Consider the following 55530-nt stretch of genomic DNA (forward strand, 5'->3'; position numbering starts at 1 on the left):
AGAATCCGACGCCGAGCGCCCGTAACGGGCGGCCCCGGCGCGCGGCGTCGCGCGGCGCGGCCGGTGGCCGGCGTCATGCGCGGCCGGCCGAGCTCAGGTGTTGCGCAACCTGGGCGTTCGCCGTTCCCTCTTGCGCGGTCACCGCGTTGCTGGTTTCGAACGTCGCCGTCGACTGCTGGACCTGGAAGTTGATCTTCGTCAGTTCGAGCTGCGTCTTGGTCAGGTCGTCGGCCTGCTGCTGGACCTGGTTCGTGTTGGTTGCCCCACCTGTTGCCTGCGTACCCATGTTGCGCTCCTTTACGTGAACGTCATCCACCTTGCGGCGGCAGCCCCATGCCCCGCCGTCGACGTGGGCCGCCGCACGCTCGCGACGCCCCGCGTAATGTGCGCACCGCGTGCCACGCGATGCGCATGACCTGTCGCGGCGCTAACGCGCCGCCGCCTTCGTCGATGCACCGGCCGTTGCCGCTGCATCCGGCAACAGCGTCGGCCCCGGCACCGGCTGCGCGACGCCCGCCGCCGCGCCGCTCGCGAGCGGCGCCACAGGCGGCGCCGGCGCCTGCTCGGGCGCACTCGCCGACGAGCCGCCGAGCGGCATCGTGATGCGCTGGCCGTTGCGCTCGAACACCACCTCGTCCGGGCCGATCGACACGACGGTCGCGCCCTCCTTCAGCCGCGCCCCTTCGAAATAGCGGCTGCCGTCGGCCGTCTCGATGTAACGCTGATCGCCGTCGCCGGCGAACACGGTCGTGATTTCCGGAATCCCGGCCATGCCGCCGAGCGTCGTCGCCGTACGCGGTGCGGCCGGATCGGCATCGCGCACGTGATCGACCACCTCGAGCGCCGGACGTGCGTCCTTCATGTAGTTGCGGATGCGCGGCTCGATCTGCGCGCGCGCGGCCACGCCCGTCAGCTCGATCCGGCCGCGGCCGAGATACGTGACCGTCAGCGCCGTATCGCTGAAATAGGTCTGCGCGGTCGCAACCAGATCGCTGACCACGTAGATCGTGCCGAGCGCCGCGTTGTCGACGCCCGCGACGATCTGCGCGACGCGTTCGCGCGCCGCCGGATCGCCGACGTAGCCCGACACGATCACGCCGTCGTCGCGCGGCGCGACGGCCAGCTCCGGATACGCGTGCAGCAGCTGTTGCAGCCGGTGCGTGCGCGCAAGTACCGATTCGTGCTGCCACGGCAGGCGCCCCGACCACGTGACGAAGCCGTAGCCGAGCGCGCCGAGCAGCACGCCGAGCCACAGCGCGACCAGCGCGATCACGAGCCGCCGGCTGCCGAGGCGCCGCAGCCCGCCCGTGAGCCAGCCGAGCCACGCAGCCTCGCGCGCGGCGTCCGGGGCATCGGCTTCGTCGGGCACCGCGACGCTCGCCTGCGCATGCCGCGCGATGCCGAGCCGGATCGAGCCGACCGTCACGACGTCCTGCGGCGTCAGCGAACGGCGGCCCGTGCCGAGCGGCTCGTCGTTGAACAGCACCGGCGCGCCGGTGTCGCCGCCGTGATTCTGCACCGTCACCGCGAGCGCACCGACCTGCAGGCACACCTGTTTCGCACCGATCTCGCGATCGGGCAGGATGACTTCGCAATCGGCCGCGGTGCCGACCCAGTTCGCACCGCGCGCGAGCGACATCGTGCGGCCGTACATCGGCCCGCTCAGGAAGCACAGGTTCCACGGCGACGCGAGCACGGCCGCGCCGCCCCCTGCGCCGCCAGGCAACGCGCCGTCGCCGTGCGGGTCAATGATGCTCGTCGACATGGGGAGTGGCTCCTGCGGTCGTCGCCGCCGGCTGCGACGCCGCATCCTTCGGCGGCGGCGGCAGCGCGGGCGGGCCGAATTTCGTGCCGGGCAGCGGCTTCGGCGTCAGCGGCACCGCCACGTCGTTGTCCGGCGGGCGATACATCGACATCCCTTCCCGATTGGCCGTCCCGTCGGCGCCCGGGTTCACGGGCGAGCCGTCCGGCGCATACATCGACGCGGTCGTCACCACGCGCGGCGTCAGCAGGTAGAACCGCTCCATGTGGTTGCCCGACTTGTCGGTGTACTTGAACAGGTTGCCGATCAGCGGAATGTCGGACAGCCAGGGCACGCCGCTCTTGTTCAGCTTCACCTCGTCGTCGTTGAAACCGGCGATCAGCAGGCTCTTGCCTTCGTCGATCATCGTCTTGGTGACGATGTTGCGCTGCTGGATCACCGGCACGCCGGACACGGCCTGCCCCTGCACGATGTTGCCGTCCTGGATGTCGATCGACATCATCACGCTCTCGGGATTGCCGGACACGGCGGCCGCATTGCGGATCGCCTCGTCGACGATCATCGGCGTCACCTTGATGCTCGTGCCGGTCGTCACGCTGTATAGCGACGAATCCTGGTAGCCCGGCACCTGCACGTAGAACTGCGTGAGGTTCTCGAGGATCGCCTCGGTGTTGTCGAGCGCGAGCACCTTCGGCTTCGAACGCAGTTGCGCCTGGCCCTTCTGCGCGAGTGCGTTCACGCGCGTGAGCAGGTAATTGCGCAGCGACCCGCCGATCGACGCGGTCAGCGCGATGCCGGTCGGCAAGAAGGTGCCCGTCTGCCCGGTTTCCGACGTACCGACACCGAACGTCAGCGGCGGATTGCCGACGCCGTTGTACTGCGTGTTGCCGTTCAGCGGGTTCTGGCCGTTGCCGATCTGCACGTCGCCGTGCGTCGTGTGCAGGCGCCAGTCGATCCCGAGGCTGTCGAGCGAATCCTCGTTGATGTCGATGATCGTCACGTTGATCTCGACGATGCGCGGACGCTCGTCGAGCTGGCCGATCAGCGACTGATAGCGATACATGTTCTCCGGCAGGTCGCGCACGATCACCGCGTTGATCGCCGGGTCCGCAACGATCTGCGGCAGCGTGTCGCCGCCGCCGCTGTTCGAGAACGGCGAGAACCCGCTGCCCATGCTGCCGTCGCCGGAATAACCGCCCGAACGCGGGCCGCCGGAGATATCGGGGAAATCGAGGCGCGGCACCGCGATCGTCAGCCCCGAGCCGAGCTTCACCTGGCGCGCGGCCTGGCCGAGCGACGTGCTCGACGGCGCCGCGGTCGTGTCGCCCGCCTTGCCGAACAGCCGCCGCAGGATCGTCGCGACGCCCGGCACCGTCACTTCCTTGCCCGAGCGGTTGATCGTGAAGTCCGACGCCCAGCCGTATTTCAGCCGGAACGCACGGATATCCGCATGCGCGCCGTTCGCCGACGGATCGCCGACCGAGCCCACCGCCTGCCGCACGAGTTCGACATAGCGGCGCGGGCCGGCCACGTACACGCTGTTCGCGCGGTCGTTGATCACGAGCGTGTAGCGCTTGTCGGGAATCTGCATCGCCTGCAGCGCGCGGCCGATTTCACCGGAGGCATTCGGCGGGATCGGGATCATCTGCGTCTGCGACTGGTCGGCCGGATCGACGTACAGGAACGAGCCGTCGTAGTACCACGTGAGCCCGTAGGTCGAGCAGATCGTGTCGAGCGTCTGCTGCGGCGTGCCCGAGAAGCGGCCGCTGATCACCCCGTCGACCTTCGGGTCGACCACGGCCGTCACACCCTGCGACGACGCAAGCTCGCGGATGAAGTCGCCGATTTTCTTGCCGTTCGCGACGATCGTGAACGGCTTGTTGCGCCAGCGCAGGTCCGCGGCGCGCGCAGGCTGCGCGGGCGCCATGCACAGCGACGCCGTGAGCAGCGCGGTCGCGCACACGGCAAGCGCGGCCCGTTGCAGGCTGCGCGGTTGAAACCGGATCGAGGCGACGCGTCGACGCATCAAAGGACTCCTGTGGAAGAAACGAACATGCGTTCCAGCGCCTGCTGCGCAAAGCGCAGCACTTCGCCGCCGAGCCAGCCCGACAGCAGCACGAGTGCGACCATCACGGCGATCAGCCGCACCGCGATGCCGATGTTGGCGTCCTGCACCTGCGTGACGGCCTGCAGGATCGCGACGACGAGGCCCGTGACGGTGGCGATCAATACGATCGGCAGCGACAGCAGCAGCACGAGCATCAGCGCCTGGCGCGTCAGGTCGAGGATCGTCGAGCTCGTCATTGCACGGCTCCCGGCACACGCACGTCGGCGCCCGCGCCAACCGTGCCGTCGTCCGGCGGGTTCTTGACCCAGCCGACCGTGTGCAACTGCACGTCCTCCTCGACTTCCTGGTACGACAGCACCGCGAGATCGGGCAGCACCGGCTGCAGGATCGTCTTCACGTAGCGGCGCGCGCCGAGCGCGACCATCACCGCGAGCCGCGCGCCGCCTTGCGCGCTGCCGCCGGGGCCGGCCGCCTGCGCGGCCTGCACGATCGCGCGCACCTGCTCGCCGATGTCCTGCTTGACCGCGCTCGACAGCGCAAGGAAATTGCCCTGCTTCGTGCGCATCACCGCGCTCTCGATCCGCTCCTGCAGGTTCTGCTCGAACAGCACGACCCGCAGCTGACGCGTCGTGCCCGCATGGCGGTCGGTAATCATCCGGCGCAGGTCGACGCGCACCAGCTCGACCAGCGCGATCACGTCGTCGGGCTCGTTCGGCGCCCACGTGATCAGGCTCTCGAAAATCACGCGCAGGTTGCGGATCGGCACCTGTTCGGCGAGCAGCCGGCGCAGCACTTCGGTCACGCGCTGCAGCGGCACGAGCCGCGTCAGTTCGCCCACGAGTTCCGGGTGATCGCGGCGCACGAGGTGCACGAGCGCCTGCGTCTCCTGAATTCCGAGCAGTTCGTCCGCATGCTGGCGCACGATCTGCTCGACGTGCGCGGCCAGCGCGTTTTCGCTCGACAGCCACTTGCCATCCGGCGCCGCGCCGTCCGGCTTGATCCACAACGCGGTCGCGAATGGGCCGAACGCCTCGGCCGGCTGGCGCTCCGCCCGCTCGGGCAGCGGCGCGACACCGTCCCACAGCAGCCAGCCCGGCTTCAGCGCGCCCTGCGCGGCGAGCACGTCCTGCAGATAGATCCGGTACGTGCCGGCCGCCGCGCCTTCGTCGTCGTTCAGCGTGATGCGCGGGAACACCGTGCCGATGTCCGCGTCGACGCGCGCCTTCGCGCTCGACAGCGCGGCCTGCAGTTGCGCGAGGTTCAGGCTCGTGCGCAGGTCGTCGGACAGCGACACCGCGATCAGCGACGTGACGCCCGCCGCGTGCGACACCTTCGCGGGCTGACCGTCGTCGGCCGCGCCGACACGCCCCGCGACATGAATCAGGTTGAAGCTCGGCGCGGTCGTCTTGCGCTTGAGCTGCGAGAACGCGAATGCGCCGAGTCCGAGCGCGATCAGCGCAAACGACCACTTCGGAAAACCCGGCACGACGAGAAAGCCGCTCAGCACGAACGCCGCGATCAGCAGCGCGCGCGGATGCGCACCCAGTTGCTCGCCGAGCTGTTCGCCCAACTGGCGCTGCCGCGCATCGCGCGTCGCGACGCGCGTCGTCACGATGCCGGCCGCGATCGACACGAGCAGCGACGGGATCTGCGACGCCATCCCGTCACCGACCGTCAGGATTGCGTAACGCTGCAACGCCTCGCCGATATCCATCCCGTGCATCAGGGTTCCGACCGCAATCCCCGCGACGATGTTGATGAACGCGATCACGAGGCCCGCGATCGCGTCGCCCTTCACGAACTTCATCGCGCCGTCCATCGCGCCGTGCATCTGCGATTCCTGCTCGAGCTTCTCGCGGCGTTCGCGCGCTTCGTCGGCACTGATGATGCCCGCGCGCAAATCCGCGTCGATGCTCATCTGCTTGCCGGGCATCGCGTCGAGCGAAAAGCGCGCACCGACTTCGGCCACCCGCTCCGACCCTTTCGCGATCACGATGAACTGCACGACGGCGATTACGAGGAACACCACACCGCCCACCACCACGTTGTTGCCGACCACCAGCCGCCCGAACGCGTCGATCACGTGGCCCGCGTTCGCGTGCAGCAGGATCAGCTTGCACGACGCGATGTTCAGCGCGAGCCGGAACAGCGTCGTGAACAACAGCAGCGCGGGAAACGACGAAAAGCTGACCGCCGACGGCACATAGGTCGACACCGTCAGCAGCACGACGCTCGCGGCAAGATTCAGCGAGATCATCCCGTCGAGCGCAGCCTGCGGCAGCGGCAGGATGAACAGCGCGACGACCGCGACGATGAACGTCGCGAGAAACAGGTCGGCGCGCGGCGATGCGCCCCCGAGACGCCGTCCGGATACGCCGCGGCCGGCGGAAAACAACCGCTGCCAGTCGCGGGGGAGCGCCTTCGGTTCTGCCATCGTGCCGTTGTCCTGTCGTTATCGCCGGCTGGCACGGGCAATCCTGCCCCCTGCCACGCGGACCGTTGAATGGGACGAGTGTAGCGACGGGAAACGATGGAAAAAGGGGTGCGCCTCGTAGCGTGAAAGCGCGTTTTCCGGCGACGATCGAATCGGACTACGAAACCCGGCGGCACGTTCGGGCACGCGCCGCCGGAACCGCTTCCATCGCGCGCCGGGCCGCCGGCGCGCGCGTCAGGCGGACGTCAGGTCGGACGGCAGGCGCCGTGCGGCGAGGTACGCGAGCTGCGCACGGTTCTGCACGTTGAAGAGTTTTTCGAGCGAGCGGATGTGGTGGCCGACCTTGTGCAGCGACGTGCGCAACGCGCTCGCGATCTCCTGGTCGGACAGCCCGTGCACGAGCCGGTCGAGTACCTGCTGCTGCTCGTCGCCGAGCGCGAAGCCGCGCATGCGCGCGATGCGCGCCTCGAGGAACGGCAGCGCGACGCGATGCACGGCGAGACTGACCGACAGCGCGCCACCGATCACGCGATCGTCGATCCACTCGGTGCCGTGCGTCTCTGAAGTCACGTTCACCGCGACGCGCAGATCGAGGCGCGGCGCCGACAGGCTGAAGAGCACGCCGCTGTTCATCGCATGCGCACGCAGATGGCCGGCGAGCGCCAGCGCCTTGCGGTCGCCGCTGCGCTGCGCGGCTGCCTCGATCTCGTCGAGCCGCCACGCGACCGGGAAACCGCTCTGCCGCACCTGCGCGAAGCGCGGGTCGCTCTCGTAGAGCATTCCCTCGATAAACGGCTGCATGAATGTCGCCGGCGCGAGGTCGCGCAGCAGATGCGCGCACAGGATGCGCCGCCCGATCATTTCGTAGGCGCCGTAACCGAGCGTACTGAATCCGATTTGCCGCAATCTCGCGTGGCATTGCACGAAATCGATCGGCACAAGGTCGGTTTTACCGGATGTTATTTGAATGCCGGTAAAAACGTCGCGCTCGATTGCCTGATATTCGTTCGAATAAGCGGCAGCGGCCGCTATATCGGCTTGTGAGAACCACTCGACGCGTGGTGCGCCGTCAGCATATGTCATGAGGAGCCCGCCCTTTCCCAATATGTGAAACTGCGCCCCGTCACGATCTGGTCTTTTCTTTATGATTTTCTGGTCGTTGATATATGCGTGCGAATATGAACCTTTCGCCGCAATTGGTATTACGGCATATTACGCATACACAGGCATTTTTGTACAATGCCCCCGCGTTTCGTCAGGGATGACGATCGGCGCATATCAAAAACGATGCTCGATCGCACCGCCGCGAATGCCGTTCACGATACGGCCGCCGCCAGGCGATGCGCGTCGATTCCGAGGGATGGCTCATGTCCGATATTGCATTGCATGAAGAAGCGGTCGCCCCAACCACCTTGTCCCGCCCGCCGCGCGGATTGAGCGCATGCGCGGATGCGCTGCGCGAGCGCGCCGTGCAGGTCGTCTGGTGCGACGACGTGAAGCGCGGCGACGACACGCAGCCGCACGCGCCGAAGCTCGGCGTCGCCGATACGCTCGCGCACGCGCAGAGCACGGCCGAGCGCAACCGGATCGTCACGAGCCTGCTGCACCTGACCGGCTTCTCGACGTTCGCCTACTTCGCACTCGAATTCTCGCGCGAGCGTGTCGAAAGTCTTTACCTGCACGAAGCGTTCACGCCGGCCACCTATCGCGGCGACTACGTGCGGCACAACCATCACGACGTCGATCCGCGCACGCTCGGCGCGCGCGTGTGCAACATGCCGATCGTGTGGGACCTGCAGCAGCTGCGACGCGATCACCGCGAGCGTGACGACGGCCCGTACGTGAGCCCGGCCGCGCTCGACGGCTTCCTGCAGACGATGCAGGACGACGGGATGTGCAGCGGCATCATGTACTCGATGGCCGTGCCCGGCACGCGGCTGCACGCGTTCATGAGCTTCACCGCGCCGCGCCGCACGCGCGAATGGATCACGCCGGCGACGATCGAGCAGGCGCTGTCGATCGGGCTGTCGGTCCACAAGTTCGCGTCGCCGCAACTGATCTCGACGTCGCGCGAACGCGCGGTGAACGGGCTCACGCCGTTCGAGCAGGAACTGCTGCTCGGCATCGCCGAAGGCGCATCCGACAAGGAAATCGGCCGGCGCCTCGACACCAGCGCGCACAACGTCGACTATCACCTGCGCAAGCTGCGCAAGCGCTTCGGCGTCGCGAACCGGATCCAGCTCACGTACCTGACGTCGAAGCTCGAGCTGATCTGAGCACGGCGCGGCACTGCGCCGTTTCATGAAACCGGGCGCGTAAACGTACATGCCGGCCTCGCGGGCCGGCATGTACGGGTTGCGGCGCGGTGCCGGGTCCGGCGCCGCTTCCTGTCAGACGACGTCCTGCGTTACTTCAGCAGCGTCATCTGGACGACCTTCACGATCACGAGACCGACCGCGATCACCAGATAGCCGCGCAGCACGGCCATCCAGATGCGCGTCGCGACCGTCATGTTCTGCGGCTCGAGCGTATCGAGCGGCGGCATGCGCCACGTATCGCGCAGCGAGCGATCGAGCGCCGGCTCGACCACGCGCTTGTTGCGGCGAATCAATACCGTCGCGAGATAGCCTGCGATCGCGAGCACGGTACCGCCCACCAGCACGTCGACGATCGCTTCGCCGCTGATATCCGGATACATCACCGATGCGGTCAGGATGATCGACAGCAACACGAGCACCCAGATCACCGCGCCCGTGAACACGTTGAGCTTCGTCGAGTTGACCCACGGGCCGAGCACCTGCCGGTCGTTGCACAGCACGAGCAGGAACACCGTGGCGCTCGGCAGCAGCACGCCGGCCAGCGTCTGCACGGCTTCGGTCAGCAGGCCGAGCGGGCTGCCCGGAATCAGCACGAGCGTAGCCGCGGCCGCGACGATGCCGAAATAGACGAGATAGAAGCCCTTTGCGTCGGTCACGCCGCGGTGCAGCGAGTGACGGATCTTGAACACGTCGCCGATCGCATACGCGGTCGACAGCGACACCGCTGCCGCGCCGATGATGCACGCATCGAGCAGCGCGACTGCGAACAGCGTCGCGCTCGTGCGGCCCGCATACTTCTCGAGGCCCGCGATGATGCCGCCTGCGTCGGTGAAGTTGCCGGCTTCCGGATGACCGTTGAACAGCGCGGCGCTGAAGCCGATCATGGCGACCGCGCCAACCAGCACGAACGCGATACCGATCCACAGGTCGGCCTTTTCATACTTCATGAAGCGCGGCGTGATGCGCTTGTCGATCACGTAGCTCTGCTGGAAGAACAACTGCCACGGCGCAACCGTCGTGCCGACGATGCCGATCACGAGCAGCATCACGTCCGACAGCTTCGCGTGCGCGGGCCAGTTCGGCACGAAGAAGTCGCGCGTCATCTGTGCGACGGGCGGATGGATCGACACGAGCACGGGCACCAGCAGCAGGCTCAGCACGCACAACCCGATCGCGAACCGCTCGAAACGCCTGAAATCGCCGGTACTCACCGCTGCCATGGTCAGCGCCGCGGCCACGCACACGCCGGCCACCTTCGGCAATCCGAAGAAATCCAGCACGAACGTGATGCCGATGAACTCGGTGACGATGGTCAACGCATTGAGCAGGAACAGGTCGATCACGCTGAACGCACCCCAGAACTTGCCGAAGCGCTCGAAGATCAGGCGCGCATGGCCGACGCCCGTGACCGCACCGAGACGCAGCACCATTTCCTGGTTCACGTACAGCACCGGCACGAGCAGCAGCAGCGTCCAAAGCAGCGTCGTGCCGTAGTTCTGGCCGGCCTGCGTGTAGGTGCCGAATGCGCCGGCGTCGTTGTCGCCGACCATCACGATCAGGCCCGGGCCGATGATCGCGAGCAGCGTGCGCAGGCGCGCCCACCACGAGCCGCGCGCACCGGTGTCGTGGTGCGCGATCGTCCCGAGTGCGCCGCGGATGTCGCCCAGGTGGGCTTCGTCGAGCACAGCGCTGCGTTCGACGGCGATCGGTGGAGAGACGTTGGATGGCGTGGACATGATGTGTTCCGTACGGCTAAGGGTTATTCGATTCGATAAGCGTGTGACCTTGGAATGCGCGCGGGGCGGCCGCTCGAAGGCGGCCGCGCGTGCGCATGCCGAGGCGCGCTCGGCGCTTCTGTTCAGTGGATCAACGCTTTCAGCTGGTTCAGCAGGCGGGAGAACACCCGCGGACGGGCGTCGAGCGTCAGCATCGCGTCGTAGTGGTTACGCGATTCCGTGACGTGCGGAAGGTTCGACAGCAGAAGGCCGAAGTTCATGGTCTGGCTCCGTGCGGCGACGGCAGGCGTGCCGGCCGCGTCTTGGGCGCGGGGCCAGTCCGGGGCCTGAACGACGTGTCAGGCTAATGGGCCGGATTGTCCCTGCGACCCGGGTTCAAAAGGGTCTGTGCGTGCAACGGGCATAAGGGACAACTGTCACTGTCGTTCATGGCGGCTCCTGTGCGGTGTTCCGGAAAACACGGTTGACCGCCGTCGGGCCGGCGGGCCGCCCCTCGCGAGCCCGGAAAAGGCATGCGCGAACGCGGCCGCCAGCCTGGCGGCGGTGAAACCGGGCAACGCATGCGAAAACGCATCACGCTAACCGGCGCGAATCAGGGTGCACGTAGGAATTTGCTGCGGAATACTGCTGCGCGCACCGTTTGCCTGGGAGACAAACGGCGGCTTCGATGAGGCGCGGACGTCGGTCGCTCAGGCGGAAATTTCGTTCGAAGATCGACTACTGCAGGCGTCCAAGGCGGCGGCCCCAAGAGTGAAGATGGCGGATTCTATGGACCGCCCGAGAGTGAAGTCAATCCCTCCAAACCCCATTTCACGAAATAAATTTCCCGCCTTGCGCCACTGAAAGATTTGCCCCTGAAATGACGTGCCGGAACCTTTCAGCGCGTCACGGCACGGTCGTGCAACGATGCGTGCGCACAACGGCGCGGCGTCCCGTGCCGCTCTCTTCATACCCATCCCGTGCCGCAGCCGCACCGCAGTCGTCCGTTTCGACGCGCCCGCGACACAGATCGCTTTTTATGCGTTTTTTACTTGCACCGCAGCAAAAGTCCCGACTACAATCCGCCGCAATTCATCAAGGGAGTCCCTCCGTGGACACATGCTCTAGTTGCAGTTCGATGCCGGTCCAGGCCGGCCAAGCCATCGCGAGATAGCAGCCAGACGCATGTCTTTCGCCGCTAGCTCGCATTCGTCGGGTTAGCGCGCTTCCTCCCGGGCCAGCCATCGCCGTCTCGTCAGTCGCACGCTCCATTACGTTCCACCCTCCGATCGCAGGCCGCATCGTGCGCCCGCGCTCGAACACGTCGTCCGGCCCGCGCCGGACCGGACGGAGGCAGCGTCATGTTCTTTCAATCGTTCGTGGTCAGACTCAAGCGCATCGCGCACGTCGCGTGCGACCGCTCGTTCGTTTCCGGCCTGTCGCCGCTTGCCCATGCATTCAGCAACTGGCGCGGCACGGCGCTCGCCTATGTACCGGCGACGCCCCGCCCGCTCGACTGCGTGCTGGTCGCCGCGACGGCAGTCGCAATCGCGCTCGCCGCGCTGCTGTGCTCGGCCGCGCCACGCCTCGGCTTCGCGCAGGTGTGGCGCGTCGGCGGCTGGCTGCCGTAACCCCATCGCCGCGCGGCGGACCCACTCGCCCTGGACCGCCGCGCGATCGTCTCGCCGTGCTTCCCGCATCACGTTTTCGTTTCTTCAGATCAACTAATCAAACCGTCAACGGAGCCCACATGAAGAATCATCTCGAACCCGTCCCGCGCAAGCTCCGCGTCAATGCGCTCGCCACGCTGCTGCTGTCGCTCGCGACCACATCCGCGTTCGCGCAGGCGTCGTCGCCGGCCGCGGCCGAACCGGCGGCCGGCGCCAGCGACGCCGCCGCCCCCGCACAACAGGCCGCCGATGCTGCCGCGCCCGCTCCCACCGGTTTCTGGGAGCGTTCGAACCTGCTCGGCAACATGGGCGGCCTGCGCGATCGCCTCGGCGATCACGGTGTCACGCTGAGCCTGCAGGAAACCAGCGAGTACCTGTACAACACGTCGGGCGGCACGAATCGCGGCGGCGCGTACCAGGGGCTCACGCAGTTCGGTTTCAACGTCGATACCGGCAAGGCGATCGGCCTGCCGGGCGGCACGTTCAACGTGTCGGGGCTGCAGATCCACGGCACCAACCTCACGCAGCGCTACCTGCAGACGCTGCAGACCGCGACGGGCATCGAAGCGAATTCGACCACGCGCCTGTGGGAGCTCTGGTATCAGCAGTCGCTGCTCGACGGCAAGGTCGACGTGAAGGTCGGCCAGCAGAGCGTCGACCAGGAATTCATGGTGAGCCAGAACGCGGCGACGTTCATGAACGCGACGTTCGGCTGGCCCGTGCTGCCGTCGACCGACCTGCCGGCCGGCGGCCCCGCGTATCCGCTGTCGTCGCTCGGCGTGCGGCTGCGCGTGAAGCCGGCCGACGCGTGGACCGCGATGGTCGGCGTGTTCGACGGCAACCCGGCCGGCCGCACCGACGGCGACGCGCAGGTGCTGAACGCACACGGCACCAACTTCAACCTGCGCAGCGGCGCATTCGTGATCGGCGAAGTGCAGTACGCGCTGAACGCGCCGCCCGCCGATCCGAAGGCGCCGCAACCGGCGGGCCTGCCCGGTACGTACAAGCTCGGCTTCTGGTATCAGTCGCAGCACGCGAACGATCCGCGCTACGGCACCGACGGCCTGTCGCTCGCGGATCCGGCCAGCAACGGCACGGCCGCCACGCATCGCGGCAACTACGGCTTCTACGCCGTCGCGGACCAGATGGTGTGGCGGCCGTCGGCCGACAGCCCGCGCGCGATCGGCGTGTTCGCGCGCGTGATGGGCTCGCCGGGCGATCGCAATATCGTCGATTTCGCCGCCAACGCAGGCGTGACGCTGAAGGCGCCGTTCGCCGGGCGCGACAACGACGTCGCCGGCATCGCGATCGGCTACGCGAAGATCGGCTCGCATGCGCGCGGCCTCGACGGCGACACCGGCGTGTACACGACACCCGGCTATCCGGTGCGCCGCGCGGAAACCGTCGTCGAAGCGACGTACCAGTACCAGGTCACGCCGTGGTGGCAACTGCAGGCCGACCTGCAGCACTTCTTCCGGCCGGGCGGCGGTATCCCGAACCCGAACGCGGCCGGTGCGCGCATCGGCGACGAAACGGTGGTCGGCGTGCGCACGACGATCACGTTCTGATGCGACCCGCATCAAGACGCGGGCCGGTCGGCCGCTTGCGCGACCGGCCGGCCCGTGTGCTTGTGAAACGGACGAACGCGTGGCCCGCGCCGCGTATCACTCGCCGTACAGCCCGAGCAGTTTCAGCGTGACGCCGTTGGTCCAGCCGAAGCCGTCCTGCAGCGGATATTCGCCGCCCCCGCCGCCGCCCGTACCGGCGCCTTCGACCACGTACTTCTCGACGAGCTTGCCTTCGGTCGCATACACGTGCTTCACGTCCGACAGGAAGCGCGTGCCGATGTCCTTCGCGAGCGCCGGGTCGCCGTAGCGGCGCAGCCCGTCGATCGCGATCCACTGGAGCGGCGCCCAGCCGTTCGGCGCATCCCACTGCTGACCCGTGTTCTCGGTCGTCGTCGCAAGGCCGCCCGGTTGCAACAGCGTCTTGCGCACTTCGCGCGCGGTCGCCTTCGCGCGCTCGGGCCACGCGACGCCCGCGAACAGCGGATACAGCGTGGCCGCCGTCACGCCGTCGCGCGGCTTGCGCAACTGCCAGTCATAGTCGCCGTAATAGCCGTGACGGTTCCACAGATAACGGTTGATCGCAGCCGCACGCCGCGCCGCGCGCCCGGAGAAATCGGCCACGCATGCCACGTCGCGCGTGACCACGCAGCCCTTCACGATCGTCGTCTCGAGATGGAACATCAGGCTGTTCAGGTCGACCGGCACGATCGACGTCGTGCGGATCGTCGCGAGCGTCTTGCCGTCGCCGAACCAGCGCGAGCTGTAGTCCCAGCCGCTTTCGGCACCCGCGCGCAGGTCGCGGTACACCTCGTTCGCCGGACGGGACGGCACGGATTTCGCGGTCGTCACGTCCTCGAGATACGACTCGTCGCGCGGCGTGTCGCTCGCATCCCAGTAGCGGTTCAACACCGCGCCGTCCGGCATCGCGACCACGTGGCGCGCGGCCTGCCCGCGCGGCGTCGTGGTTTCGCCCTGCATCCAGTACGCATGCTCCTTGCGCAGTTCCGGCAGGTATTTCCGGTAGACCTTGTCGCCTTCGGCCTGCGCGGCGAGCGTGACCATGTACGCGAAGAACGGCGGCTGCGAGCGGCTCGCGTAGTACGTGCGGTTGCCGTTCGGGATGTGCCCGATCGTATCGATCAGATATGCGAAGTTGTCGAGCATGTCGTCGACGAGATCCTCGCGGCCCGACACCTGCAGCCCGAGCATCGTGAAATAGGTATCCCAGTAGTAACCTTCGCGAAAACGCCCGCCCGGCACGACGTACGGTTTCGGCATCGGAATCAGCGAACCGTATGGGGGCGCCGTGGTGCTCGTGCGCGTGAGCTGCGGCCACAGCCAGTCGATGTGCTGGCGCAGCGTCTGGTTCGGCGGCGGCGTCACGCCGCTTTCCGGGGGCGGCGTGAAGTGCTGCCCGACGAAGGTCTTCAGCGAGAAGCCCGGCTGCGATTTCTGTTGCTGATACAACTGCATGATCGTCGCGGGATCGGCATCGGGCGTCGCGTCGACGAAGGTCTTCTGGTCCGGGTAGATCTGCGCGGTCTGCACCGCGACGAACAGGTCGCCGTAGAGCTGGCTCGGCGGCGGCAGCGTGCCTGACGCGGGAGCCGTCGCCGCGGGGGCGGCCGGGGACTGGCTGGCCGCTTGCACGGCGGCCTGGTTCGCGTTGTCGGCCTGCGCGGCGCAGCCTGCGACGGCAAGATAGGCGACAGCCAGCGCGGCAGCCCAGCGCAGACGCGGCGACAGACGGGATGAGAAGCGAGATGCAATCGGTGCGGCACGACGTGACGTCATGACGTGTCCCCTCCTTTCGATGGTGAGTGGATCGGCACGAGGTCTCGTTCGCGCGCGCGTTCGTCTCGATGGCCCTCGATCGATACGCGTCATGTTGTGGTGCGAATGGGTCCGACTGTCGCACGAAACGTGCGCATCAAGCAAGTTTCGATTCGCGCAGATAACCGCGCACGGCCCGCCACGCACGCGCTTCGAGCGCCTCCGCATCGGTCTCGCCGCGCGCGCCCGCCGCGTCGACGATGCCTTTCACGATCGCGAGCAGATCGTGCGCGACGACGTCGGGCGCCGCGACGCGCGGCGCATCGCGCCGCCCGAGCGCATGCAGCAGCGTCGCGTGGATACGGTCCACGACGCGTGCGGCGCGCGCACCGAGCGGCAGCCGCGCTTCCTCGAAATCGATCAGCCGCGCGAGCACGGGCCGGCGCATCTGGTGCGCGACGGCCCCGCGCACCAGCATGCGCAGCACGTCGTCGCAGGACGACAGCGCGGCAGCCCGGTCGACGTCGTCGAGCAGATGCGCACTCTCGCGCTCGACGAGCGCGGCCGTCAGCGCATCGCGATTCGGGAAGTATTGATAGAGCGAGCCGATGCTCACGCCGGCCAGCGCCGCGACCGCGTTCGTCGTGTAACCGTCGAAGCCGTCGCGCTCCAGAATGCGAGCGGCGGCCTCGACGATCGCATCGACGGTCGCCACCGAACGGCGCTGGCGCGGCGCCTTGCGGGGCGAAAGCGGAATGCGGGAAGACGATTCGGACATGGCGGGAATGCGAGTTTCCAATATGAGCGAACGCTCATATTCTAGAAACGCACGTCCGCTCCGTCAAAGGGAATCGACATGACTCAGCCAACACTTCAACGTCGCTCACCGTGTGCATGCTCGCGAAGACCCGCCCCGAACGGCTCGGCTGTCCCGCGCCCGAACGCTTCCGGCTGCGGCGCGAACACGTCGAGCCGATTCGGCAGACGCGCAGCGAACGCGTGTCGCTGCGCTTCTACGACACCGCGCTCCACTCGGTGCGCGTGACCGACGTGCGGGTGTGGGACGCACGGGATCGCCACACATACGAACGCGTCGTCGAGGCGCTGCGCGACGCGCCGTTCCGGGATCGCTGCTTCGACAGCGCCGGGATTTTGCCGGGCATCGAGAACGCATAGGTGTCCAACCATGACGAGGCCGCGCTGTCCGCCAGCTGAGTACATGCGGCACGCATGCCCGGTGCACGTACCGCGCGTGCGCAGTCGTTCTTTCTGCACGCTCGCCAGAAAAGACGACTGTTGCAACATGCGAAACATCTGTTGTCATGCGTGACTCAACGGTCACATTGTGGGCATAATGACGTCTTTACCGCGCGCCCAGCCCATGTCGCCCGTCTTTCTAGCACCGCTCATCGTTGCCTGTGCGTTGTTCATGGAAAGCGTCGACGCGAACATCATCGTCACCGCACTGCCTGCGATGGCGAGGGACTTCGGGCACAACCCCGTCACACTGAACATCGCGATCACGGCCTACGTGGTCGGGCTCGGCGTATTCATCCCGATCTGCGGATGGCTCGCCGACCGCTTCAGCGCGCGTGCCGTGTTCCGCACCGCGATCGGCATCTTCGTCGTCGGCTCGCTGATGTGCGCGGCGTCCAACTCGCTCGGCGTGCTCACGTTCGCGCGCTTCATCCAGGGTGTCGGCGGCGCAATGATGGTGCCGGTGGGCCGCATCATCATCTTCCGCGCGGTGCCGCGCTCCGATCTTGTGCGCGCGATGAACTACCTCGCGATTCCCGCGCTGTTCGGGCCCACGGTCGGGCCGCTCGTCGGCGGCTTCATCACGACCTACCTGCACTGGCGGATGATCTTCTTCATCAACGTACCGATCGGCATCTACGGGATCTATCTCGCGAGCAAGCACATCGCGAACACGCACGAGCCCGATCCCGGCCCGCTCGACTGGTTCGGCTTCCTGCTGTCGGCGAGCGGCGCCGCGCTGCTGCTGATGGGGCTCACGCTGATCGACGGCTCGCTCACGTCGCGCTCGAATGCGATCTTCATGTGCGTGGCCGGTACCGCGATGCTCGCGCTCTACGTGCCGTATGCGCGCCGCAAGGAGCGCCCGGTGCTCGACCTCAGTTTCCTGAAGATCCCGACGTATCACGCGAGCGTCGTCGGCGGGTCGCTGTTCCGCATCGGCCTCGGCGCGGTGCCGTTCCTGCTGCCGCTCGCGCTGCAGGAAGGGCTCGGGATGAGCGCGTTCCACTCGGGGCTCATCACGTGCGCGTCCGCGCTGGGCGGCGCGATGAGCCGGTCGACGGCCACGTATACGCTGCGCCGCTTCGGCTTTCGTACGGTGCTGATCTACAACGCGGCATTCGCGGGGCTCGCGATCGCTGCGTACGGCGTGTTCCATCCCGGCATGCCGACCTGGGCGATCTGGCTGATCGTGCTCGTCGGCGGCATCTTCCCCGCGCTGCAGTTCACGAGCCTGAACTCGATGATCTACGCGGACATCTCGCCGCGCGACGCCGGCCGCGCGACGAGCCTCGGCAGCGTCGTGCAGCAGATGTCGCTCGGCCTCGGCGTGACGGTGGCCGGCCTCGTGCTGCATGTGTCTCACTGGCTGCAGGGCCACCAGGCGATGGTGTGGTCGGATTTCTGGCCCGCGTTCCTCGTGGTCGGGCTGTGCTCGTTCGCGTCGATTCCGATCACGCGGCGGCTGCCGCCCGGTGCCGGCGACGAAGTCGCACGCGGCAAGCGGCAATGAATGGCCGATGCGGCGGAATCGTTTCCGCCGCCATCGCATGACCCGCCGCGCGGCGACGGGTGAAAAACCGGAAATACAAAAAAATCAGCGGACATCCACTCGGGGCCGGTGCACAGCCGCATGGATGTCCGCTCAGGGCTCCTGGATTCCCGATGGGGGTTGAGAATCCCGGATTCGCTTCCTGCGTGCCATGGACATATGTGCGTCGGAAGCGGAATCGTTGCGCGCACGTGTCGTCGCGCCATGAACTGCACTATAGGGAAACTTGCGAAACGCATCTGTCAACCATTGTCAGACGCGTTGCAGCGGCGCGTCGCACGCGCGCGCCGCTTTCGCGCTAAAGTGGTCCCCGATCGTCACCCTCGACCGCCCTTCCGATGCTTACGCTCTCGCCCGCCGCCGCCCGCGCGCTGCATCTCGCCGCGCAGGGCCTGCTGACACCGCCCCGCCGCAAGGCGACCAAGCCCGACGTGCTCGACACGATCCGCCGGATGGCGCAGTTGCAGATCGACACCATCCATGTCGTCGCCCGCAGCCCGTATCTCGTGCTGTTCAGCCGCCTTGGCGACTACTCGCCGCAGTGGCTCGACGAACACCTCGCCGAGGCGCGCCTGTTCGAATACTGGTCGCACGAAGCGTGTTTCCTGCCGGTCGAGCAATTCGGGCTGATGCGCTACAAGATGCTCGATCCGTCGGGGATGGGCTGGAAATACGCGGCCGAATGGCACGAGCAGAATCGTCCCGACATCGAGCGGCTGCTCGCGCGGATTCGCGAAGGCGGCCCGGTGCGGTCGGCCGACTTCGTGCGCGAGGATGGCGCGAAGGGCAACGGCTGGTGGGATCGCAAGCCGGAGAAACAGCACCTGGAGGTACTGTTCACGACGGGCGACCTGATGGTATCGGAACGCCGCAATTTCCAGCGCGTGTACGACGTGCGCGAGCGCGTGCTGCCTGGCTGGGACGACACGCGTGACCTGCCGCCGCGCGATGCCGTCCTGCCGGCGTTGCTCGACTACACATGCCGCGCGCTCGGCGTCGTGCGCGCGGACTGGGTGGCCGACTACTACCGGCTGCCGCGCCGTTCGTACCGTGTGGAGCTGGAGCGGCTCGCGGACGCAGGCGACCTGATCCCGGTGCAGATCGACGACTGGCAGGAACCGGCCTACGTGCACCGCTCGCTCGAAGCGTTGCTGCCGGCCGCCGAGGCCGACACGCTGCGCTCGACGGTCACGACGCTGCTGTCACCGTTCGATCCGGTCGTCTGGGACCGGCGGCGCGCATCGACGCTGTTCGGTTTCGACTACACGATCGAGTGCTATACGCCCGAACCCAAGCGGCGCTACGGTTATTTCTGCCTGCCCGTGCTGCATCGCGGCCGGCTGGTCGGCCGCGTCGATGCGAAAGCGCATCGCACGCTGGGCACGTTCGAACTGAAAGCGGTGCATGTCGAGCCGGGCGTGCGCTTCGGCACGGGGCTCGCGGCCGACGTCGCGAAGGCCGTGAAGAAACTCGCGGCGTGGCACGGCACGCCGGCGGTGACGGTCAAGCATGCGCCACCCGAGTTGATGCAGGCGCTGGCCGGCGCGTAACGGGGGAGCGTTCGCGCAGCCGGCCCTCCCGGCAGCGCGCGCTGCCGGGAGCCGATCAGTCGCGCAGCTTGCGGAAGCGCGGCGTGCCGTCTTCGAGATTGCCGTTGAACATCGCTTCCGGCCGCACCCACAGCCCGCGCGCATGCGGCCACAGATGCTCGTACACGACCACCGATTCCTCGGTTTCGGAATGGCGGGCAACGCCGATGTAGCGGTACAGCCCGCCCTTGTAGTGACGATGCGTCGCGAGCTGTTCGGCTTCCTGTTCGGTCATGGTGTGCTTCTCTTCGGCAAAAACGGAAAGCGCGTATTGTATGCGCTGCGCCGCGCGTCAGTGTTTCGCGTAGATGTCGGGGCGGCGGATCTCCATCAGCCGCTCGGGGTTCGCGGACGGCCCGAAGCCGACCGGCCGGTACAGCTCGTGCGCGTCGGTCGTCACGAGCATGATGCGACGCAGCCGCTGCACCATGTCCTGCGCGAATACATGGTCGATCAGCGCGCGCCCGTAGCCGTTGCCGCGTTCGGCCGGCAGCACGAACACGTCGCACAGGTATGCGAACGTCGCGTGATCGGTGACGAGCCGCGCGAACCCGACGAGCCGGTCGCCGACGTACGCGCCGAAGCACAGTGAACCCTCGATCGCCTTCTCGACCACGTCGCGCGGAATGCCCTGCGACCAGTATGCGTCGCGATGCAGGAAGTCGTAGATCGCGTCGATGTCGAGTTCGCGCTTGTCGGTGGAAAATCTCAGCATGGCGGGGGCGGCTGCGGGCACGGCTGTTCTCCGGTCGGGGGTGGAAGGCGAAGCTTCGACGATACCGCGCTGTGGTGCTGGGGACAAGGGACGCCACCCATCCGCTGCGGCTGAACGCCGGCACGAACCGCCGGGGCCACGACGCCGATGACCATCAGATCGGCATCGTTTCTTGTCGCTATCACGGCGAGTAGCGCGGCCTCCCTCTCCGCTCGTTACGGCGCCGGCAACGTCTTGTCGGCCTTGCAACGCTTCAGCGGAAGCGGCTTCGCTGCCGCGATCCTTGTCACCTCGCGCGTACGCGGATCGATCTCCAGATCGAGGCATGCGCAGCCATAGCCGTGCATCCCCGCATTGGTGACGACCCAGCCGTGCTTCGACATGTCGGGCATCTCATCGAGGCCCGGCACCGGCTCGTTGCCCATGGTCGACAATGTCCAGCTGCCGTCCTTGTCGACCAGCCACCAGTTGGCCGGCGTCGGATTCTCGAGCCATCCGCAGCGTTTTACCGGGGCCGCGGCCACTTCCGTAGCGGCGGTCAACGCGAGGGTCGCGCCAAGCGCCCACATCGCACAACGGGCACGAGCGATTGTCATGTGATCGAATTCAGGCAGGAACAAGCATCGGGAAACCGCCATCGCGGACGCCGGACAGCATACCGGGCTTTCCTTCCCGCGTCGCGCGCCAGCCGGCAACATGCGCACGCCGCGCGGCACCCGCACGCATTTCGGTAGATCATGTAGCCCGTGCCGATCATTCGCGACCGCGCACCCCGACAAAGACAGACTGGAAGGAGACACGCCCATGCGCGCCCAAGCCGCACTCACCGCCGCTGCCCCCCGCCATTCCCTCGCGCGCCGCGCCGCGCTCTGGCTCGCCGCCGCCGCGCTCGCGTCCGCTACCTTGCCGGCCGATGCAGCCGAGTTGCGCGTGATGATCTCCGGCGGCTTCACGGCCGCGTACAAGCAACTGGGCCCCGGTTTCACCGCTTCATCCGGCGACACGCTCGACACGATCTCCGGCCCGTCGATGGGCGAGTCGAAGGAAGCGATCCCGAACCGCCTCGCGCGCGGCGAGAAGGCCGACGTGCTGATCATGGTCGGCTATGCGCTCGACCAGCTGATCGAGGAAGGCAAGGTGATTCCCGCGTCACGCGTCGAGCTTGCCGATTCGCGGATCGGCATGGTCGTGCGCGCCGGCGCGCCGAAGCCCGACATCGGCACCGTCGACCAGCTGAAGGACGTGCTGCTGCACGCGAAATCGGTCGCGTATTCGGACAGCGCGAGCGGCGTCTACGTCGAGAAGGAAATGTTCCGGAAGCTCGGCGTCGAGGAGCAGGTGAAGCCGAAGGCGAAGAAGGTGCCGCGTATCCCGGTTGCGTCCGTCGTTGCGACCGGCGACTATGAAATCGGCTTCCAGCAGGTCAGCGAACTGCTGCCGGTGCCGGGCGTCACGTATGCGGGCAAGGTACCTGAATCCGTGCAGTCGGTCACGCGTTTCGCCGGCGGCATTCCGGTCGGCGCCGATCATCCGGAGGATGCGAAGAAGCTGCTCGACTATCTCGCTTCGCCGCAGGCGCAAGCGACGGTGCGGGCAACGGGTCTCGATTCGGTGACAATGTCACCCGCCCAATGAACCTGCCACATCGCTTCATGCCCTACCGCCTCATCGCATTCGACTTCGACGGCACGCTCGCCGATTCGCTCGACAGCTTTCTCGCGGCGCTGTCGGAAGCGTCGCGCCTGCACGGCTTTCGCGACGCCACCCCCGAACTGCGTCCCGCGCTGCGCGGGATGTCGGCGCGCGACATCATCCGCGCGCTCGACGTGCCGATGTGGAAGGTGCCGCGCGTAACGATCGACATGCGCCGGCTGATGCAGCCGCGCGTCGCGCAAGTGATGCTGTTCCCCGGCGTCGATGAAACGTTCGACGCGCTCGCGATGCGCGGCATCCGCATCGCGATCGCCACGTCGAATACCGAAGACATCGTGCGCGACCGGCTCGGCACGCGCGCTTGCCGCCGCGTCGATCATTTCGCCTGCGGCATTCCGCTGTTCGGCAAGGCACGTCGTCTGCGCGCGCTGGTTCGCGAGGCCGGCATGCGCGCCGACGACGTGCTGTATGTCGGCGACGAAATCCGCGATGCCGAGGCCGCGCGGCGCGCACACATCGCGTTCCAGGGCGTCGCGTGGGGCTACACCGCGCCCGAAGCATTGCAGGCACATTGCGCAACGCCGTTGCTGCCGCGCCTCGACGCACTGCTCGATCGCGTGTGACGCCTCTCGCGCGTCGCAGGCATGCCCCGACACGTCGCTCGACGTGCACGACACCTCCAATGCAGACGGCACGTGCGCACATCGCATGCATTGCATGCGCCCCACGCGCGCAAAAATTGCCGCCATTGCGTGCACATCAGGTACGCAATACCTGCCCGCGGGTGAGCGCATCGATTCGTCTTACCATCGGTTACACAAGCCACAGCACGGTTGCACCTGCTACCCGACCGCTCTCCTAGAATCAGTCGGGCCGGGAAACACTTCGACCGGCGCCGCGGCAGAGCGGCGGTCGAATCCGGCCCGGGCGCGCCCGGTCTCTCGCACAGCGACGGATCACACGATCCGTTTTTCAACCAGAGCCCCGATCGAAAGGAGGTCTCATGAACCGCTTTCCCCAAATCTCGCGCCTTGCATTGTCTGCCGCTGGCCTGCTTCTCGTCGCCGTGACGGCGACCGCGCAAACCGCACAACCGGCACCGGCCACGCCTGCTGCGCCCGCCGCAGCCGCGACGCGCATCCACGAAGCCGACCAGGCCTTCATCACGGACGGCACGAAGACCGTGTCGACGCAGCACGACGCCGCACGCATCGCCGATGCGCGCACGTCGGACAGCCAGGTCAAGGCGTTCGCGCAACGCGTGTCGACCGACGATGAAAAGATCATCCAGGCGATGCGCGCGGCAAGCCCGCGCGGCGTCGACGTGCCGGCCAACGACCCGGACACGGCCGTGCTCGGCAGCATCAAGAACCTGCGCGGCGCCGAGTTCGACAAGGCGTATATCGAGCAGGTCGCACTCGCCGGCCAGCAGAAGGCGATCTCGGCATTCCAGGCCGAAATCGCGTCGGGCCGCGACACGAAGCTGAAGGAAGTCGCTCGCCAGTCGCTGCCGATCCTGCAGGCGCACTACGCAGACGCGCAGAAGCTCGCGCAACGTCACCACCTCGCATCGGCGCAGTAACGCGATGCAGCGCCGCGCTCCGTGCGCGGCGCACCGCTTCCCCGTCGTCGCGCTGCCGCCTCCCCTGCCGGTAGCGCGATGCACGTCACACGTTACGTCACGAGCTTCGCCTCAAGTCGCGCACGCACCTCCGGCCATTCGTCGTCGATGATGCTGAAGCGCACCGAATTGCGCTTGCGGCCGTCGGGCATGATCCGCTCGTGACGCACGATGCCTTCCTGTTTTGCCCCGAGCCGCAGGATCGCCGCACGCGATTTCTCGTTCAGTTCGTCCGTCGTGAACTGCACGCGCACGCACTGCAGCGTGTCGAACGCATAGGCCAGCAGCAACCGCTTCGCTTCGGTATTCGCGCGCGTGCGCTGCGCCGATTCGCTCAGCCACGTATGGCCGATCTCGAGCTTGCGGTTCTTGCGGTCGACCTTCCAGAAGCGCGTGCTGCCGATCACGCGGCCCGATGCGCGATCGACGATCACGAACGGCATCACGGTGCCGGCCGCGCGCCCCTGCAATGCCGTATCGATATACGCGTCGACCGTCTCCGCGCCCGGCACGACCGTGACCTTGAGGTTCCACAACTCGCCGTCGGCCGCAGCGTCCAGCAGCGCCTGCCGGTCGGATCGGTCGAGCGGCCGCAGGACGACGCGTTCGCCGGTGAGAGTCGGTGGTTCGAGGGCAGACGATGCGGCGGTCATGACGAGATTCCGGAAAGTGAGGACGATGGCGGCGAAACGCCCATCATACGGTGCCGCTAGCCGAGGTGTGCGGCAAGCCTGCGCCGGATCGCCTTCGCTTCGCCGCGCAGCGCATCGGCGAACGCATCGACGAGCAGGCTCTTCGGCCGGTGCTCGGGCACGATCACGCTGACCCGGTACGGAAACGACCGCGTGAGCGGCCGCACGTGCAGGTCGCGCCCGACGAAATCGAGCGCGGTCAGCGGATTGACGATCGCGGCGCCGAGCCCCTGCCGCACGAACGCACACACCGACACGGCCGACGGCGTGTCGACCACCGAGCGCGGCGCGACGCCGAGTTGTGCGAAAGCCTCGTCGATCAGGATGCGGTACGGATCGTTCAGCGACAGGCTCACGAACGGTCGATCGGCGAGATCCAGCAGATCGATCGCGTCCTGCGCGAGCAGCGGATGGCCGTCGGGCAGCACGCACACTTCATCCACTTCGAGCAGCGGCGTGAGCACGGTGCCGGCCGGCGCGACGTCATGCTCGGTCAGCCCGAGGTCGTAACGCTGCGCGGTCAGCCATTCTTCGAGCACCGGCGATTCCTGGGTCGCGACCGACACGCTGACGCCCGTATGGGCCTCGTGAAAACGCCGGCACGCGCCGGGCAGGATCGCGTGCGAGAACGCCGGCAGCGCGATCACCGACAGCTGGCCGTCGCGAAACTCGCGCAGGCGCGCGGCCGTTGCCGCCACGCGTTCGAGCCCCACATACGCGAGCCGCACGTCGTCGAACAGCGTCAGCGCGGCCATCGTCGGCCGCAGCCGGCCGTGCGTGCGCTCGAACAGCGCGAAGCCGACGACCTGCTCCATCCGCGCGAGCTCGCGGCTGACCGTCGGCTGCGACGTGTACAGCATCTCGGCCGCGCGCGTCGTGCTGCCGGTGACCATCAGCGCGCGAAACACTTCGATATGACGGTGCGTCAGCATGATCTTCTATATCAGAAATGAATCGTGTTTGGATAAACAGGCATTTTACTGTATAGGCGATCAGGTGCATCATCCACGCTATCTGTTCTTTCGATCCGATTCATCCGCCATGTCCCTCGATTCCCGCCAGCTCGCGACGCTCGCGCAGCAATACGGCACCCCGCTGTGGGTGTACGACGCCGACGTCATCCGCGACCGCATCGCCCAACTGCGCCAGTTCGACGTGATCCGCTATGCGCAGAAGGCGAACTCGAACATCCATATCCTGAAGCTGATGCGCGAAGCAGGCGCGTGCGTCGACGCCGTGTCGCTCGGCGAAATCGAGCGCAGCCTCGCAGCGGGCTTCAGCCCGGCCGGCGAGCCGGAAGGCGTCGTGTTCACGGCCGACCTGATCGACCGCCCGACGCTCGCGGCGGTGCTGAAGCATGGCGTGACCGTCAACGCCGGTTCGCTCGACATGCTCGCGCGCATCGGCGAGCACGCGCCGGGCCACCGCGTGTGGCTGCGCGTCAACCCCGGCTTCGGCCACGGCCACAGCAACAAGACCAACACCGGCGGCCCGCAAAGCAAGCACGGCATCTGGATCGACGACGTGCCGCGCGCGATCGAGATCGTGCGCCAGTACGGGCTGAAGCTCGTCGGCATCCACATGCACATCGGCTCGGGCGTCGACTACGGCCACCTGTCGCAGGTCTGCGATGCAATGGTCGACCTCGTCACGTCGCTCGGCCATGACATCGACGCGATTTCGGCCGGCGGCGGACTGTCGATCCCGTATCGCGACGGCGAGCCGCGTGTCGACGTCGGTCACTATTTCAGCCAGTGGGACGCCGCGCGCAAGCGGATCGAACGTCACCTCGGCCACCCGGTGCGCATCGAGATCGAACCGGGCCGCTTCCTCGTCGCGGAAGCCGGCACGCTCGTCACCGAGGTGCAGGCCGTGAACCGCCGGCCGAAGCATGATTTCGTGCTGATCGACGCGGGCTTCAACGACCTGATGCGTCCGTCGATGTACGGCAGCTACCACGCGGTATCCGTGCATGCGCACGACGGCGCGCTGCCCGCCGGCCGGCCGGCCGTCGATCTCGCGATCGCGGGGCCGCTGTGCGAATCGGGCGACGTGTTCACGCAGGACGCGGGCGGCGTGGTCACGCACCGCAAGCTCCCGCAACCGCAGATCGGCGACCTGCTGTTCCTGCACGACGCGGGCGCATACGGCGCATCGATGTCCTCGAACTACAACAGCCGGCCGCTCGCGCCGGAAGTGCTCGTCGATCATGGCGCGCCGCGGTTGATCCGCCGCCGGCAGACCATTGAAGAACTGCTTGCGCTCGAGACGTTCGAGTAACACGCATCCTTCGCGACGAAGGCCAACGGCCAGGCTTGCCACTACCGGCAGCCTGGCCGTTTTGCTTCTGGATCGCAGCCCGGAGCAACCGCCGGCGCGTGCCGTAGCACCGCCTCCCTCCCATCACGCGCAACCGCAGCAGATCGCATGCGCCACCTTTCGCACGCAGAGAAAAACATTCCACGTCGCGTGAAAAGTGCACGCATCTTTGGAAACACATTCCCTTTTGACAAAACTAAGATTGCCCTCAGTCGCACCGCATTCCTGTCGCCGGATACGCATCTGCGATGCATCCGGTCCACCACACTCGCAATGCTGTACGGGCAATCATGAATCGCACGCTTGAACGCTTCGCCGCGCACGCCGGCCTTCGCCACGGCTCGCGCGCCGGCCGCTCCGCTCCGCACGCGCACCGGTCCTTCATCGCGCCCGAACGCATGCCGTAACGCACGGCATCGCGCACGGCGAGCCACGACACTCGCCGCGCCTCACGGCTTCACCGACTTCCCGCCCACGGCGACGCTGCCCGTCGCCGCGGCGTTGCACACCCTGAATTTTCGACAACAACCCCGGAGACAACCATGAAGCACTTCACCCCGACGTTCAAGCAAGGCATCGCGGCCGCCCTCCTCTGCATCGCGGCCGCGTCGTCGCACGCAGCCGACCTGCTCGACACCGTCAAGCAGGCCGGCGTGCTGAAGATCGCACTGGAAGGCACCTACCCGCCGTTCGACTACCGCAATGCCGACGGTCAGCTCGAAGGCTTCGACGTCGACGTCGCGAAGGCGGTTGCCACCCGCCTCGGCGTGAAGCCGCAGTTCGTGACGACCGAATGGAGCGGGATTCTTGCGGGCCTGCAGGCCGGCAAGTTCGACGTGATCGTCAACCAGGTCGCAATCACGCCGTCGCGCCAGCAGGCGCTCGACTTCAGCGCGCCGTACGTGTATTCGTCCGCGCAACTGTTGCAACGGCAAAACGATGCGCGCGCATTCAAGTCGCTCGACGAGCTGAAAGGCAAGAAGGTCGGCGTGACGATGGGCAGCAACTACGTCGACCTGGTCAAGACCGTGCCCGCGATCGACCTGCAGGTCTACCCCGGCACGCCGGAAAACCTGCGCGACCTCGCCGCCGGCCGGCTCGACGCGGCGGTCAACGATCGCCTGATGCTCAATTACCTGATCAAGAACTCCCACCTGCCGCTGCGCCCGGGTTCCGTGCTCGCGGGCGGCGAGGACCGGATGGGCATCCCGTTCCGCAAGGGCAATCCGAAATTCGCGAAGGCGATCGACGACGCAGTGGCATCGCTGCAGCAGGACGGCACGCTGAAGAAGATCTCGATGCAGTGGTTCGGCACGGACACGACCAAGCCGGTGACGCAATAACGCAGCCCGCCCCGCGCCCGCGCGCACGAACGCGCGGGCCGTCCGGCACACAATCAGGAGACACGCAATGGAAGCACTCCAACTGGTCATTCATACGCTGCCCGTGATGGTCAAGGGCGCCATGCTCACGCTGAAGTTCGCCGTCGCGTCGATGGCGCTGGGCCTCGTCGTCGGGCTCGTGATCGCGATCATGCGCATCGGCAGCAACCGGCTTGCCGCCAGCCTCGCGCAAGGCTACGTCAGCCTGATGCGCGGCACGCCGCTGCTCGTGCAGATGTTCGTCGTCTACTACGGACTGCCCGATCTCGGCATCACCCTCGACCCCACGACGGCCGGCATCTTCACGCTGACGCTCAATGCGGGCGCCTACCTGTCCGAAAGCATGCGCGGTGCGATTCTCGGCATCGGGCGCGGGCAATGGGCCGCCGCACACAGTCTCGGTCTCACGCACGTGCAGACGCTGCGCTACATCGTCTGCCCGCAAGCGCTGCGCCTCGCGGTGCCGAGCCTCGGCAACACGCTGATCAGCCTGATCAAGGACACGTCGCTGGTCTCCGTGATCACCGTCACCGAATTGCTGCGCTCGACGCAGGAAGTGATCGCCGCGACGTTCCAGCCGCTGCCGCTCTATCTCGCTGCCGCCGCGATCTACTGGGTCCTCAGCACGCTGCTCACGCGGCTTCAGGGTCGCGTCGAGACGCGCCTCGCGCTGCCGTCCACGCATTGAACGCGTATCCGGCACTCACATGAACTCCATCGACGGACAGAACATGATTACGCTCGACAACGTATCGAAATGGTATGGCAAGCACCAGGTGCTGTCGGCATGCAGCGCCGCAGTCTCGAAGGGCGAAGTGGTCGTCGTGTGCGGGCCGTCGGGCTCGGGCAAATCGACGCTGATCAAGACGATCAACGGCCTCGAACCGTTCCAGAAAGGCAGCATCACGGTCGACGGCACGCGGCTCGGCGATCCCGCCGCGAAGCTTGCGCAGTTGCGCGCCCGCGTCGGCATGGTGTTCCAGCATTTCGAGCTGTTTCCGCACCTGTCGATCACCGACAACCTGACGCTGGCGCAGATCAAGGTGCTCGGCCGCCGCAAGGACGAGGCCGTCGAAAACGGCATGAAGCTGCTCGATCGTGTCGGCCTGAAGGCACACGCGCACAAGTATCCGGGGCAGTTGTCCGGCGGGCAGCAGCAGCGCGTCGCGATCGCGCGCGCGCTGTCGATGAACCCGGTCGCGATGCTGTTCGACGAACCGACCTCCGCGCTCGATCCCGAGATGATCAACGAAGTGCTCGACGTGATGGTCGAGCTCGCGCGCGAAGGCATGACGATGGTCTGCGTGACGCATGAAATGGGCTTCGCACGGAAGGTTGCGCATCGCGTGATCTTCATGGACCAGGGCGCGGTGGTCGAGGATGCGGCCAGCGACCGGTTCTTCGCGTCACCGCGCTCCGAACGCGCGCGCGACTTCCTCGACAAGATCCTGCATTGACCGCGCGACAGCTGCCCCGCTTCGATTGATCGACACCCCAAGGAGACATCTTGAACCCCCTGCATTCGACCGATACCGTTCTCGCCCATGAAGGCCGCGCACACGGCCAGCCCGGATCGCCGGTAAACCCGCCCGTCTATCGCCAGTCGACGTTGCTCTTTCACGGCACCGACGCGCTCGACGCCGTACGCGGCACGCCGCTCGCGTACGGGCGTCATGGCAGCCCGACCACGCGCGCGCTCGAGAAAGCGCTCGCGCGGCTCGAGGGCGCACACGCCGCGCTGCTGACGCCAAGCGGCCTCAGTGCGATCACGACTGCACTGCTTGCTGTGCTGAATCCGGGCGACCATCTGCTGATGGCCGATTCCGTGTACGACCCGACCCGGTCGTTCTGCGACGAAACGCTGGCGCGCCTCGGCATCGAGACGACTTACTACGATCCGGCTATCGGCGCGAACATCGCGTCGCTGATGCGACCGAACACGCGCGCGGTATTCGCCGAATCGCCGGGCTCGCTGACTTTCGAAGTGCAGGATATTCCGGCCATCAGTCGCGCCGCGCACGAGCACGGCGCAGTCGTGCTGCTCGACAACACCTGGGGCACGCCGCTGAACTTCCGCTCGTTCTCGCACGGTGTCGACGTGTCGATTCACGCCGCGACCAAATACATCGCCGGGCACTCCGACGTGTTGATGGGGGCGATCCTGACGACCGAGGCGCTCGCGCCGAAAGTCACGCGCTTCTACCGGCAACTCGGAATGACCGTCAGCGGTGACGACGCGTATCTCGCGCTGCGCGGCCTGCGTACGCTGTCGGTCCGGCTCGAGCGGCACCAGCGCAACGCACACGTGCTGACCGACTGGCTCTCGCAGCAGCCGGAAGTCGCGCGGATCCTCTATCCGGCGCGCCCCGGCGACGCGGGCCACGCGCTGTGGCAGCGCGATTTCACGGGCGCGTGCGGGTTGTTCGGTGTAGTGCTGCATCCGCAGGCCGACGAAGCCGTGCGCGCGCTGCTCGACGGCATGACCTGCTTCGGCATGGGGTATAGCTGGGGCGGCTTCGAAAGCCTGATCGTCCCGTCCAATCCGTCACGCCACCGTACCGCCACCCAATGGGAGGCAGCCGGCCCGCTGCTGCGGATTCATGCAGGGCTCGAGCATCCAGACGACATGATTGCCGACCTCGCCGCCGGCTTCGCGAGAATGCGCGCCGCCGCACTCGCGGAAGCGTGACATCCGGCGACGTCACGCATCCCCCCCCGCATCAGGTTTTCTTCGGCGTTTTTCCCTCTGTCATAGCGAGACCATCATGAAAGACACGCTGTTCATTCTTCGCCCGGGCTTCTTCAAGGACTCCGAAGGTCCGTTCTACTGCGGCGATTCAGTTTCCGTCGAAGGGCTGCTGAGTTTCTATCCGCAGTTGCGCGACGCCATTGACGTCGAATACATCGACGCACCGCGTCCGCGCCAGCCGATCGTCACGCTGATCGGCGCGGACAACCAGTCGGCGCCCGTGCTCGTGCTCGGCGACGGACAGGCACCGAGCGACGACACCCTCGCGATTCGCGAGCACAACGGCCGGCGCTTCATCGATTCGCCCGCCGATATCCGGCGATACCTGTCGGCACAGTACGGCGTGGCGCACGTCGCATAAGCACACCGGCGCGTGCGGCCGCCCGGCCGCACGGAACGGGGCGCGCGATGCGCGGCCCGCTCTACGCCCCGTCACCGCCCGCGCATTACCTCACCGTCACCCGAACGTCGGCCCCCGCCGCGCGCCACGCCTTCAGCAACGCCGCGCGCCGCCGCGGGTAACGCAGATCCAGCCGTTCCAGCTCGACGATACGATCGGTCCGGAAATGCCGGAAGTCGTTCCGACCTTCGCACCACGCCGCCAGAATCCGCACGTCGTTGAAATAGCCGAGCGCGAATGGCCACACGATCCGTTCGTCGCTCGCCTGGCGGCCTTCACCCGCATATCGGATCCGGATCTTGCTCTCGGAACGGATCGCCGCGCGCACGGCACCCATGTCGATGGTCTCCCGATCCTCGACCGTGCGCGGCCCGACGAGCAGCGTCGTGCACTCCATCTCGCGGCGCAGGTCGGCCGGCAGTACGGCGGAGATCTTCGCAAGCGCATCGGATGCAGCCGTCGTGAGCTGCGCATCGGCGAACTTCCCGACCCATCGAAAACCGAGCATCAGCGCTTCGAGTTCGGATTGCGAAAACATCAGCGGCGGCAGCATGAAACCGGCACGCAGTACGTAGCCGACACCTGGCTCGCCTGCAATGTCCGCCCCCTGCGCCTGCAGCGACGCGATGTCGCGATAGACCGTGCGCAGGCTAATGCCGAGTGCTTCGGCCAGCACGCGACCGCTCACCGGGAGGCGGTGGCGTCGCAGCAGCTGCAATAGCGAGAGCAATCGTTCGGCGCGCGTCATCGTTCAATGCTGCCATTTTCTGACAGCATCCGTTCATAGAATGGGACGCATCTTAATCGATACCAGGACGGCTCCGCATGACTTCCCCGAATCTCGTTCTGCTGTATGTCGACGACCCGACACGCAGCGCGCAGTTCTACGAGCGCCTGCTCGGGCGCCCGCCCGTCGCCGCGTTTCCGGCCTACGCCGCCTTCACGTTCGACAACGGGCTGCATCTGGGCCTGTGGTCGACCGGCGCACGCGATTTCGTATCGGGCGGCACCGGCCATCGTTCCGAGCTGGCGTTCATGGCTGACGACGAGCGCGAAGTCGAACGCCTGTACGAAGCGTGGAAGGCGCTCGGCGTGCCGTTCGAACAGCCGCCGATGACGGCCGTGTTCGGATTGACGTTCGTCGCGCTCGATCCGGACGGCCACCGGTTGCGCGTGTGCATGCCGGACAAGTAGACGAACGCGGGCAGACCGTCCGCCGGTCGCGCCCGCGCCTGCGTTCCGGCTCGCCCGTCACCCCGCGCGCTGCACGGGCGCCATCTTCGAGAAATACTTCGCGCCCGCCACGCAACCGACCACGACGACCGTCACGACGACCATCGACGGCGGCACCGTCTCGTGCAGCAGGCCGGCCGCCAGCAGGAAGCCGAAGAACGGCTGCAGCAGCTGCAGCTGGCCGACGCCGGCGATCCCGCCGAGCGCAAGCCCGCGATACCAGAACACGAAGCCGATCAGCATGCTGAACAGCGACACGTACGCAAGCCCCCACAACGCGGCGGCGTCGACGCCGTCGAACGACGCGGGCCACGTGAGCCACGTGAGCGGCGCCATCAGCGGCAGCGACAGCACGAGCGCCCACGAGATCACCTGCCAGCCCCCGAGCTGGCGCGACAGGCGCGCGCCTTCCGCGTAGCCGAGCCCGCACGCGACGATCGCCGCCAGCATCAGCGCATCGCCGACCACCGATGCCTGCCCGCCGTTGCGCAGCGCAAACGCGGCCACCGCACCGCTGCCGACGATCGAAAAGATCCAGAACGGCAGCCGCGGCCGTTCGCCGCCGCGCCACACGCCGAACAATGCGGTCGCGAGCGGCAGCAGCCCGACGAACACGATCGCATGCGCGGACGTCACGTGCTTCAGCGCCAGCGCCGTCAGCAACGGAAAGCCGACCACGACGCCGAGCGCGACGATGGCCAGCGACACGGCCTCGGCCCGCGTCGGCCGCCGCTGCTTCAGCACGACGAGCAGCAGCAGGCCGAGCACACCGGCGATCGTCGCGCGCGCAAAGGTGAGGAACAGCGGATCGAGCCCCTGCACCGCGACACGCGTCGCGGGCAGCGAGCCACTGAAGATGATCACGCCCAGCAGGCCGCTGAGCCATCCGTCGGTCGTTTTCTGCACGGTAAATCCTGAACGGGAAAGGTGGATGACCGATGATCCGCCGCCCGCAAAAAGCGCGTAAGCTACAGCCCAATACAATTCGGACAAACTGTACTGGACAACCGGCCGTACAGTTCATTCTTCGCCATGAGCCAAACCGTCCCGCCTCCCGTTCCGCCCGCCGCGTCGCGCACGCGCGTCGAAACCGTGATGGACACCCTGCGCGCGCGCATCGCGAGCCGCGCGCTGATGCCCGGCGCACGCGTGCCGTCGATCCGGATGATGGCCGACAGTCTGCGCGTGTCGAAATCGACGGTCGTCGACGCTTACGAACGGCTCGCGAGCGAAGGCGTGCTGGTCGCGCGGCGCGGCTCGGGTTTTTACGTGTCGGGCCACGCGCCGCCGCTCGCGCTCGCCGATCTCGGCCCGCGCCTCGATCGTGAACTCGATCCGCTGTGGCTGTCGCGCCAGTCGCTCGAGGCGGCACCCACGTCGGTGAAGCCCGGCTGCGGCTGGCTGCCGCCGTCGTGGCTGCCGGACGAGAGCCTGCGCCGCGCGCTGCGCGCCGTGTCGCGCGACGATGCCGACGCGCTGACCGACTACGCGACGCCGCTCGGCCTGCCCGCGCTGCGCCAGCAGCTCGCGTGGCGGCTCGCGCAGCACGGCGTGCACGCGGAACCCGCGCAGATCATGCTGACCGACGGCGGCACGCATGCGCTCGACCTCGTGTGCCGCCTGCTGCTGGAACCGGGCGACACGGTCGTACTCGACGATCCGTGCTACTTCAACTTCCAGGCACTGCTGCGTGCACACCGCGCGCGGATCGTCAGCGTTCCGTATACGCCGGACGGTCCCGATCTCGCGCGCTTCGAGCAGGTGCTCGTCGAACACCGCCCGCGCCTGTACATCACCAACTCAGCGCTGCACAACCCGACCGGCGCGACGCTTGCGCCTCCCGTCGCGCACCGGCTGCTGACGCTCGCCGCCGAGCACGGACTGCTGATCGTCGAGGACGACATCTTCGCGGATTTCGAGAGCACGCCCGCGCCGCGCCTCGCGGCGTTCGACGGGCTGTCGCGCGTCGTGTCGATCGGCAGCTTCTCGAAGACGCTGTCGGCCGCGATCCGCTGCGGCTTCGTCGCCGCACGCCCGGAATGGATCGACGCGCTCGTCGACCTGAAGCTCGCGACGTCGTTCGGCAATGCGCAGATCGGTGCGAACGTCGTGCACCGGCTGCTGATCGACGGCACGTACCGTCGCCATCTCGACAGCCTGCGCGCGCGTCTCGCGGATGCGATGGGCGAAACGATCCGACGCCTCACGCGGGCCGGGCTGGGGATCTGGACGGAGCCGCGCGGCGGCCTGTTCGTGTGGGCGGAATTGCCCGGCGGGCTCGATGCCGCGCGTGTCGCACGACATGCGCTGGATCACGACGTCGTGCTGGCGCCCGGCAACGTGTTCAGTCCGTCGCACGGCGCAACGTCGTACATGCGCTTCAACGTGTCGCGCTGCAAGGGGCCCGCCGTGTTCGATGCGCTCGCGCGGGCGATGGATGCGGTGCGGGCGGCCGATCGCAGCGGCGTGCCCGTGGAGGCGAACGGCTCGTAACTGCGCGAAGCGAACGGCGGGGGACGCGCGATGCCTCCCCCGCCCGCGTCACACCTCGCCTGCGTGCGCCCTCGCCCGCACGTCGGCAAATGTCGTATCGACGAGCAGGCGCCCCGTATCGAACACCGTTTCGAGCGCCTCGTCCCATTCGCCTTCCAGCGCGCGGTCGTCCCATGCCAACGGCAGCGTCACGGTCCGATACTCGCCGGTGCGGCGATTGCGCAGCAACGTAAGCCGCCCCTTCTTCGAGCGCTTGCCCTGATCGGTGACCGGATCCTTGCGGACGTCGTGCCACACGCCGCCGCGCCGGATCGCCGAACACTTCATCGCGAAGCGCTGCGTGTCGCGGTTCACCTGCTGCAACAACGCGCCGCCCATGCCGAATACGAGGTTGCCGGCCGCATAGCCCGCCTCGTCGAGTGCGGTGAGAATCGCTTCGATCGACTGTTCGTCGACACCGTCGCCCTGGATCACGCGCACGCGGTTCAGCACGCGCCGCCCCTTGCCGTTCAAGGTCGAGCCGAACGACGCGTCGAGCGCACGCACAGTCTGCAGCACGATCGTCACGGGGTCGCCCGAATCGGGACGCACGACGAGCGTCGCCCCCGAATCGATCACGGCCTGCCGAAGCTCGCCGCCCCACAGATCGAGCGCGGCGAACAGATCGTAGGAGTCCGACACGACTGACACGATCGCACCCGGCAAGCCGAAACGGTTGATCATGTTCCGGTACGCATCGGCCTCGCCGTCGCGCCCCCACGACGTGATCGTGCTGTGCTCGGCCGCCGGCACCGAGTACGCGGCCATCGGCTCGCGATAGAAACGGTTCGCGGCCAGCACGCCGAGCACCGTGTCCGAGCCCATGAAATTCACGAGGTGCGCGGCGCCGCCGATCGCGGCCGATTCCGCGCTCGACACGCCGCGCGCGCCGAAATCGTGCAGCTTGAACGGCAGTTGCGCGAGATCGTCGTCGGTCTTTTCGAGGAAGCGACGGATCGTCTGCCGCAGGTGCCAGCTGCGGGTCGCGACCGTCACCGGGTACCAGACGCGCAGCAGCATCGTCTCGAGATACGACGCGAGCCAGAACACCTGCGGATCGTCGCATTCGACGGTCATCAGCACGTTGTGCACCGGCACGACCGAGCCCTCGGCCACCGCACGGATCGTCACCGGCAGGTAGCCGTCGTAGCGCTCGACGATATGGCGCCACCCGGCTTCGTTGAACGGCACGCCGTGCACCGTGAAGAAATCGCGCGCGTCGTCGATCATTGCATGCGTGACCGGCTTGCACAGATATTCCTTCAGCAGCATCTGCAGGCCGAAGAACACCGTGCGGTCGTAGCGGCCGCCGCGCGATTCGACGTACGAGAACATCGCCGACGCGTCGGGCGGATACTGCAGGAAATGGGAAGCCTTGTACGAATCCGTGTTGAGGATCGGATTGGCGAGAACCGCGGCAAAGCCGCCGGGATCGTTTTGCATGGCTAGAGCTCCTCTAGGCCGGTGAAGTGCCGCCGCGTCTGTCGCGGCGGACGGAATGCGGGGAATCAGCGGATCACAGCTTCCCCAGGAAGTGATACGCGATGTCGAAGTGATCCTCGAACATCACGTTGCGCATCTGCGCGAATTCGTTGAGCGGCACCCAGCGCGCCTTGTCGGCGTCGTCGCTGCCCTTCACGCGCGGCAGCTCGCCGGTCGGGAAGTTGAACAGGCACGCGTGCGTGATCGTGCGACCGCGCAGCGAGCGGGTTGGGTGATCGAACACCTGACGATCCTTGATCGAGCCGCGCAGCACGGGCTCCGGCAGCTTGAGGCCGGTTTCCTCGCGCAGCTCGCGGATGCAGGCCGCGTCGAGCCGCTCGTCCTGGTTCACGAACCCGCCCGGCAGTGCCCACAGGCCGCGGCCCGGCTCGCTGCGGCGACGCACGAGCAGGATATGGCCCGAGTGCACGACCACCGCGTCGACCGTCACGAACGTGACCGGATACGGTGCGGCCGCCCACGCCTTGCGATACGCGGCGATGAATTCGGCTTCCGACTTCAGTTGCGCGAATTCCGGCTGTGTGCGGAAACGCTCGAGCCAGCTGAACACGGGTTCCGGCACGGCCCACTGGACGAAGCTGTTGGTGCGTTCGGCGAAATACTGGTCGCGGATCTCGGTGGCGGAAATGTCTTCCGTCGCATCGACGTCGACGAGCTCCCATTGCGGGAACATCCGCAGGTAATACGACGTGGCGTCCTTCTCGTGGCCGATCAATCCGACCTTGCGCTGCGCGATATCGCCGAGCGTGGACGCGACGGCCTCCTGCACCCAGCGCACCCAGTCGCCGTCGTTGTACGTCGAATCCTGCAACGGCGCGATCGTCACGCGGTCGCGCTCGGACGCGTCGAACAGCGAAGCCAGCATCTGGCGGCGCTCGTCGAACGAGAACGGATCCTTGACGGTGCGGGGCTTGTCGGTCGACCCGATCAGCACGCACACGCGCTCGGCCCGGCTCAGTGCCGACTTCAGCACGTTCAGGTGACCACGATGCGGAGGCTGGAAACGACCAATGAAAACGAGCGCGTCGAAGCGCCGGTTCTGTTGCGTACTCATGAGGCTCCCTCAAGAGATTGAAACGCTCCGGGTCTGTCCCGAAGGGTTGGAATGAATCCTAGGGGAAATCCCGAGGTGCGTCAATCGAGCGCATTCGAGCGCACGCTCGACTTGACGAAGTCTGACGAAACGCAAGGTTTTGGCGGGTTACACTCGATTTCATCCCAATCCGCGCCCTGGCGCCCGCCATCATGAGGATCTCAGTCAGCCGGACCGTCGGCGTCGATCGCAGACGCCTCTTCACGTGGTCGCAGGATTACGCGCGGCGGCTCGTGTGGGACAGCTTCCTCACCGACGCCTATCTGCTCGACGGAACGACGGCCAACGTGGGTGTCGACGCGTTCTGCCGCAGCCAGTCGGGCGCGACGATGGTGTCGCGCTACATCTCCTACCGCCCGCCGCAGGTTGCCGCCGTCGAGATGGTCGAAGGGCCGAAGGTGCTCGAACGCTTCAGCGGCAGCTGGAACTTCACCGAGCACACGCCCGGGTCGACCGAGGTGAAGTTCACGTACCACTTCCGCGCTCAGCCGTCCTGGCTGCGCTGGCTGCTCGAACCGCTGATCGGCGCGTTCTATCTCGTGCAGACGCGCCGGCGTCTCGATTCGTTCAAGCGCTGGGCCGAGGCCGAAGCGCTGCCGCGCTGACCGGCGCTCGCCGCCGGCCACGCCGTCGGATATTTGCCAGATTCGCCGAACCCGGGGAAACTACGGGCCACCGTCATCCCGACGGCCCGCCCTGACCGAGAGAACAGGGCACGCCTGCCTGTAACGGCATCGACACAAAGATAATCCGATGAGCCTGATATCCCGATTCTTTGGCCGCAAAGAAGAACCCGAAAACCCCGTCGCGCTGGTCGCGGCACCCGACGTCGAGCACCCGCTGAGCGTCGCGGTCGTCTTCGACGGCCCGCTGCAGGTCGATATTGCCGCGCTGACCGCCGCGCTGCGCGCGTACCACCCGAGCATGAAGCAGGCGCGCGTCGAAACCGAGCCGACGCTCGAGCAGGTATTCGGGCTCGCCGGCTGGGGCAACCACGTCGTCCGGCTGGTCGGCTTCGATGCGCCCTATCCGTCCGACGCGCTGGAAGCGTGCGTCGCGCCCGCCCACTACGGGCAGGACCTGAAGCAGCAGGTGCGCGCGAACCGCAGCCACGTGATCCTTTACTACGCCGGGCACGACGCGAATCCGCTCGACCAGTATGTCGCGCTGGCGGCCGTCGCCGGCGCGCTGGCCGAACAGAACGGCCTCGCGGTGCTGAACGAGCACGCGCACACGTCGTTGCCGGCCGGCGTATTCAACGCGAAGGAACTCGGCGAAGAAAGCCTCGAAGTGCTGCGCGACATCCCGTTGAACCTGTTCTTCTGCGGCTTCGTGAAGTACGAAGTCGAAGGCGTCGACGGCGTGTGGATGCGCACATACGGCGCCGACGTGTTCGGCCTGCCCGATTTCGCCGCGCTCGCGGCAGGCCATCACGAAGGCGAACGCTATTCGGGCATCTTCAACAACGTGATGCACTACCTGCTGGAAAGCGGTGCGCGGATGCATGCGGGCGAAACGATGCAGATCGGCTCGGAAACGTACATGAAGCTGCGCGAACCGCTCGAGCACGAGTATTACCTGCAGGGGCCCGCGCAGGTGCTCGTGGCCGAACTGATCTCGGCGGACGAAATCAATCGCTGAAACGCATGTTGATGCGTGGCGCGGGATCGAAGACGGCTCTCGAACCGCGCGGCATCGCATGGCGGCGGCGTGACAGCCGCCGACCCAACCCGATGAGGAGATGTCCGTGTTCGGCATTCGCGTTGCGCTCACGCTGGCCGCGATCGGCCTCTCGTTGTCGGCCCATGCCGACAGCATCGACTGCTCCCGCGCCAAGACACGCACCGATCGCCTGATTTGCAGCGACAAGGCGCTCGTCTCGGCCGACAGCATGCTGTCGAACGCGTACTACGATGCGATCGGCATCGCCGCCGACCAGCAGGCGTTGATCCGGTCGCAACGCGCGTGGCTCGCACAACGCGATGCGTGCGCCGATGCCGCGTGCATCGCCACCGCGTACCGCGACCGCACCGCCGCGCTGAAGCAGGTGAAACACGCGGGCTGGAAAACCTATCGCGATCCGGCGCTCGGCATCTCGTTCGAATACCTCGCGAACCGGCAGGTGAAAAAGCCCTGCCCCGAAGGCGGCGGCGGCCATTGCGTCGCGATCGTCGGCCGCAACATGACCTACAGCAGCAGTTTCATCTCGTTCGAGATCGTCGACGGCGCGCTGGAGCCGGTTGCGGAGAAGGAAGCAGGCTTCGTGAAGCAGGACGACGGCAAGTGGGTGACGTCGTACGGCCCCGGCATCCCGCAGGCAGTCGAACGCTTCTCCGGCCCCGGCTGGCGCGGCATGCGCGCGACGATCACGTGCGGCATCAGCGATCCGGAAACCGGCTTCCACGCGGCCGGCGGCGAATGCTACTGGGCCGTGCTGAGCGACGGCAAACGCTCGGCCGTCGCGGGGACGCAGGGCATCGTCGGCACCGACGACGCGACGCTGCACAGCGTGTCGACGTTCCGGTTCGACCGCTAGCCGGCGCGGCCACCCGCGCGGCGGCGAACACTCATGCCGCCGGCGCGTCCCGCCTGATCGCCACGCACTTGATTTCCACGAGCAGGCCGGGATGCGCGAGTTCGGCTACGCCGATCGCGGTCCACGCGCAGGTCCCGCGCGGAAACACCCGGTTCTTTACGTCGCGGAACACGGCCATGTGCCGGCTCAACCCGACGTGGTACGTCGTCATGTCGACGACGTCGTCGAACGTGCAGCCGGCCGCCTCCAGCACCGTGCGCAGGTTGTCCCAGCAGGCGAGAAACTGCGCCTCGGGATCGGCAATCACATCGAGATCCGGCGTGCGCCCGACCTGTCCCGCACAGTAGACGGTCGCACCGACCCGCACGGCCGGCGCATACCCCGCACGCTCGACGACGCGCTGCATCGTCGGCGGAACAATCACTTCACGATCGATCATTGACACGCTCCCTGGCGCTCGTACACGGCTTTACCGTACGCTCGTCGGCGCGGACGACACGCCCGCCGCCGATGACGAACACACGCGCAATGGCTTGCCCGCCGACGCGCCCGGAATGGTAGCAGCGCACTTTCCGGCCCGATCTGCGGCATCTGGACGCCCACGCGCTAGCGTATGCCGGACGCCCCCCTTGAAGATGCTTCCGCGCCCGGCTCGCGACGCAACGTCACTTCCAGACCGGTCAGCCATCCTGACGATTTCAGGATCGGGCGCGCGATCGCATACAGCCGGTCGGCGCTGGCGCCATAGAAGTACAGATAGCCGTCGTTGCCGTCGCGATGCAGTTCGGTCTCGCCGAGCTCGCCCGCGCCGACCTGCCGCACGGCGCGATCCAGCCGCTGCTCCAGCGCATGAAGCCGCGCCTTGTCCCGCTCGTTGTAGTCGAAATGGACCATCACGACTGGCCCCGGCGGCTTTGGCGGCGACTCCGCGATAACGTTGCCAACGAAGCACGCCAAGCCGATCGATGCGGCCATTCTGGTTCTTTTACGCATGCCGGTCACGGTTGTGCAACGCCCTTTCAGGTCAACGCCCCGCCACGCGCCACCTGCTGCCGGACTTGTGCGTGCGTGCCGAGCGCCGCGGCGATCGCATCGACCGCTTCGGCTGCGCGCGCCGCGCCGCACATGAACGCGTCGACGGCCGCGAAGCGATGCTCGGGCCACGTATGGATCGTGATGTGCGATTCGGACAGCAGCACGACCCCCGTCACGCCATGCTCGCCGCCGAAGTGATGGAAATGCGCGCCGATCACGCGCGCGCCGGCCCGTTGCGCGGCGCCGGTGAGGATCGCTTCGAGCCGCGCGGCGTCGCGCAGCAGCGCCGCATCGATGCCGGTCAGATCGGCCAGCACGTGCGAGCCGAGCGTCGCGCATGGCGGCTCGATCCCGTCCCGCGCGGTCATTTGTGCGACCCGTACGACGAGTAGCCGCTGCGGGCCGACGAACTGCCCCAGCCGCTGCCGCCCGAGCCGCTGCCGCCGATCGATGCGCAGCTGAACAGCGTGACGACGATCAGGCCGTAGATGCCGTAGAGGATGTACCGGATCACGACTTGCCCCCGTCCGACGCAAACCCCTTCCACAGCCATTCGGGCAGCCACAGCACCAGCAGGCCGACCAGCACGTAGACGGTGCGGCCGCTGAACGAGAACAGCGAACCCATGTTGAAGATCACGAGCAACGCGCTGAACACCCACGGCAGCGGCGCGAAACTGTGCGGGCCTTTCGCGCCGAACAGGCCCGTGGACGCAGCGGCCCCCGTGGCGGCCGCTGCAGCAGCCGTCGCGAGCGCCGGCGTAGCGAAACGTTCGGCGAGCGCGCTGCCCGACAGCGGCCGGGCACGCGACCAGACGATCTCCGCGTCGCTGCGCTCGCGCGTCAGCTTGTCCTTCTGCCAGCCGTAGTCGATGATCGACGTGCGATCGCCCACCTGCACGCGCCAGTTGAACGCACCGACCACGTAGACGACCTCCGAGTCGTATTCCTCGCGCAGGCGGTAGGTCTTGCCGCCGTCGGTCACGTCGGACTCGCTGCCGATCGTCGGCCATTGGTCGAGCACCTGCACGCGCTCCCAGCGCCCTTCGCTCTGCACGAGCCACAGAAAGCCGCGCTTCGGGTTCAGCAGCAGGTATTCGTCCCAGGTCTCGTCATCGCCCGGCACGCGACAACGCATCATGCCGATCACCGTGTATTTCACGCCGTCGAACGTGCCGATCGCACCGAGTTCCAGCGCGCCCTTCACCGAGTCGAGCTTGCGCTGCGCCGCGAACACGGTCTGCTGCTCGGCCGTGCACTGCACGCCCGCGTGGCAGCTTCCGCACACGACGTAGTCGGCCACGTTCGGCAGATACGACAGCGACGCGCCGCAACTCGGGCACGCGAACGGCACCATCTCCGCGCCGCGCTTCTCGCGTGTGTCGTTCTCCGTATCGCGCAACCCGGTGAACGCGAGCGCATCGAACTCCAGCGCTTCGCCCGTGTAGACGGCCGGGCTGCCGCCGTTCGCGTCGGCGTCGGAATAGTCGTAGGTCGCGAATGCGTTGCCGGTACGCAGGTCGACGACGCGCGCCTCCCAGCCCGCATCGACGCGGAACGGCAGCTCGCCGTCGCCGCCCGTGCACCGCGCGGTGCGTACGTCTGAAACCAGATACGCGCGGCCGCCGTGGTCGATCCGCATGCCCGGTTCGAGCGTGCCGAACCCGGGCCACGCGCCGCCGGACGCGTCGTCGGGCTCGCGCACCGTGACCGCGTACTGGCCCGACGCATCGGACAGCCAGCCGAACGCGCCGTCGTCGAACACGACATACCACTCGCTCCACGCGCCGGCGTCGTAGGTCATCTGGATGCGGCCGAGCACCGTGAACGCACGCTTGCCGTAGCGACCGGTCGTCCCGATCTGGATCGGCGACGCATCGTCGAGCACGCTGGCCAGCTCGCCGATCCGCTCGACGTCGGCGCCGCGCTTGAGCAGCGTGCTGCGGCAGAACGCGCAGACGGCCATCACGGCCGCCGCCGAGCGAAACTCGACCGGCGCGCCGCACTGGGGACACGAGGTACTGAACATGCGCGATGCTTACCGGGTGAGCTTCGCGAGGATCTCGGCCTTCGCGCGCGAATATTCGTCTTCGGTCACGAGGCCCTTGTCGAACAGCGCCTTCAGCTGCTCGAGCCGCTGCACGTAATCGGTGCCCTCCGCCGGCGCTGCGGCCACCGGCGCCGCAGCGGGTGCGGGCGGGGCGGCCGGCGCCGGTTGCGCGGCGCCCGCGATCTGGCCGGCCATCGCCTGCCCGATCGCCGCACCGGCAGCGAGGCCCGCGCCGACCCCGGCGATGCCGCCCGGGTTCTGCGCGGCGAGCGGAATCGCCTGCGCGGTCTGGTACTGCGTGGCACGCGCGAGATCGCCGGCCATCCCCGCGCCGATCCGCAGGTCGAGCGCCTTCTGCAGCTCGGCCGGCAGCGACACGCTCTCGACCGCGAACGCGTCGAGCGCGAGCCCGTAGCGCGTGAATACCGGCACCAGCGCCTCGGCCACGCGCTGCGACAGCAGCGACTGGTTCGCGGCCATGTCGACGAACGGCACGTCGGCCGAACCGAACGTCGTGCTCATCGCGGTGACGACCAGGTTGCGCAGTTGCTGTTCCAGATCGTCGACCGTGTACTGCGCACGCGTGCCGCTGACCTCGCGGTGGAACGCGGCCGCGTCGACGATCCGGTACGAGTAGATGCCGAACGCGCGCAACTGCACGAAGCCGAATTCGCGGTCGCGGATCGTCACCGGCTGCGCGGTGCCCCAGCGCCGGCCGAGCTGCAGCCGCGTGCTGAAGAAGTAGACGTCCGACTTGAAAGGCGATTGAAAGAGTTTGTCCCAGTTCTTCAGGTACGTGAGCACCGGCAGCGTATTCGTTTCCAGCGTGTACAGCCCCGGCTGGAATACGTCGGCGACCTTGCCTTCATTGACGAAGATCGCGGCCTGCGTTTCGCGCACGGTCAGCTTGCCGCCGTACTGGATCTCCTGGTCTTCCATCGGATAGCGCCACGCCAGCACGCCGTCGGTGTCTTCCGTCCATTGCAGGACGTCGATGAACTGCTTGCGGATGAATGAACCCAGACTCATGTCGGTCTCCTCGAAACGCGTGGCGCGTCAGGTCAGGCAGGCGGCATTGATGATGCCGACGACGAGCGACGCAGTGCCCATCAGGCCGCCCATCGCAACGTTGCGATCCTCGATCGCATGATTCATGCCGGGCATCAGGCGCGTCAGCGCCGCATAGGTGATCAGCTGGACGATCATCGCGCCAACGGCCCAGATCACGACTTCACCGAGCGTCGAGTTGTGCGCGATGCTGGACGCGAGCGTCAGGCAGAAACCGATCAGCGCGCCGCCGAACGACAGCGTCGCGGCGGCGTTGCCGTCGCGGATCAGCGCCAGTTCGTCGAACGGGGTGACCTTCAGGTACACTGCCGCGAACACAAGAAGCAGCACGAACGCCGACAGTAAATGAACCGCATAGAGATAGGCACTATTCATTCTTTCCCTCGGATTTTGTGCTCGGTTCGCCGCCCCGTCGCCGGCCGGCCTATGCGGGGCCCGCAGACGGATGGCCGCCCCACAAAAATCCGCGCCAGTATATCCACATTGCCGAACACTGCACAACGGATGCGCCATGCTGCATAGGCGTGCGCTCGTCCTGTCGATCCTCGTGCTCGCGTCGTGCGGGCTCGGCTACGAACTGATCAGCAGCGCGCTGTCGAGCTACCTGCTCGGCGATTCGATCCTGCAATTCTCGTCGGTGATCGGCAGCTACCTGTTCGCGATGGGGATCGGCTCGTGGCTCGCGAAGTTCGTCGAGGACGACGACGTGCTCGATCGCTTCGTCGATATCGAGCTGCTCGTCGGCCTGCTCGGCGGTGTGTCGGCCGCGCTGCTGTTCGCGGTGTTCGCGTGGCTCGCCGCGCCGTTCCGCGCGGCGCTCTACGCGCTCGTGCTCGCGCTCGGCCTGCTGATCGGGATGGAGATCCCGCTCGTGATGCGCGCGTTCCAGCAACGGCGCCAGGCATTCCGTCATACCGTCAGCGAAGTGCTGACCTTCGACTATCTCGGCTCGCTCGCCGTGTCGCTGATCTTCCCGCTCGTGCTCGCGCCGCGTCTCGGCCTGCTGCGCACGAGCTTCCTGTTCGGCCTCCTGAACGCGTTCGTCGCGCTGTGGACGACACACCTGTTCCGCGACGAGATCCGCAACGTGCGCGGCAAGCTGATGCGCGCGTCGCTCGTGATCGGGCTCCTGATCGCCGGGTTCGCGCTGTCGGATCGCATCACGCACTGGGCCGAACACGGCGTGTATGGCGACGAGACGATCTATTCGGAAACGACGCCGTACCAGCGCATCGTGCTCACGCAGTGGCACGACGACATGCGGCTGTACCTGAACGGCAACCTGCAGTTCTCGTCGCGCGACGAGCATCGTTATCACGAGGCGCTGATCCATCCGACGATCGAAGCGCTGCCGTGGGCGAAGCGCGTGCTCGTGCTCGGCGGCGGCGACGGGCTCGCCGTGCGCGAACTGCTCAAGCACCGCAACCTCGAGCAGATCACGCTCGTCGATCTCGATCCCGCGATGACGAAGCTGTTCTCGACCTCCGCACCCCTCGTCAAGCTGAACCAGGGCTCGCTGAAGGACCCGCGCGTGCACGTGATCAACGACGACGCGGTGCGCTGGCTCGAATCGAATGCCGACGTGTACGACGCGATCGTCGTCGACTTCCCCGATCCGACCAACTTCGGGCTCGGCCGCCTGTATTCGGTGCCGGTGTTCCGCCTGCTTGCACGCCACCTGTCGGAGAACGGCTATGCGGTGATCCAGTCGACGTCGCCGTATTTCGCGCCGCACGCATACTGGACCATCATCGCGACGCTGCACGAAGCCGGGCTCAACACGTGGCCGTACCACTGCTACGTGCCGTCGTTCGGCGACTGGGGGTTCGTGATCGCCGGCAAGCGCCGCGACTTCACGGTGCCGACGCATTACGGGGTGCCGACTCGCTGGCTCGATGCGCAGACGGCCACCGAGATGTTCCACTTCCCGGCCGACATGCCGGCGCTGCCGATGTCGCCGAACGAACTCAACGACCAGCCGCTCGTGCGCCGCTTCGACGACGACTGGAAGCACGTGCTGCGCTGATGGACCGCCGCACGTTCCTCGTCGCGTCGGCGGCCGCGTCGCTCGCCGCATGCGGCCGCACCGGCTGGATCGAGACGACGCCGCGCGTCGGCTACCCCGGCATGCGCGAAGGCCACGCGTTGCGCGACCATGCGGCGCTGCCGGCGCCTTCCGGCACGATCGAAACCGATATCGCGATCCTCGGCGCCGGCGCGGCCGGACTGTCGTGCGCATGGCAGCTCGCGCGCGCGGGCCACCAGCGCTTCACGGTGCTTGCAGGGCCCGAATTCGGCGGCAATGCGGCCGGCGGGCGCTTCGGCGATCTGGGCTACCCGACAGGCGCGCACTACCTGCCGCTGCCGTCGCTCGAATCCGCCCATCTGCGCGACATGCTCGCCGATCTCGGCGTGATCGAATCCGCCCCGTTCTCCGCGCGCCCTGTCTACGACGAGCGCGCGCTCGTCCACGCGCCCGACGAACGGCTCTTCATCGGCGGGCAGTGGCAGGACGGCATCGTGCCGACCGCCGGCCTCGGCGCCGACGAACTCGCGCAGCAGGCGAAGTTCTTCGCGTACACGGACGGGCTGCGCACCGCGCGCGGCGCCGACGGTCGCAAGGTGTTCTGCATCCCGATCGCGGAATCGTCGCGCGACCCGCGCTGGCGCGCACTCGACCGGCGCTCGTTCCGCCAGTGGCTGCTCGACGAGGGCTACACCGCGAAGGCGCTGCACTGGTACCTGAACTACTGCTGCCGCGACGATTACGGCGCGGGCTACGAGCATGTTTCGGCCTGGGCCGGCCTGCACTATTTCTCGTCGCGCGGCGGCCATGCCGGCGATGCGAGCGACGGCGCGGTGCTGACCTGGCCCGACGGGCTGCACACGATGGTGACCCGGCTGAGCGATTCGATCACCGCGCGCAGCGGCTCGAACGCGTGGTCGCGGGACGGCTTCGCGGTGCACGCAACCGAACGCGCGGGCGGCGTCGAGGTGCTGTGCGCGCGCCTCGGCGACGACGGCACGCTGTCGACGTTCACGCTGAAAGCCCGTCGCGTCGTGAGCGCGATGCCGCTGTTCGTCGCGGCGCGCGTGTTTCCGCAGCTTGCCGCGTACGGCTTCGACCCCGCGCGCGACCTGCCGCCGCGCGCGCCGTGGCTCGTGTCCAACTTCCTGCTCGACGGGATGCCGCCCGAAGAAGCCGGCGTGCCGCTGGCGTGGGACAACGTCGTCTACGACGGCGCGGCGCTCGGCTACGTCGTGTCGACCCATCAGCTGATCCGGATGTCGCCGCCGACGCGCTCGGTGTTCTCTGCCTATCAGGCGCTGAGTACGCAAACGCCGGACGATACGCGCCGCTGGCTGGCGCAGGCGAAGCCCGACGCGTTGCGCGAACAGGCCGCGATCGACCTGCAGGCCGTGTACGGGCGCGCGCTGTGGAAACACGCGACGGCGCTCGAGATCACCGTGCGCGGCCATGCCATGGCGACGCCCGACGTCGGCTTCCTGAGCCGCCCGGGCCTGCTCGCGCTGCGCGACGCCGACGGCCCCGTCGTATTCGCGCACGCCGACCTGTCCGGGCTGTCGCTGTTCGAGGAAGCATCGTACTGGGGCATGCTGGCGGCCCGGCGCGTGCTGGCCTGAGCGCCGGCTTCCGGCCGGTGCCGGGGCGGCCGTTTCGTCATTGCGGCGCCACCGCCAACCGCTATAATCGCGCGACATTCCGACTGCATGGAGCAGGCCGACGGTGCCGCGCCGTTCGACGCGCCGTATGCCCTTCCCGACAACAACAATGACGAACCGAATCCTCCGACGCCTTCGCCCGCTCGCGCGCGCCGCCGCGCGCGTGCTCGCATGCGCCCCGCTGCTCGGCGCGCCGCTGGCGCTGCATGCGGCCGGCACGGCCGGCACCACCGGCTCCGAGCCCACCTCCGGGCGCTACATCGTCGTCGATACCGGCCATACGCCGGCGCATCCCGGTTCTACGGGCGCAAGCGGTCGCGTCGAATACCTGTACAACCTCGACCTGTCCGGCGCCGTCGCCGACAAGCTCGCCGCGCACGGCGACCGCGTGCTGCGCACGTCGGCCGACGGCCGCGAGATCAAGCTCGACCAGCGTTCGACGCAGGCGCCCGACGCAAACCTGTTCGTGTCGATCCATCACGACTCGATGCAGCAGCAGTTCATCGACGCGGGCCGGCAGCGCGAATTCCGCGGCTTCTCGGTGTTCGTGTCGGAACGCAATCCGCACTATGCGGAAAGCCTGCATTGCGCGAAGGCGATCGCCGAGCGGCTCGTCGCGGCCGGCGAACGGCCATCGCTGTATCACGCGCAGCCGATCCGCGGCGAAAACCGCCCGCTGATCGATCCGCAACTCGGCATCCACCGCTTCGACGATCTCGTCGTGCTGCGCACCGCGCCGATTCCGGCCGTGCTCGTCGAGGCCGGCGTGATCGTCAATCCGGACGAAGAAGCACGGCTCGCGCGGCGCGAGACGATCCAGCGCCTGTCCACCGCGATCGCGGGCGGGATCAATGCGTGCACGGCACCGCAGTAAATGACGACATCACCCGTCGGGCTCAACGGTTTTCACCCAGTCAGGAGCATCACAATGAAAAAGAAGACGCTGTTCGCATCCTGTGCGCTGCTTGCGCTCGCCGTTCCGTTCGCCGCACAGGCGGCCGGCTGCGGCAAGCCCCGTAGCGCGTTCGACCAGGTGTACTGCACCAGCACGCAATTCTCGCAGTCCGACCGCGATCTCAACGACGAATACGGCCGCCTGCGCAAGCAACTGAGCGGCGACCAGCAGGCGACGCTGAAGGCCGGCCAGCTCGCGTGGCTGAAGCAGCGCGACGCGCAGTGCAGCGAGACGCGCAACAACAGCTACCTCGTGGATATCCAGTGCGCGAACGACATGACGCAGTCGCGGCTGTCGTTCCTGCGCGAACGTGAGCGCGAATGCTCGAGCACGGGGTGCGTGACGTCGAAGCTCGGCGAGTAAGCTCGTCGCGCATGCGGTGCCGCGCGGCGTCGAGCGGCACCGCCCCCTCGAAAGGAGCGGCGATGCGGCATGAATTCTCTGAAGTCCTCAACGACCTGATCGACTGTTTCCTCGTCGGCGATCTTCTGCTGCTGAAGCGCTACCAGGAAACACATCGGCTGTCGGACAACGTCGCGGCCGAATTCACGACCGGCGACAGCGGCGACAACGCCGTGCTCGACGGCATCGTCATTCCGCTGGCCGGTATCGAGAATCATCCGTACACGATCATCTTCACGCTGGACGACGCCACACCCGAGCTGCTGAAGGCCGGCAGCCGGCTGCAGCACCGGCGCGGCGGTTATGTGCTGCGCGTCGAGCATCGTTCGGCGATGCTTTACACGTGGCGCATTCTCGAACGCTTCACCGACGAAACGGTGAACGCGCTGCTTGCGCGTTATCGCGAACCGGGCAGGCCTGTCGTCGAACTCGACAACGGCTGGTACGACGTCGAAGTCCTCGGCGGCGAGGTGCCGCGCAACGGCTGGTTCGAGCCCGCGTTCGAATTCGTGCTGAAGAAGGCCGATGCGCGTGGCGACGCGTCGAAAGTGGATCTCGGCTACAGTTTCGCCATCGACAGCAGTCTCGATCCGGCGGAATGAACCCGCGCGCAGCACCGCGGCGCATGGCACACGATCAGGCGAGGTACGCATGGCACCGAACACGACGACGATCGACATCCGCGCCGCCACATCCGTCGACGCACCGGCCATCGCCGATATTCACGTTGCGTCGTGGCAAGCGACCTACACGGACATCATGCCGGCGCCGTTCCTCGCCGGCCTGTCGGTCGAAAAGCGCACGGCCGCGTGGCGCTATGCGCTCGGCGCCGGACGGCCACGGGTCGCGCTTGCGATCACGAACGACGTGCCAGCCGGCTGGATCGCCTACGGTCCGACGCGCGACACCGACAAGGATCGCGGCTGGGCCGAAATCGAAGCGATCTACCTGCATCCGTCGTATTGCGGACAAGGCATCGGCGCGGCGCTGGTCGATCATGCGTGCCGGTCGCTGCATGATGCCGGCCATGCCTGGGTGTCGCTGTGGGTACTGATCAAGAACCGCCGGGCCAGGGCATTCTACGAACGCGAAGGCTTCGTCGCCGAAGACGACATCAAGACGTTCGAGATCGGCGGGACGCCGATCGAGGAAGTACGCTACTGGCGCGCACTACCGAAGTGACCGCGACGACGGCATCGCTTCCTCCACCGCCAGCCGCTCCTGCATCATCTGCAGCAACTCGCGAATCTTCGCGTTGACCGAATTCCGGCTCGCATAAGCGGCGTGCAGCTCCAGCGGCGCAGGCGTCATCTCCAGCGGCACGCGCACCAGCCGCCCCTCCGCCAGCGCCGCCGCGCACGCGCGCTCGACGAGAATCGCGAAGCCGATCCCGTTCACCGCAGCCAGACCGGCCATCTCGCCGCTGTTGACGCGATACCGGCTCGCAACCGGAATCTTGTGAATCCGCCCGTCGCGGTCGGCGAACTGCCACGGCTGCCCTTTCAGCGTGCTCAAGGTCGTGATGCACGGCAGTTGCCGAAGCTGTTCCGTCCGGGTCGGCAATCCCGTGCGTTCGACGAGCGATGGCGCGGCCACGACGACACTCGGCAAACGCACGAGCGGCCTGACGACGAACGCACTGTCGTCCAGCTTCCCGCGATTGACGATGATCGACAGGTCGATATCGTCGCGCAGCGTCGACACGCCCGCGAGGCTCGTATCGCAGTCGATTTCGACGCGCGGGTGGCGGCTCGCGAATTCCGCGACGATCGGCCCGAGCATGCGGGGCCCGATTTCGCCCGGTACGCAGAGCTTCAGCACGCCGCGCAGCTCCGTCTGCTGCGACGTCAGTTCGAATTCGGCCTGCGTCAGCGCATCGAGCATCGGCCGTGCGCGCTCGTGCAGCAAACGCCCGGCCTCCGTCATGCGCAGGTGTCGCGTGCTGCGCTCCAGCAGACGCGCGCCGAGCCTCGACTCCAGCTGCGCGACGTGGCGGCTGACGTTGGAACCCGGCATCGCCAGCACGCGCGCGGCGCCGGCGAAGCTGCCTTCGTCGACGACCGACACGAATACACGCACCGCATTCAGATCCAGCTTGCTACGCATCATTAGCCCATTTCAGATATCAAAGTGTGCCGTTTTTCACGGCTTATCCCGCCACAGACCATAATTTACGATGCCCATCCCGTCAATGCGACGCCCCCGCGGCCACGCGAACGCTCGCACGACACAAGGAAGGAGCGTCATGAACATTGCAATCCTGGGCGCCGGCGTGGCCGGCATGAGCACTGCACTCGCGCTCGCCGGGCGTGGTCACGAGATCAGGCTGTATGAACGCATGCCGTCGGAATCGACGATGGGCGCGGGCGTGGTGCTGTGGCCGAATGCCGGCTTCGTCCTCTCGCAGCTCGGCCTGCTGCCGGACATCGTCGAGGCAGGCGGCCGCATGAACGCGATGCAGCGCATCGACCGGCACGGCAACCCGCTCAAGGTCACCGATATCCGCGCACTCGATCGCCGCATGGGTTTCCCGACCTATTCGATCCTGCGGCGCGATCTCCAGGCCGTGCTGGCACGGCACCTCGCGGCGCGCGGTATCGACGTCCACTTCGGCCACGGCGCAACGTCCATCGACGCCGGGACGGACGGCCGTGCTGTCGTTCGCTTCGACAATGGAACGACGATCGCCCCCGATCTCGTCATCGGCGCGGACGGCCGCATGAACTCCGTCGCGCGGCGTCATGTGATCGGCGACAACACGCCCGTCTATCAGGGATTCGTCAACTGGATCGGCATCGCGCAAAGCGATGCGCCGCTCGTCGACGAGGTGTCGATATCCGACTACTGGGGCACGCGCGAGCGGTTCGGCATCGTCGCGGTGGACCGGCATCGCCTGTACTGGGCAGCGGCATGGCCCGAAGCCGGTCCGGACGATGCAACGGAAAGCGATCCGGGCGCGATGCTGGAACGGCGCTTCCGGGCGTGGCCGGCGACCATCGCGAACGTGCTACGCGCGACGTCGGCGGACACGATCGCGAAGATCCGCGTGCACGATCTCGACCCCGTCGACGTGTGGCACCGCGGCAATGTTCTGCTGATCGGCGACGCCGCGCACGCGTCGCTACCGACCTCCGGACAAGGCGCATGCCAGGCGCTCGAGGATGCGTGGCATCTGGCCCGGTGTCTCGACGAATACGGTGCAGGCAACGGCGGCGGCCTCGATGCCGCGCTCACATCGTTCACGATGCGGCGCAGCCCGAAAACCGCGGCGATCATCGCGCGTGCGCGTGATTTCGCGCACCTGTTATTCAGCGAGGACGTGAACGAAAGCGCGCGACAACAGATCGATCCGGTCGCCGAAATCGAAGCCCTGACGAGCGCCTGGGGCGCGCACCTGCCGATGACGCAGGCGCGCGGACGATAAGGCCCGCGAGGAGCCGCATCCGGTCACAAAAACCACCGGTACTCCCGCGCCCCGATCTCGTTGCGAAAATCCAGCTCCTCCTGGCGCTTGTTCTCGCAATAGACCATCACGAACTCGCTGCCGAGCCCTTCGCGCACGGCCGGGTGATCCTGCATCGCGGCAACCGACGACAGCATCTCCTTCGGGAAATCGATGCCGCTGCCGCGATCCTCGTTGAGCGGCGCAATCGGTTCGATCTTCGCATCGAGCCCATGCTCCATTCCCGACAGGATCGCCGCGAGCACCAGATACGGGTTCGCATCCGCGCTCGCGAGACGGTGCTCGATCCGCAGGTTGCGTGCATCCGACTCCGGAATCCGGATGCACGCATCGCGATCCTCGAAGCCCCAGCTCGCACGGCTCGCCGCGTTCACCATCGATCCGTAGCGCCGGAACGCATTGTGGTTCGGCGCGAACACCGGCATGCAGTGCGGCAACAGCGCGAGACACCCGGCCACCGCGTGCCGCAGCGGCCGCTGGCCGTCCGCGGCGAGCAGGTTGCGCCCCGCGTCGTCGTACAGGCTCACGTGCACGTGCATCCCGCTGCCCGGCGCATGCAGGTACGGCTTGCCCATGAAGCTCGCGCGATAGCCGTGTTGCAACGCGACGCCGCGCGTGCTGCGGCAGAACAGCGCCGACCAGTCGGCCGCGCGCAGCGCGTCGTCGGTGTGCCCGAAATTGATCTCGAACTGGCCGGGCCCGAGCTCGGCCGTAATCACCGTCGCATCGACGCCCTGCTCGCACGCGGCTTCGACCATCTCGTGCAGCACGTCGGAGAAGCGTGACAGGCGCTCGATATGCATGTTGGGCTGATCGTCGCGGTCGTCGCTCAGGCGGTCGCGCGGATACTGCGGCATCCCGTCCGCGAGCTGTGCGGCGAACAGGTAGAACTCGAGCTCGAACGCGACGACCGGCCGGATGCCGCGCGCCGCAAACCGCCGCAACACGCGCGCGAGCACCTCGCGCGGCTCGAACTCGATCGGTGCATCGGTGCCGTCGGAGCTGATCAGCATCTGCGCAAGCGGCTGCCGCTCCCAGCGCACGGGCTTCAGCGTACCGGGAATCAGGCGGCGCGGTGCATCGGGATCGCCGTCGTTGAAGCAGTAATCGCCGATCTTGTAGAGGCCGCCTTGCGTGCCGAGCAGCACGCAGTTCTGCGGCAGCTTCAACAGCGAACCCGACGCGACCTTCTCGAGTGCGTCGATCGGATAGCGCTTGCCGTAGAAATGCCCGGGCAGGTCGAGGCAGATCAGGTCGACATAACGGATCTCGGGGTGTGCCTGCCGGAATGCGCGGACTTCACTGACCAGCGCGGGAACGACGTCAGCCATGTCTCATCCTTTCCATGTCTTGTATGACGGTGCCGCAGCGCGGCGAACCGGATTCATGCGGCATGCCGAACGACGCACGCCGCATGTCAATCAGTACTGCGAACAGGCTGCGGGGCGCGCCGGCATGCAGCACCGACCGCCCCGCCGACAACTCAGGTGAATACCCAGATCACGCGCGTCGGCGCATCGGTCAGGTTGGCGTAACGGAAGCGCTTGTGCGCGGGAAGCTGGAACGCATCGTTCGGGCCGAGCGTGACGGGCGTGTCGTCATCGTCGATCCAGATCGTCAGCGCGCCTTCCAGCACGAAGCCGCCCTGCTCGTCGCTGTCGTCGACCGGTCGCTCGCCGCTGCTCGCGCCCGGCGCCAGATGGCTTTCGAGAATCGAGAAGCGCGAGCGCATGTTCGGCGACACGAGGATGTCGGTGATGCCGGCCGCGTAATACACGGTGCGCCGCTCGTCGGGCCGCGTGACCCACGGCACGCTGCGCGGCTTGCTCAGGCTGTAGAAATACGTGGTCGGCACGCCGAGTGCCTCGCCGATCGCGGTGAGATCCGCGACCGTCGGGCGCGACAGCCCGCGCTCGACCTGCGACAGAAAGCCGACCGAGCGGCCGATCCGTTCGGCGAGATCGTTGAGCGTGACCTTGCGATGCTTGCGCAGATCGCGGATCAGGATCGCCAGACTTTCTATCTCTTCCTGTTCGTTCATGACGGGTTCCGGTGAGTCAGACGGTATCGCGCAGACGGTACCAGGCCTTGCCGATCGCTTCCAGCGGCGCGGCGAGCCGGTCGCCGCCGGGGAAACGCGGGTTGCGGATGCGCTGGTACTGCGCGAGCAGGCGTTCGTCGCCGAGCACGGCGTCGGCCACCGCGCGCGCGCCGGCGAGCGTCGGCAGCACGCCGTGCCCCGAGAAGCCCTGCAACCAGAAGCGCTGCCCGTGGCGGCCGATGTCCGGCGTGCGGCGCATGCTGATGTCGATGTGGCCGCCCCATGCGTAGTCGAGCGTCACGCCGGCCAGTTGCGGGAACACGCGTTCGAGGTGCGGGCGCGTCGCCGCTGCGATGTCGGCGGGAATGCCGCCGAGGTACGTGCAGCCGCCGCCGAACAGCAGCCGGTTGTCGGGGCTCAGGCGGAAGTAGTCGGGCACGAACTGGTTGTCGATCACGCAGCTGTTCTGCGGCAGCAGCGCACGCGCGACGTCGGGCGCAAGCGGTGCGGTCGCGACCTGATAGGTGCCGACCGGCAGCAGCCGGCGCGCGAGATCGCGATCGAGCCGGTCGACGTATGCGTTGCACGCCAGCACGAGCACGTCCGCGCGCACTTCGCCGCGCGCCGTGCGGGCAATATGGCCACCGGCCGTCTCGCGGCAGTCGAGCACGCGGCTCTGCTCGAAGATGCGCCCGCCCG

General features: G+C 67.2%; 57 protein-coding genes (1 of these 57 only partly in view). 27 read left to right on the forward strand and 30 right to left on the reverse strand.

Annotation, left to right across the window (positions count from 1 at the left end; genetic code table 11):
* Positions 1-73 precede the first annotated feature (73 nt).
* From BLA15945_RS34015 to BLA15945_RS34040, 6 genes are all read right to left on the reverse strand, one after another.
* Positions 74-286 (reverse strand): hypothetical protein, encoded by a 213-nt coding sequence (locus BLA15945_RS34015; RefSeq protein WP_059239740.1) that lies wholly within the window; start codon positions 284-286, stop codon positions 74-76.
* A 141-nt stretch (positions 287-427) separates the two neighbouring features.
* Positions 428-1765: a type III secretion system inner membrane ring subunit SctD gene (gene sctD / locus BLA15945_RS34020; RefSeq protein WP_174994417.1), complete on the reverse strand. Its 1338-nt coding sequence runs from the start codon at positions 1763-1765 to the stop codon at positions 428-430.
* Entirely contained in the window at positions 1746-3788 is a 2043-nt protein-coding gene (gene sctC, locus BLA15945_RS34025; RefSeq protein WP_174994418.1) for a type III secretion system outer membrane ring subunit SctC, read from the reverse strand. The genes sctD and sctC overlap by 20 nt, the downstream gene beginning before the upstream one ends.
* On the reverse strand, positions 3788-4066 hold the full coding sequence (gene sctS, locus BLA15945_RS34030; RefSeq protein WP_006480854.1) for a type III secretion system export apparatus subunit SctS: 279 nt from the start codon (positions 4064-4066) through the stop codon (positions 3788-3790). Before sctS ends, sctC begins: the two co-directional genes overlap by 1 nt.
* Positions 4063-6264: a type III secretion system export apparatus subunit SctV gene (gene sctV / locus BLA15945_RS34035; RefSeq protein ID WP_174994419.1), complete on the reverse strand. Its 2202-nt coding sequence runs from the start codon at positions 6262-6264 to the stop codon at positions 4063-4065. Before sctV ends, sctS begins: the two co-directional genes overlap by 4 nt.
* A gap of 234 nt (positions 6265-6498) precedes the next feature.
* Positions 6499-7347 carry a helix-turn-helix transcriptional regulator gene (locus BLA15945_RS34040; RefSeq protein WP_059239732.1) on the reverse strand — a complete coding sequence of 283 codons (849 nt, stop codon included), beginning with the start codon at positions 7345-7347 and terminating at the stop codon, positions 6499-6501.
* A gap of 284 nt (positions 7348-7631) precedes the next feature.
* Here BLA15945_RS34040 and BLA15945_RS34045 point away from each other — a divergent pair, with 284 nt between their 5' ends.
* Positions 7632-8540 carry a helix-turn-helix transcriptional regulator gene (locus BLA15945_RS34045; protein WP_059240938.1) on the forward strand — a complete coding sequence of 303 codons (909 nt, stop codon included), beginning with the start codon at positions 7632-7634 and terminating at the stop codon, positions 8538-8540.
* Positions 8541-8671: 131 nt separating this feature from the next.
* Here the strand turns inward: BLA15945_RS34045 and BLA15945_RS34050 are convergent, their stop codons facing one another.
* On the reverse strand, positions 8672-10318 hold the full coding sequence (locus BLA15945_RS34050; RefSeq protein ID WP_059239731.1) for an Nramp family divalent metal transporter: 1647 nt from the start codon (positions 10316-10318) through the stop codon (positions 8672-8674).
* Positions 10319-10440: 122 nt separating this feature from the next.
* A complete protein-coding gene (locus tag BLA15945_RS34055; protein ID WP_174994420.1) occupies positions 10441-10578 on the reverse strand; it encodes a hypothetical protein in 138 nt (45 codons plus the stop codon).
* A gap of 1080 nt (positions 10579-11658) precedes the next feature.
* On the opposite strand from BLA15945_RS34055, the gene BLA15945_RS34060 reads away from it, so the two are divergent.
* Together BLA15945_RS34060 and BLA15945_RS34065 are read left to right on the forward strand one after the other, a co-directional pair.
* On the forward strand, positions 11659-11928 hold the full coding sequence (locus tag BLA15945_RS34060) for a hypothetical protein (protein WP_059239728.1): 270 nt from the start codon (positions 11659-11661) through the stop codon (positions 11926-11928).
* Between the two features lie 119 nt (positions 11929-12047).
* Entirely contained in the window at positions 12048-13535 is a 1488-nt protein-coding gene (locus BLA15945_RS34065) for a carbohydrate porin (RefSeq protein WP_174994421.1), read from the forward strand.
* 96 nt (positions 13536-13631) lie between these two features.
* Here the strand turns inward: BLA15945_RS34065 and treA are convergent, their stop codons facing one another.
* Both treA and BLA15945_RS34075 read right to left on the reverse strand, forming a co-directional pair.
* Positions 13632-15329 (reverse strand): alpha,alpha-trehalase TreA, encoded by a 1698-nt coding sequence (gene treA / locus BLA15945_RS34070; protein ID WP_174994422.1) that lies wholly within the window; start codon positions 15327-15329, stop codon positions 13632-13634.
* Between the two features lie 136 nt (positions 15330-15465).
* Entirely contained in the window at positions 15466-16086 is a 621-nt protein-coding gene (locus BLA15945_RS34075; protein ID WP_059239722.1) for a TetR/AcrR family transcriptional regulator, read from the reverse strand.
* Between the two features lie 116 nt (positions 16087-16202).
* On the opposite strand from BLA15945_RS34075, the gene BLA15945_RS34080 reads away from it, so the two are divergent.
* The 3 genes from BLA15945_RS34080 to BLA15945_RS34090 all read left to right on the forward strand — a co-directional run bounded on the left by BLA15945_RS34080 (position 16203) and on the right by BLA15945_RS34090 (position 19667).
* Entirely contained in the window at positions 16203-16484 is a 282-nt protein-coding gene (locus BLA15945_RS34080) for a darcynin family protein (protein ID WP_174994423.1), read from the forward strand.
* Positions 16485-16689: 205 nt separating this feature from the next.
* Entirely contained in the window at positions 16690-18078 is a 1389-nt protein-coding gene (locus BLA15945_RS34085; protein ID WP_059239718.1) for an MFS transporter, read from the forward strand.
* 377 nt (positions 18079-18455) lie between these two features.
* Positions 18456-19667 carry a winged helix-turn-helix domain-containing protein gene (locus BLA15945_RS34090; protein WP_174994424.1) on the forward strand — a complete coding sequence of 404 codons (1212 nt, stop codon included), beginning with the start codon at positions 18456-18458 and terminating at the stop codon, positions 19665-19667.
* Positions 19668-19722: 55 nt separating this feature from the next.
* On the opposite strand, the gene BLA15945_RS34095 is transcribed toward BLA15945_RS34090, so the two are convergent.
* The 3 genes from BLA15945_RS34095 to BLA15945_RS34105 form a co-directional block, all read right to left on the reverse strand.
* Positions 19723-19941: a DUF1653 domain-containing protein gene (locus BLA15945_RS34095; protein WP_006480837.1), complete on the reverse strand. Its 219-nt coding sequence runs from the start codon at positions 19939-19941 to the stop codon at positions 19723-19725.
* A 57-nt stretch (positions 19942-19998) separates the two neighbouring features.
* Positions 19999-20442, reverse strand: a complete 444-nt coding sequence (locus tag BLA15945_RS34100) for a GNAT family N-acetyltransferase (RefSeq protein ID WP_059239714.1) — start codon at positions 20440-20442, stop codon at positions 19999-20001.
* A 194-nt stretch (positions 20443-20636) separates the two neighbouring features.
* Positions 20637-21059 carry a DUF4087 domain-containing protein gene (locus BLA15945_RS34105; RefSeq protein WP_217468178.1) on the reverse strand — a complete coding sequence of 141 codons (423 nt, stop codon included), beginning with the start codon at positions 21057-21059 and terminating at the stop codon, positions 20637-20639.
* Between the two features lie 166 nt (positions 21060-21225).
* Between BLA15945_RS34105 and BLA15945_RS34110 the strand changes: the two genes are divergently transcribed.
* The 3 genes from BLA15945_RS34110 (at position 21226) to BLA15945_RS34120 (ending at position 23656) form a co-directional block, all read left to right on the forward strand.
* A complete protein-coding gene (locus BLA15945_RS34110; RefSeq protein ID WP_174994425.1) occupies positions 21226-22056 on the forward strand; it encodes a substrate-binding domain-containing protein in 831 nt (276 codons plus the stop codon).
* A 17-nt stretch (positions 22057-22073) separates the two neighbouring features.
* Entirely contained in the window at positions 22074-22697 is a 624-nt protein-coding gene (locus BLA15945_RS34115) for an HAD hydrolase-like protein (RefSeq protein WP_059239710.1), read from the forward strand.
* Positions 22698-23077: 380 nt separating this feature from the next.
* On the forward strand, positions 23078-23656 hold the full coding sequence (locus tag BLA15945_RS34120; RefSeq protein ID WP_059239707.1) for a DUF4142 domain-containing protein: 579 nt from the start codon (positions 23078-23080) through the stop codon (positions 23654-23656).
* A 92-nt stretch (positions 23657-23748) separates the two neighbouring features.
* Here BLA15945_RS34120 and BLA15945_RS34125 read toward each other — a convergent pair whose 3' ends face one another.
* Together BLA15945_RS34125 and BLA15945_RS34130 are read right to left on the reverse strand one after the other, a co-directional pair.
* Complete coding sequence (locus BLA15945_RS34125) at positions 23749-24348, reverse strand: GNAT family N-acetyltransferase (protein WP_174994426.1); 600 nt, start codon at positions 24346-24348, stop codon at positions 23749-23751.
* A 56-nt stretch (positions 24349-24404) separates the two neighbouring features.
* Entirely contained in the window at positions 24405-25319 is a 915-nt protein-coding gene (locus BLA15945_RS34130) for a LysR family transcriptional regulator (protein WP_174994427.1), read from the reverse strand.
* 109 nt (positions 25320-25428) lie between these two features.
* Between BLA15945_RS34130 and lysA the strand changes: the two genes are divergently transcribed.
* The 6 genes from lysA to BLA15945_RS34160 all read left to right on the forward strand — a co-directional run bounded on the left by lysA (position 25429) and on the right by BLA15945_RS34160 (position 31198).
* On the forward strand, positions 25429-26667 hold the full coding sequence (lysA, locus tag BLA15945_RS34135; RefSeq protein ID WP_174994428.1) for a diaminopimelate decarboxylase: 1239 nt from the start codon (positions 25429-25431) through the stop codon (positions 26665-26667).
* Between the two features lie 581 nt (positions 26668-27248).
* Positions 27249-28049, forward strand: a complete 801-nt coding sequence (locus BLA15945_RS34140; RefSeq protein ID WP_174994429.1) for a transporter substrate-binding domain-containing protein — start codon at positions 27249-27251, stop codon at positions 28047-28049.
* 67 nt (positions 28050-28116) lie between these two features.
* Positions 28117-28776, forward strand: a complete 660-nt coding sequence (locus tag BLA15945_RS34145; RefSeq protein WP_059239696.1) for an amino acid ABC transporter permease — start codon at positions 28117-28119, stop codon at positions 28774-28776.
* 43 nt (positions 28777-28819) lie between these two features.
* On the forward strand, positions 28820-29545 hold the full coding sequence (locus BLA15945_RS34150; RefSeq protein WP_059240936.1) for an amino acid ABC transporter ATP-binding protein: 726 nt from the start codon (positions 28820-28822) through the stop codon (positions 29543-29545).
* Positions 29546-29595: 50 nt separating this feature from the next.
* Positions 29596-30777: a cystathionine beta-lyase gene (metC, locus tag BLA15945_RS34155; RefSeq protein ID WP_059239693.1), complete on the forward strand. Its 1182-nt coding sequence runs from the start codon at positions 29596-29598 to the stop codon at positions 30775-30777.
* A 76-nt stretch (positions 30778-30853) separates the two neighbouring features.
* The gene (locus BLA15945_RS34160) at positions 30854-31198 is read left to right on the forward strand and encodes a DUF3088 domain-containing protein (RefSeq protein ID WP_174994430.1); all 345 of its coding nucleotides are present in this window, start codon (positions 30854-30856) and stop codon (positions 31196-31198) included.
* 85 nt (positions 31199-31283) lie between these two features.
* Here the strand turns inward: BLA15945_RS34160 and BLA15945_RS34165 are convergent, their stop codons facing one another.
* Positions 31284-31985 (reverse strand): helix-turn-helix transcriptional regulator, encoded by a 702-nt coding sequence (locus BLA15945_RS34165; protein WP_174994431.1) that lies wholly within the window; start codon positions 31983-31985, stop codon positions 31284-31286.
* Positions 31986-32062: 77 nt separating this feature from the next.
* Between BLA15945_RS34165 and BLA15945_RS34170 the strand changes: the two genes are divergently transcribed.
* Complete coding sequence (locus BLA15945_RS34170) at positions 32063-32431, forward strand: VOC family protein (RefSeq protein ID WP_174994432.1); 369 nt, start codon at positions 32063-32065, stop codon at positions 32429-32431.
* 57 nt (positions 32432-32488) lie between these two features.
* Here BLA15945_RS34170 and BLA15945_RS34175 read toward each other — a convergent pair whose 3' ends face one another.
* Complete coding sequence (locus BLA15945_RS34175) at positions 32489-33376, reverse strand: DMT family transporter (RefSeq protein ID WP_059239686.1); 888 nt, start codon at positions 33374-33376, stop codon at positions 32489-32491.
* Positions 33377-33502: 126 nt separating this feature from the next.
* On the opposite strand from BLA15945_RS34175, the gene BLA15945_RS34180 reads away from it, so the two are divergent.
* Positions 33503-34963 carry an aminotransferase-like domain-containing protein gene (locus BLA15945_RS34180; protein ID WP_174994433.1) on the forward strand — a complete coding sequence of 487 codons (1461 nt, stop codon included), beginning with the start codon at positions 33503-33505 and terminating at the stop codon, positions 34961-34963.
* 48 nt (positions 34964-35011) lie between these two features.
* On the opposite strand, the gene BLA15945_RS34185 is transcribed toward BLA15945_RS34180, so the two are convergent.
* The gene (locus tag BLA15945_RS34185) at positions 35012-36445 is read right to left on the reverse strand and encodes a nicotinate phosphoribosyltransferase (RefSeq protein ID WP_174994434.1); all 1434 of its coding nucleotides are present in this window, start codon (positions 36443-36445) and stop codon (positions 35012-35014) included.
* Positions 36446-36518: 73 nt separating this feature from the next.
* On the reverse strand, positions 36519-37559 hold the full coding sequence (locus tag BLA15945_RS34190; RefSeq protein WP_059239680.1) for a bifunctional nicotinamide-nucleotide adenylyltransferase/Nudix hydroxylase: 1041 nt from the start codon (positions 37557-37559) through the stop codon (positions 36519-36521).
* A gap of 191 nt (positions 37560-37750) precedes the next feature.
* Between BLA15945_RS34190 and BLA15945_RS34195 the strand changes: the two genes are divergently transcribed.
* The 3 genes from BLA15945_RS34195 to BLA15945_RS34205 all read left to right on the forward strand — a co-directional run bounded on the left by BLA15945_RS34195 (position 37751) and on the right by BLA15945_RS34205 (position 40134).
* Complete coding sequence (locus tag BLA15945_RS34195; protein ID WP_059239678.1) at positions 37751-38203, forward strand: type II toxin-antitoxin system RatA family toxin; 453 nt, start codon at positions 37751-37753, stop codon at positions 38201-38203.
* A gap of 148 nt (positions 38204-38351) precedes the next feature.
* A complete protein-coding gene (locus BLA15945_RS34200) occupies positions 38352-39239 on the forward strand; it encodes a DUF4261 domain-containing protein (protein WP_059239676.1) in 888 nt (295 codons plus the stop codon).
* A gap of 106 nt (positions 39240-39345) precedes the next feature.
* Positions 39346-40134, forward strand: a complete 789-nt coding sequence (locus BLA15945_RS34205) for a lysozyme inhibitor LprI family protein (protein WP_174994435.1) — start codon at positions 39346-39348, stop codon at positions 40132-40134.
* 31 nt (positions 40135-40165) lie between these two features.
* Here BLA15945_RS34205 and BLA15945_RS34210 read toward each other — a convergent pair whose 3' ends face one another.
* The 7 genes from BLA15945_RS34210 to BLA15945_RS34240 all read right to left on the reverse strand — a co-directional run bounded on the left by BLA15945_RS34210 (position 40166) and on the right by BLA15945_RS34240 (position 44661).
* Positions 40166-40573: a RidA family protein gene (locus BLA15945_RS34210; RefSeq protein ID WP_059239672.1), complete on the reverse strand. Its 408-nt coding sequence runs from the start codon at positions 40571-40573 to the stop codon at positions 40166-40168.
* Between the two features lie 167 nt (positions 40574-40740).
* A complete protein-coding gene (locus tag BLA15945_RS34215; protein ID WP_226196245.1) occupies positions 40741-41109 on the reverse strand; it encodes a hypothetical protein in 369 nt (122 codons plus the stop codon).
* Positions 41110-41153: 44 nt separating this feature from the next.
* On the reverse strand, positions 41154-41537 hold the full coding sequence (speD, locus tag BLA15945_RS34220) for an adenosylmethionine decarboxylase (RefSeq protein WP_059239668.1): 384 nt from the start codon (positions 41535-41537) through the stop codon (positions 41154-41156).
* Positions 41534-41683, reverse strand: coding sequence for a hypothetical protein (locus BLA15945_RS34225; RefSeq protein WP_155291822.1), 150 nt, complete (start codon positions 41681-41683; stop codon positions 41534-41536). The genes speD and BLA15945_RS34225 overlap by 4 nt, the downstream gene beginning before the upstream one ends.
* Complete coding sequence (locus tag BLA15945_RS34230) at positions 41680-43197, reverse strand: DUF4178 domain-containing protein (protein ID WP_174994436.1); 1518 nt, start codon at positions 43195-43197, stop codon at positions 41680-41682. The genes BLA15945_RS34225 and BLA15945_RS34230 overlap by 4 nt, the downstream gene beginning before the upstream one ends.
* Positions 43198-43206: 9 nt before the next feature.
* Positions 43207-44247: an SPFH domain-containing protein gene (locus tag BLA15945_RS34235; protein ID WP_059239665.1), complete on the reverse strand. Its 1041-nt coding sequence runs from the start codon at positions 44245-44247 to the stop codon at positions 43207-43209.
* Between the two features lie 27 nt (positions 44248-44274).
* Positions 44275-44661, reverse strand: a complete 387-nt coding sequence (locus tag BLA15945_RS34240; protein WP_059239663.1) for a DUF350 domain-containing protein — start codon at positions 44659-44661, stop codon at positions 44275-44277.
* Positions 44662-44797: 136 nt separating this feature from the next.
* Here BLA15945_RS34240 and BLA15945_RS34245 point away from each other — a divergent pair, with 136 nt between their 5' ends.
* The 6 genes from BLA15945_RS34245 to BLA15945_RS34270 all read left to right on the forward strand — a co-directional run bounded on the left by BLA15945_RS34245 (position 44798) and on the right by BLA15945_RS34270 (position 50509).
* The gene (locus BLA15945_RS34245) at positions 44798-46312 is read left to right on the forward strand and encodes a polyamine aminopropyltransferase (protein ID WP_059239661.1); all 1515 of its coding nucleotides are present in this window, start codon (positions 44798-44800) and stop codon (positions 46310-46312) included.
* Entirely contained in the window at positions 46312-47931 is a 1620-nt protein-coding gene (locus BLA15945_RS34250) for an NAD(P)-binding protein (RefSeq protein WP_174994437.1), read from the forward strand. Before BLA15945_RS34245 ends, BLA15945_RS34250 begins: the two co-directional genes overlap by 1 nt.
* 148 nt (positions 47932-48079) lie before the next feature.
* Entirely contained in the window at positions 48080-48844 is a 765-nt protein-coding gene (locus BLA15945_RS34255; RefSeq protein WP_174994438.1) for an N-acetylmuramoyl-L-alanine amidase family protein, read from the forward strand.
* A gap of 54 nt (positions 48845-48898) precedes the next feature.
* The gene (locus tag BLA15945_RS34260) at positions 48899-49288 is read left to right on the forward strand and encodes a lysozyme inhibitor LprI family protein (protein WP_174994439.1); all 390 of its coding nucleotides are present in this window, start codon (positions 48899-48901) and stop codon (positions 49286-49288) included.
* 62 nt (positions 49289-49350) lie between these two features.
* Positions 49351-49929 carry a hypothetical protein gene (locus tag BLA15945_RS34265; RefSeq protein ID WP_174994440.1) on the forward strand — a complete coding sequence of 193 codons (579 nt, stop codon included), beginning with the start codon at positions 49351-49353 and terminating at the stop codon, positions 49927-49929.
* Positions 49930-49978: 49 nt separating this feature from the next.
* Positions 49979-50509, forward strand: coding sequence for a GNAT family N-acetyltransferase (locus BLA15945_RS34270; protein ID WP_059239651.1), 531 nt, complete (start codon positions 49979-49981; stop codon positions 50507-50509).
* Here the strand turns inward: BLA15945_RS34270 and BLA15945_RS34275 are convergent.
* A complete protein-coding gene (locus BLA15945_RS34275) occupies positions 50498-51433 on the reverse strand; it encodes a LysR family transcriptional regulator (RefSeq protein WP_174994448.1) in 936 nt (311 codons plus the stop codon). The genes BLA15945_RS34270 and BLA15945_RS34275 overlap by 12 nt on opposite strands.
* 139 nt (positions 51434-51572) lie before the next feature.
* Here BLA15945_RS34275 and BLA15945_RS34280 point away from each other — a divergent pair, with 139 nt between their 5' ends.
* Positions 51573-52751, forward strand: a complete 1179-nt coding sequence (locus BLA15945_RS34280; RefSeq protein ID WP_059239647.1) for an FAD-dependent oxidoreductase — start codon at positions 51573-51575, stop codon at positions 52749-52751.
* 23 nt (positions 52752-52774) lie between these two features.
* Here the strand turns inward: BLA15945_RS34280 and BLA15945_RS34285 are convergent, their stop codons facing one another.
* The 3 genes from BLA15945_RS34285 to BLA15945_RS34295 all read right to left on the reverse strand — a co-directional run.
* A complete protein-coding gene (locus BLA15945_RS34285) occupies positions 52775-54121 on the reverse strand; it encodes a glutamine synthetase family protein (RefSeq protein WP_059239646.1) in 1347 nt (448 codons plus the stop codon).
* A gap of 152 nt (positions 54122-54273) precedes the next feature.
* Positions 54274-54831 carry a helix-turn-helix domain-containing protein gene (locus BLA15945_RS34290; protein WP_059239644.1) on the reverse strand — a complete coding sequence of 186 codons (558 nt, stop codon included), beginning with the start codon at positions 54829-54831 and terminating at the stop codon, positions 54274-54276.
* A gap of 16 nt (positions 54832-54847) precedes the next feature.
* Positions 54848-55530: the 3' portion of an NAD(P)/FAD-dependent oxidoreductase gene (locus tag BLA15945_RS34295; RefSeq protein WP_174994441.1), read on the reverse strand. The gene runs 607 nt beyond the window's last position; only the last 683 of its 1290 coding nucleotides appear in the window; its start codon lies off the right edge, out of view; the stop codon is at positions 54848-54850.

Source organism: Burkholderia arboris, assembly GCF_902499125.1.
GTDB lineage: Bacteria > Pseudomonadota > Gammaproteobacteria > Burkholderiales > Burkholderiaceae > Burkholderia > Burkholderia arboris.

Bases quoted from the DNA above. Each gene is read 5' to 3' on its own strand.
- BLA15945_RS34015 (WP_059239740.1), bottom strand. From the start codon at position 286: ATGGGTACGCAGGCAACAGGTGGGGCAACCAACACGAACCAGGTCCAG.
- sctD (WP_174994417.1), bottom strand. From the start codon at position 1,765: ATGTCGACGAGCATCATTGACCCGCACGGCGACGGCGCGTTGCCTGGC.
- sctC (WP_174994418.1), bottom strand. From the start codon at position 3,788: ATGCGTCGACGCGTCGCCTCGATCCGGTTTCAACCGCGCAGCCTGCAA.
- sctS (WP_006480854.1), bottom strand. From the start codon at position 4,066: ATGACGAGCTCGACGATCCTCGACCTGACGCGCCAGGCGCTGATGCTC.
- sctV (WP_174994419.1), bottom strand. From the start codon at position 6,264: ATGGCAGAACCGAAGGCGCTCCCCCGCGACTGGCAGCGGTTGTTTTCC.
- BLA15945_RS34040 (WP_059239732.1), bottom strand. From the start codon at position 7,347: ATGACATATGCTGACGGCGCACCACGCGTCGAGTGGTTCTCACAAGCC.
- BLA15945_RS34045 (WP_059240938.1), top strand. From the start codon at position 7,632: ATGTCCGATATTGCATTGCATGAAGAAGCGGTCGCCCCAACCACCTTG.
- BLA15945_RS34050 (WP_059239731.1), bottom strand. From the start codon at position 10,318: ATGTCCACGCCATCCAACGTCTCTCCACCGATCGCCGTCGAACGCAGC.
- BLA15945_RS34055 (WP_174994420.1), bottom strand. From the start codon at position 10,578: ATGAACTTCGGCCTTCTGCTGTCGAACCTTCCGCACGTCACGGAATCG.
- BLA15945_RS34060 (WP_059239728.1), top strand. From the start codon at position 11,659: ATGTTCTTTCAATCGTTCGTGGTCAGACTCAAGCGCATCGCGCACGTC.
- BLA15945_RS34065 (WP_174994421.1), top strand. From the start codon at position 12,048: ATGAAGAATCATCTCGAACCCGTCCCGCGCAAGCTCCGCGTCAATGCG.
- treA (WP_174994422.1), bottom strand. From the start codon at position 15,329: ATGACGTCACGTCGTGCCGCACCGATTGCATCTCGCTTCTCATCCCGT.
- BLA15945_RS34075 (WP_059239722.1), bottom strand. From the start codon at position 16,086: ATGTCCGAATCGTCTTCCCGCATTCCGCTTTCGCCCCGCAAGGCGCCG.
- BLA15945_RS34080 (WP_174994423.1), top strand. From the start codon at position 16,203: ATGCTCGCGAAGACCCGCCCCGAACGGCTCGGCTGTCCCGCGCCCGAA.
- BLA15945_RS34085 (WP_059239718.1), top strand. From the start codon at position 16,690: ATGTCGCCCGTCTTTCTAGCACCGCTCATCGTTGCCTGTGCGTTGTTC.
- BLA15945_RS34090 (WP_174994424.1), top strand. From the start codon at position 18,456: ATGCTTACGCTCTCGCCCGCCGCCGCCCGCGCGCTGCATCTCGCCGCG.
- BLA15945_RS34095 (WP_006480837.1), bottom strand. From the start codon at position 19,941: ATGACCGAACAGGAAGCCGAACAGCTCGCGACGCATCGTCACTACAAG.
- BLA15945_RS34105 (WP_217468178.1), bottom strand. From the start codon at position 21,059: ATGGCGGTTTCCCGATGCTTGTTCCTGCCTGAATTCGATCACATGACA.
- BLA15945_RS34110 (WP_174994425.1), top strand. From the start codon at position 21,226: ATGCGCGCCCAAGCCGCACTCACCGCCGCTGCCCCCCGCCATTCCCTC.
- BLA15945_RS34115 (WP_059239710.1), top strand. From the start codon at position 22,074: ATGCCCTACCGCCTCATCGCATTCGACTTCGACGGCACGCTCGCCGAT.
- BLA15945_RS34120 (WP_059239707.1), top strand. From the start codon at position 23,078: ATGAACCGCTTTCCCCAAATCTCGCGCCTTGCATTGTCTGCCGCTGGC.
- BLA15945_RS34125 (WP_174994426.1), bottom strand. From the start codon at position 24,348: ATGACCGCCGCATCGTCTGCCCTCGAACCACCGACTCTCACCGGCGAA.
- BLA15945_RS34130 (WP_174994427.1), bottom strand. From the start codon at position 25,319: ATGCTGACGCACCGTCATATCGAAGTGTTTCGCGCGCTGATGGTCACC.
- lysA (WP_174994428.1), top strand. From the start codon at position 25,429: ATGTCCCTCGATTCCCGCCAGCTCGCGACGCTCGCGCAGCAATACGGC.
- BLA15945_RS34140 (WP_174994429.1), top strand. From the start codon at position 27,249: ATGAAGCACTTCACCCCGACGTTCAAGCAAGGCATCGCGGCCGCCCTC.
- BLA15945_RS34145 (WP_059239696.1), top strand. From the start codon at position 28,117: ATGGAAGCACTCCAACTGGTCATTCATACGCTGCCCGTGATGGTCAAG.
- BLA15945_RS34150 (WP_059240936.1), top strand. From the start codon at position 28,820: ATGATTACGCTCGACAACGTATCGAAATGGTATGGCAAGCACCAGGTG.
- BLA15945_RS34160 (WP_174994430.1), top strand. From the start codon at position 30,854: ATGAAAGACACGCTGTTCATTCTTCGCCCGGGCTTCTTCAAGGACTCC.
- BLA15945_RS34165 (WP_174994431.1), bottom strand. From the start codon at position 31,985: ATGACGCGCGCCGAACGATTGCTCTCGCTATTGCAGCTGCTGCGACGC.
- BLA15945_RS34170 (WP_174994432.1), top strand. From the start codon at position 32,063: ATGACTTCCCCGAATCTCGTTCTGCTGTATGTCGACGACCCGACACGC.
- BLA15945_RS34180 (WP_174994433.1), top strand. From the start codon at position 33,503: ATGAGCCAAACCGTCCCGCCTCCCGTTCCGCCCGCCGCGTCGCGCACG.
- BLA15945_RS34185 (WP_174994434.1), bottom strand. From the start codon at position 36,445: ATGCAAAACGATCCCGGCGGCTTTGCCGCGGTTCTCGCCAATCCGATC.
- BLA15945_RS34190 (WP_059239680.1), bottom strand. From the start codon at position 37,559: ATGAGTACGCAACAGAACCGGCGCTTCGACGCGCTCGTTTTCATTGGT.
- BLA15945_RS34195 (WP_059239678.1), top strand. From the start codon at position 37,751: ATGAGGATCTCAGTCAGCCGGACCGTCGGCGTCGATCGCAGACGCCTC.
- BLA15945_RS34200 (WP_059239676.1), top strand. From the start codon at position 38,352: ATGAGCCTGATATCCCGATTCTTTGGCCGCAAAGAAGAACCCGAAAAC.
- BLA15945_RS34210 (WP_059239672.1), bottom strand. From the start codon at position 40,573: ATGATCGATCGTGAAGTGATTGTTCCGCCGACGATGCAGCGCGTCGTC.
- BLA15945_RS34215 (WP_226196245.1), bottom strand. From the start codon at position 41,109: ATGGCCGCATCGATCGGCTTGGCGTGCTTCGTTGGCAACGTTATCGCG.
- speD (WP_059239668.1), bottom strand. From the start codon at position 41,537: ATGACCGCGCGGGACGGGATCGAGCCGCCATGCGCGACGCTCGGCTCG.
- BLA15945_RS34230 (WP_174994436.1), bottom strand. From the start codon at position 43,197: ATGTTCAGTACCTCGTGTCCCCAGTGCGGCGCGCCGGTCGAGTTTCGC.
- BLA15945_RS34235 (WP_059239665.1), bottom strand. From the start codon at position 44,247: ATGAGTCTGGGTTCATTCATCCGCAAGCAGTTCATCGACGTCCTGCAA.
- BLA15945_RS34240 (WP_059239663.1), bottom strand. From the start codon at position 44,661: ATGAATAGTGCCTATCTCTATGCGGTTCATTTACTGTCGGCGTTCGTG.
- BLA15945_RS34245 (WP_059239661.1), top strand. From the start codon at position 44,798: ATGCTGCATAGGCGTGCGCTCGTCCTGTCGATCCTCGTGCTCGCGTCG.
- BLA15945_RS34250 (WP_174994437.1), top strand. From the start codon at position 46,312: ATGGACCGCCGCACGTTCCTCGTCGCGTCGGCGGCCGCGTCGCTCGCC.
- BLA15945_RS34255 (WP_174994438.1), top strand. From the start codon at position 48,080: ATGACGAACCGAATCCTCCGACGCCTTCGCCCGCTCGCGCGCGCCGCC.
- BLA15945_RS34260 (WP_174994439.1), top strand. From the start codon at position 48,899: ATGAAAAAGAAGACGCTGTTCGCATCCTGTGCGCTGCTTGCGCTCGCC.
- BLA15945_RS34265 (WP_174994440.1), top strand. From the start codon at position 49,351: ATGCGGCATGAATTCTCTGAAGTCCTCAACGACCTGATCGACTGTTTC.
- BLA15945_RS34270 (WP_059239651.1), top strand. From the start codon at position 49,979: ATGGCACCGAACACGACGACGATCGACATCCGCGCCGCCACATCCGTC.
- BLA15945_RS34275 (WP_174994448.1), bottom strand. From the start codon at position 51,433: ATGCGTAGCAAGCTGGATCTGAATGCGGTGCGTGTATTCGTGTCGGTC.
- BLA15945_RS34280 (WP_059239647.1), top strand. From the start codon at position 51,573: ATGAACATTGCAATCCTGGGCGCCGGCGTGGCCGGCATGAGCACTGCA.
- BLA15945_RS34285 (WP_059239646.1), bottom strand. From the start codon at position 54,121: ATGGCTGACGTCGTTCCCGCGCTGGTCAGTGAAGTCCGCGCATTCCGG.
- BLA15945_RS34290 (WP_059239644.1), bottom strand. From the start codon at position 54,831: ATGAACGAACAGGAAGAGATAGAAAGTCTGGCGATCCTGATCCGCGAT.